The sequence below is a fragment of the Variovorax sp. YR266 genome, assembly GCF_900107295.1.
Taxonomy (GTDB): domain Bacteria; phylum Pseudomonadota; class Gammaproteobacteria; order Burkholderiales; family Burkholderiaceae_C; genus Variovorax.
Genome location: NZ_FNPM01000006.1, coordinates 112,970 through 169,245, shown reverse-complemented (window position 1 = coordinate 169,245; position 56,276 = coordinate 112,970). Strand labels below are relative to the sequence as shown.

General features: G+C 67.6%; 50 protein-coding genes and 1 pseudogene (2 of these 51 running past the window's edge). 26 read left to right on the top strand and 25 right to left on the bottom strand.

Annotated features, from left to right (window positions below; all coding sequences use genetic code 11):
- Positions 1-1,201: the 3' portion of a hypothetical protein gene (locus BLW48_RS17380; protein ID WP_256330798.1), read on the top strand. It extends 512 nt beyond the left edge of the window; the window shows 1,201 of its 1,713 coding nt (coding positions 513-1,713); its start codon lies beyond the left edge, outside the window; its stop codon occupies positions 1,199-1,201.
- 15 nt (positions 1,202-1,216) lie between these two features.
- Here the strand turns inward: BLW48_RS17380 and BLW48_RS17375 are convergent, their stop codons facing one another.
- Together BLW48_RS17375 and BLW48_RS17370 are read right to left on the bottom strand one after the other, a co-directional pair.
- Positions 1,217-2,530 (bottom strand): MFS transporter, encoded by a 1,314-nt coding sequence (locus tag BLW48_RS17375; RefSeq protein ID WP_093176576.1) that lies wholly within the window; start codon positions 2,528-2,530, stop codon positions 1,217-1,219.
- Complete coding sequence (locus tag BLW48_RS17370) at positions 2,527-3,282, bottom strand: aldolase (RefSeq protein ID WP_256330797.1); 756 nt, start codon at positions 3,280-3,282, stop codon at positions 2,527-2,529. Before BLW48_RS17370 ends, BLW48_RS17375 begins: the two co-directional genes overlap by 4 nt.
- Before the next feature lie 203 nt (positions 3,283-3,485).
- Here BLW48_RS17370 and BLW48_RS17365 point away from each other — a divergent pair, with 203 nt between their 5' ends.
- The 4 genes from BLW48_RS17365 (at position 3,486) to BLW48_RS17345 (ending at position 7,817) form a co-directional block, all read left to right on the top strand.
- On the top strand, positions 3,486-4,484 hold the full coding sequence (locus BLW48_RS17365) for an AraC family transcriptional regulator (protein WP_093176575.1): 999 nt from the start codon (positions 3,486-3,488) through the stop codon (positions 4,482-4,484).
- Positions 4,485-4,547: 63 nt separating this feature from the next.
- Entirely contained in the window at positions 4,548-5,024 is a 477-nt protein-coding gene (locus BLW48_RS17360; protein WP_093080409.1) for a MarR family winged helix-turn-helix transcriptional regulator, read from the top strand.
- 288 nt (positions 5,025-5,312) lie between these two features.
- Entirely contained in the window at positions 5,313-6,140 is an 828-nt protein-coding gene (locus BLW48_RS17350; protein ID WP_093176573.1) for an alpha/beta fold hydrolase, read from the top strand.
- Positions 6,141-6,257: 117 nt separating this feature from the next.
- Positions 6,258-7,817 (top strand): cation:proton antiporter, encoded by a 1,560-nt coding sequence (locus tag BLW48_RS17345; RefSeq protein WP_093176571.1) that lies wholly within the window; start codon positions 6,258-6,260, stop codon positions 7,815-7,817.
- Positions 7,818-7,827: 10 nt separating this feature from the next.
- Here BLW48_RS17345 and ilvB read toward each other — a convergent pair whose 3' ends face one another.
- On the bottom strand, positions 7,828-9,609 hold the full coding sequence (ilvB, locus tag BLW48_RS17340; RefSeq protein ID WP_093176570.1) for a biosynthetic-type acetolactate synthase large subunit: 1,782 nt from the start codon (positions 9,607-9,609) through the stop codon (positions 7,828-7,830).
- Positions 9,610-9,674: 65 nt separating this feature from the next.
- Here ilvB and BLW48_RS17335 point away from each other — a divergent pair, with 65 nt between their 5' ends.
- Entirely contained in the window at positions 9,675-10,169 is a 495-nt protein-coding gene (locus tag BLW48_RS17335) for an Lrp/AsnC family transcriptional regulator (RefSeq protein WP_177142350.1), read from the top strand.
- Between the two features lie 21 nt (positions 10,170-10,190).
- Here BLW48_RS17335 and BLW48_RS17330 read toward each other — a convergent pair whose 3' ends face one another.
- Complete coding sequence (locus BLW48_RS17330; RefSeq protein WP_093176568.1) at positions 10,191-11,189, bottom strand: OmpA family protein; 999 nt, start codon at positions 11,187-11,189, stop codon at positions 10,191-10,193.
- Positions 11,190-11,458: 269 nt separating this feature from the next.
- Between BLW48_RS17330 and BLW48_RS17325 the strand changes: the two genes are divergently transcribed.
- The gene (locus BLW48_RS17325; protein ID WP_093080399.1) at positions 11,459-13,438 is read left to right on the top strand and encodes a sensor histidine kinase; all 1,980 of its coding nucleotides are present in this window, start codon (positions 11,459-11,461) and stop codon (positions 13,436-13,438) included.
- A 22-nt stretch (positions 13,439-13,460) separates the two neighbouring features.
- Here BLW48_RS17325 and BLW48_RS17320 read toward each other — a convergent pair whose 3' ends face one another.
- Positions 13,461-14,354, bottom strand: coding sequence for a LysR family transcriptional regulator (locus tag BLW48_RS17320; protein WP_093176567.1), 894 nt, complete (start codon positions 14,352-14,354; stop codon positions 13,461-13,463).
- Positions 14,355-14,443: 89 nt separating this feature from the next.
- Here BLW48_RS17320 and BLW48_RS17315 point away from each other — a divergent pair, with 89 nt between their 5' ends.
- The gene (locus tag BLW48_RS17315; protein ID WP_093176565.1) at positions 14,444-15,220 is read left to right on the top strand and encodes an NAD(P)H-dependent oxidoreductase; all 777 of its coding nucleotides are present in this window, start codon (positions 14,444-14,446) and stop codon (positions 15,218-15,220) included.
- On the opposite strand, the gene BLW48_RS17310 is transcribed toward BLW48_RS17315, so the two are convergent.
- The 4 genes from BLW48_RS17310 to BLW48_RS17295 form a co-directional block, all read right to left on the bottom strand.
- Positions 15,217-17,301, bottom strand: a complete 2,085-nt coding sequence (locus BLW48_RS17310; protein ID WP_093176563.1) for an alpha/beta hydrolase domain-containing protein — start codon at positions 17,299-17,301, stop codon at positions 15,217-15,219. The two genes, BLW48_RS17315 and BLW48_RS17310, sit on opposite strands and share 4 nt — an antisense overlap.
- A gap of 64 nt (positions 17,302-17,365) precedes the next feature.
- Positions 17,366-18,331, bottom strand: a complete 966-nt coding sequence (locus BLW48_RS17305) for a Bug family tripartite tricarboxylate transporter substrate binding protein (RefSeq protein ID WP_093176562.1) — start codon at positions 18,329-18,331, stop codon at positions 17,366-17,368.
- A gap of 48 nt (positions 18,332-18,379) precedes the next feature.
- Positions 18,380-18,745, bottom strand: coding sequence for an AtuA-related protein (locus tag BLW48_RS17300; RefSeq protein WP_093176560.1), 366 nt, complete (start codon positions 18,743-18,745; stop codon positions 18,380-18,382).
- Positions 18,742-20,133 (bottom strand): acyclic terpene utilization AtuA family protein, encoded by a 1,392-nt coding sequence (locus BLW48_RS17295; protein ID WP_093176559.1) that lies wholly within the window; start codon positions 20,131-20,133, stop codon positions 18,742-18,744. The genes BLW48_RS17300 and BLW48_RS17295 overlap by 4 nt, the downstream gene beginning before the upstream one ends.
- An 88-nt stretch (positions 20,134-20,221) precedes the next feature.
- Here BLW48_RS17295 and BLW48_RS17290 point away from each other — a divergent pair, with 88 nt between their 5' ends.
- From BLW48_RS17290 to BLW48_RS17275, 4 genes are all read left to right on the top strand, one after another.
- A complete protein-coding gene (locus tag BLW48_RS17290) occupies positions 20,222-21,139 on the top strand; it encodes a LysR family transcriptional regulator (RefSeq protein WP_093176557.1) in 918 nt (305 codons plus the stop codon).
- A gap of 141 nt (positions 21,140-21,280) precedes the next feature.
- On the top strand, positions 21,281-22,258 hold the full coding sequence (locus tag BLW48_RS17285; RefSeq protein ID WP_093176556.1) for a Bug family tripartite tricarboxylate transporter substrate binding protein: 978 nt from the start codon (positions 21,281-21,283) through the stop codon (positions 22,256-22,258).
- A gap of 19 nt (positions 22,259-22,277) precedes the next feature.
- A complete protein-coding gene (locus BLW48_RS17280) occupies positions 22,278-23,153 on the top strand; it encodes an amidohydrolase family protein (protein WP_093176554.1) in 876 nt (291 codons plus the stop codon).
- Between the two features lie 123 nt (positions 23,154-23,276).
- On the top strand, positions 23,277-24,332 hold the full coding sequence (locus BLW48_RS17275; protein ID WP_093176552.1) for a porin: 1,056 nt from the start codon (positions 23,277-23,279) through the stop codon (positions 24,330-24,332).
- On the opposite strand, the gene BLW48_RS17270 is transcribed toward BLW48_RS17275, so the two are convergent.
- Complete coding sequence (locus BLW48_RS17270) at positions 24,320-25,255, bottom strand: LysR substrate-binding domain-containing protein (protein ID WP_093176551.1); 936 nt, start codon at positions 25,253-25,255, stop codon at positions 24,320-24,322. The genes BLW48_RS17275 and BLW48_RS17270 overlap by 13 nt on opposite strands.
- A gap of 116 nt (positions 25,256-25,371) precedes the next feature.
- Here BLW48_RS17270 and BLW48_RS17265 point away from each other — a divergent pair, with 116 nt between their 5' ends.
- Positions 25,372-26,520, top strand: coding sequence for an aromatic ring-hydroxylating oxygenase subunit alpha (locus tag BLW48_RS17265; protein ID WP_093176549.1), 1,149 nt, complete (start codon positions 25,372-25,374; stop codon positions 26,518-26,520).
- A gap of 4 nt (positions 26,521-26,524) precedes the next feature.
- Here BLW48_RS17265 and BLW48_RS17260 read toward each other — a convergent pair whose 3' ends face one another.
- From BLW48_RS17260 to BLW48_RS17250, 3 genes are read right to left on the bottom strand one after another with little or no spacing between them, the layout of a single operon-like run.
- Positions 26,525-27,181 carry an FABP family protein gene (locus tag BLW48_RS17260; RefSeq protein WP_093176547.1) on the bottom strand — a complete coding sequence of 219 codons (657 nt, stop codon included), beginning with the start codon at positions 27,179-27,181 and terminating at the stop codon, positions 26,525-26,527.
- 45 nt (positions 27,182-27,226) lie between these two features.
- Positions 27,227-28,195, bottom strand: a complete 969-nt coding sequence (locus BLW48_RS17255; RefSeq protein WP_093176546.1) for a Bug family tripartite tricarboxylate transporter substrate binding protein — start codon at positions 28,193-28,195, stop codon at positions 27,227-27,229.
- A gap of 40 nt (positions 28,196-28,235) precedes the next feature.
- A complete protein-coding gene (locus tag BLW48_RS17250) occupies positions 28,236-28,637 on the bottom strand; it encodes a winged helix-turn-helix transcriptional regulator (RefSeq protein ID WP_093080363.1) in 402 nt (133 codons plus the stop codon).
- 90 nt (positions 28,638-28,727) lie between these two features.
- Between BLW48_RS17250 and BLW48_RS17245 the strand changes: the two genes are divergently transcribed.
- Complete coding sequence (locus BLW48_RS17245; RefSeq protein ID WP_093176544.1) at positions 28,728-29,045, top strand: DMT family transporter; 318 nt, start codon at positions 28,728-28,730, stop codon at positions 29,043-29,045.
- Between the two features lie 242 nt (positions 29,046-29,287).
- Entirely contained in the window at positions 29,288-29,677 is a 390-nt protein-coding gene (locus tag BLW48_RS17240) for a DUF427 domain-containing protein (RefSeq protein WP_093052527.1), read from the top strand.
- Positions 29,678-29,760: 83 nt separating this feature from the next.
- On the opposite strand, the gene BLW48_RS17235 is transcribed toward BLW48_RS17240, so the two are convergent.
- Positions 29,761-30,141, bottom strand: coding sequence for a helicase SNF2 (locus BLW48_RS17235; RefSeq protein ID WP_093080358.1), 381 nt, complete (start codon positions 30,139-30,141; stop codon positions 29,761-29,763).
- Between the two features lie 226 nt (positions 30,142-30,367).
- Positions 30,368-30,841, bottom strand: a complete 474-nt coding sequence (locus BLW48_RS17230; protein WP_093176542.1) for a cupredoxin domain-containing protein — start codon at positions 30,839-30,841, stop codon at positions 30,368-30,370.
- Between the two features lie 159 nt (positions 30,842-31,000).
- Between BLW48_RS17230 and BLW48_RS17225 the strand changes: the two genes are divergently transcribed.
- Together BLW48_RS17225 and BLW48_RS17220 are read left to right on the top strand one after the other, a co-directional pair.
- On the top strand, positions 31,001-31,879 hold the full coding sequence (locus tag BLW48_RS17225; protein WP_093176541.1) for a hypothetical protein: 879 nt from the start codon (positions 31,001-31,003) through the stop codon (positions 31,877-31,879).
- A gap of 65 nt (positions 31,880-31,944) precedes the next feature.
- Positions 31,945-32,301, top strand: a complete 357-nt coding sequence (locus tag BLW48_RS17220) for a DUF2845 domain-containing protein (protein WP_093176539.1) — start codon at positions 31,945-31,947, stop codon at positions 32,299-32,301.
- A gap of 1 nt (position 32,302) precedes the next feature.
- On the opposite strand, the gene BLW48_RS17215 is transcribed toward BLW48_RS17220, so the two are convergent.
- Both BLW48_RS17215 and BLW48_RS17210 read right to left on the bottom strand, forming a co-directional pair.
- The gene (locus BLW48_RS17215) at positions 32,303-32,833 is read right to left on the bottom strand and encodes a cupin domain-containing protein (protein WP_371127552.1); all 531 of its coding nucleotides are present in this window, start codon (positions 32,831-32,833) and stop codon (positions 32,303-32,305) included.
- Entirely contained in the window at positions 32,830-33,573 is a 744-nt protein-coding gene (locus tag BLW48_RS17210; protein ID WP_093176538.1) for an NAD-dependent epimerase/dehydratase family protein, read from the bottom strand. The genes BLW48_RS17215 and BLW48_RS17210 overlap by 4 nt, the downstream gene beginning before the upstream one ends.
- Before the next feature lie 92 nt (positions 33,574-33,665).
- Here BLW48_RS17210 and BLW48_RS17205 point away from each other — a divergent pair, with 92 nt between their 5' ends.
- On the top strand, positions 33,666-35,084 hold the full coding sequence (locus BLW48_RS17205) for a MocR-like pyridoxine biosynthesis transcription factor PdxR (protein ID WP_093176536.1): 1,419 nt from the start codon (positions 33,666-33,668) through the stop codon (positions 35,082-35,084).
- Positions 35,085-35,091: 7 nt separating this feature from the next.
- On the opposite strand, the gene BLW48_RS17200 is transcribed toward BLW48_RS17205, so the two are convergent.
- Positions 35,092-36,183: a hypothetical protein gene (locus BLW48_RS17200; protein WP_093176535.1), complete on the bottom strand. Its 1,092-nt coding sequence runs from the start codon at positions 36,181-36,183 to the stop codon at positions 35,092-35,094.
- 128 nt (positions 36,184-36,311) lie between these two features.
- Between BLW48_RS17200 and BLW48_RS17195 the strand changes: the two genes are divergently transcribed.
- From BLW48_RS17195 to BLW48_RS17160, 8 genes and pseudogenes are all read left to right on the top strand, one after another.
- Positions 36,312-39,494 (top strand): hypothetical protein, encoded by a 3,183-nt coding sequence (locus tag BLW48_RS17195; RefSeq protein WP_093176533.1) that lies wholly within the window; start codon positions 36,312-36,314, stop codon positions 39,492-39,494.
- Entirely contained in the window at positions 39,491-41,176 is a 1,686-nt protein-coding gene (locus tag BLW48_RS17190; protein WP_093176531.1) for a hypothetical protein, read from the top strand. The genes BLW48_RS17195 and BLW48_RS17190 overlap by 4 nt, the downstream gene beginning before the upstream one ends.
- A gap of 285 nt (positions 41,177-41,461) precedes the next feature.
- Positions 41,462-43,396: a reverse transcriptase family protein gene (locus tag BLW48_RS17185; RefSeq protein WP_093176530.1), complete on the top strand. Its 1,935-nt coding sequence runs from the start codon at positions 41,462-41,464 to the stop codon at positions 43,394-43,396.
- A gap of 309 nt (positions 43,397-43,705) precedes the next feature.
- Positions 43,706-44,782, top strand: coding sequence for a GNAT family N-acetyltransferase (locus tag BLW48_RS17180; protein ID WP_093176528.1), 1,077 nt, complete (start codon positions 43,706-43,708; stop codon positions 44,780-44,782).
- Positions 44,779-45,624, top strand: a pseudogene (locus BLW48_RS17175) (PA4780 family RIO1-like protein kinase); the annotation flags it as partial. The gene BLW48_RS17180 and the pseudogene BLW48_RS17175, both read left to right, overlap by 4 nt.
- Before the next feature lie 18 nt (positions 45,625-45,642).
- Positions 45,643-46,575, top strand: a complete 933-nt coding sequence (locus tag BLW48_RS17170; protein WP_093176822.1) for an ABC transporter substrate-binding protein — start codon at positions 45,643-45,645, stop codon at positions 46,573-46,575.
- Positions 46,576-46,607: 32 nt separating this feature from the next.
- On the top strand, positions 46,608-47,831 hold the full coding sequence (locus tag BLW48_RS17165; protein ID WP_093176527.1) for a GAF domain-containing sensor histidine kinase: 1,224 nt from the start codon (positions 46,608-46,610) through the stop codon (positions 47,829-47,831).
- 32 nt (positions 47,832-47,863) lie between these two features.
- The gene (locus tag BLW48_RS17160; RefSeq protein ID WP_093052567.1) at positions 47,864-48,346 is read left to right on the top strand and encodes an SET domain-containing protein; all 483 of its coding nucleotides are present in this window, start codon (positions 47,864-47,866) and stop codon (positions 48,344-48,346) included.
- A gap of 29 nt (positions 48,347-48,375) precedes the next feature.
- On the opposite strand, the gene BLW48_RS17155 is transcribed toward BLW48_RS17160, so the two are convergent.
- The 7 genes from BLW48_RS17155 to BLW48_RS17125 form a co-directional block, all read right to left on the bottom strand.
- Entirely contained in the window at positions 48,376-48,711 is a 336-nt protein-coding gene (locus BLW48_RS17155) for a DUF1090 family protein (RefSeq protein ID WP_093080326.1), read from the bottom strand.
- 44 nt (positions 48,712-48,755) lie between these two features.
- The gene (locus BLW48_RS17150; protein ID WP_256330796.1) at positions 48,756-49,274 is read right to left on the bottom strand and encodes a vWA domain-containing protein; all 519 of its coding nucleotides are present in this window, start codon (positions 49,272-49,274) and stop codon (positions 48,756-48,758) included.
- Between the two features lie 119 nt (positions 49,275-49,393).
- On the bottom strand, positions 49,394-50,458 hold the full coding sequence (locus BLW48_RS17145) for a magnesium chelatase ATPase subunit I (RefSeq protein ID WP_093176524.1): 1,065 nt from the start codon (positions 50,456-50,458) through the stop codon (positions 49,394-49,396).
- Positions 50,455-54,273 (bottom strand): cobaltochelatase subunit CobN, encoded by a 3,819-nt coding sequence (cobN, locus tag BLW48_RS17140; RefSeq protein WP_093176522.1) that lies wholly within the window; start codon positions 54,271-54,273, stop codon positions 50,455-50,457. Before cobN ends, BLW48_RS17145 begins: the two co-directional genes overlap by 4 nt.
- Positions 54,274-54,285: 12 nt before the next feature.
- On the bottom strand, positions 54,286-55,353 hold the full coding sequence (gene cobW, locus BLW48_RS17135; protein ID WP_093176521.1) for a cobalamin biosynthesis protein CobW: 1,068 nt from the start codon (positions 55,351-55,353) through the stop codon (positions 54,286-54,288).
- An 82-nt stretch (positions 55,354-55,435) separates the two neighbouring features.
- Positions 55,436-56,113: an energy-coupling factor ABC transporter permease gene (locus BLW48_RS17130; protein WP_093176519.1), complete on the bottom strand. Its 678-nt coding sequence runs from the start codon at positions 56,111-56,113 to the stop codon at positions 55,436-55,438.
- 46 nt (positions 56,114-56,159) lie between these two features.
- A protein-coding gene (locus BLW48_RS17125; RefSeq protein ID WP_093176518.1) for a PepSY domain-containing protein crosses the window boundary here: on the bottom strand, positions 56,160-56,276 show its 3' end. The gene runs 1,413 nt beyond the window's last position; the window shows 117 of its 1,530 coding nt (coding positions 1,414-1,530); its start codon lies off the right edge, out of view; the stop codon is at positions 56,160-56,162.

The window sequence follows — 56,276 nt, the reverse complement described above, 5'->3', positions numbered from 1 at the left end:
TTGCGCGAGCACAGCGAAGCGCTGGCAGCCGCCGCAAGCGTCGATGACCGACGAGGCAACCGGCCGCTGGCTGGTGTCGGCCGATGGTCCGCTGGCGCCGCAGCGCCTGGCGCTCGCGCGCATCGCGCAGGTCACGACCAACCTGCAGAGCGTGCGCTGGCCCTCGGGGGTGCGGCCCGATCTGGGCGGCCATGCCGAATACATGCTGCGCGCCTTCCGCTGGAATGCGGGCGCGAAGCGCTTCGACGTTGCACCGCTGGAAAACACACCCGACATCGCAAAGCTCAAGGCCAGCGCCCCGCTGCGCAAGGAGCTGCAGCAATGGCTGCAGCAGCCCGCGAACCTGCGCGCGCTGGACGAAGCTACCTTGCAGATTCCCGAGAAATTTCTCGCCACCGAAGCCGTCTCGGTCGCGCCGCGTGGGCTCGAACGGCTGGCGAACCGACCCTTCGAGCAGCTCTTCGCGCCAGGCGAATGGCAAGCCGTTCAGGGCAGCCGAACGCTGCAATCACCGCAGGCAGTGCTGCGCCGCCTCGACGACCTGAGTTGCGCAGGCTGCCACCAGAGCCGCGCAGTCGCGGGCTTTCACCTGCTCGGAGTAGACCGGCGCGGTGCATCGCGGACCTTCACCACGGGCAACGCGCTGGCGGTGCCGCACTCGCCGCATGTGCAAGACGAACTGGCACGTCGCGGCACCTATGTGCGGGCCGCGCTGTCGACGCCGCGGCCCGATCCGTTCCGCCCGCTGGCCGAGCCCGACGATGCGAACGCCGTGGCTGAGAAGCCGACGGTCGGCGCGCGCTGCGAGCCCACCCGCATCACCGCATCTGCCAATCCATGGCTGGACCGTGCCGAGAAGCTGCCGCGCATCTCCTGCGAAGGCATGCTCTCCGTGTGCGAGAAAACCTCGGTCGGCTTTCCGGGCGGCATGTGCTCGGGCCCCTGCGACCCGGGCGACAAGAACGGCACCTGCGGCGGCATCGCGATCCTCAGCGACTTCAACAGCTGCCTCGCCGCGAAGAAGCCCTTCGGCGAATGCCTGGCGAAGCACACGCGGCCCGGCAACCTGCGCAGCTGCTCGGCGCAGCAGCCCTGCCGCGACGACTACATCTGCGCGCAGGCCGAGGGCCAGCCCGAAGGGCGCGGTGCGTGCATACCGCCCTACTTCCTGTTCCAGATGCGGGTGGACGGGCACTCCTGACGACGGTCACTTCGCTCATTCGTTCGCGGTCGGGCGCATCAGCCAGGCAGAGACGGCGGCCACCACGCCAAGCACCGCCACATAGATGCCCACCGGCACGATGCTCGAATACTTCGCCACCAGCGTGGCCGCGATGATCGGCGCAAGCCCGCCGCCGATGGCCGCCGCGAACTGGATGCCGATCGAGATGCCGGAATAGCGCAGCTCGGCCGGAAATTGCGCCGCATACAGGTTCGACTGCGGCGCGAACATCAGCGGGTAGTTGATCGACAGCGCCACCACCATGGCCACGGTGTACGCCGTGAGCGATCCGCTGCCGATGGCCTGGAACAGCGGCACCGCCATGATCGCCAGCAGCAGCCCGCCGAATACATAGAGCCGCCGCGCGCCCACCTTGTCGGCAAGCCAGCCGCTGGCCGGGATGGTGAAGACCATCACGGTCGAGCCGGCGATCAGCGCGTGCAGCGCATCGGAGCGCGAGAAGCCCAGGCGGCTGGTCGCATACGAGATCGAGAACACAAGAATGGTGTAGATCAGCGTCACCTCGGCCAGCTTGCCGCCGATGGTCAGCAGCAAGGGCTTCAGGTGCGCGACCACGACCTCGCGCGCCGGCAGCGCCGCCGTTTTCTGGTGCACCTTGACCTGCATGAACTCGGGCGACTCCTGCACCTTCATGCGGATGAACACGCCCAGCACGATCAGCACCGCACTCGCAAGAAACGGCAGCCGCCAGCCCCAGCTCAGGAAGCTGGCCTCGGGCAACTGAGTGACCAGCGCGAAGGCGCCTGACGACAGCAGCACGCCGATGGGTGCGCCCATCTGCGGCATGCTGCCGACCAGCGATTTCCATTTGGGCGGCGCATGCTCCACGGCCATCAGCATCGCGCCGCCGAGCTCGCCGCCGAACGACAGGCCCTGCCCGATGCGCAGCAGCACCAGCAGCACCGCGGCCCACAGGCCGATCGATTCGTAGGTCGGCAAAAGGCCTATCAGCACGGTGCAGATGCCCATCAGCAGCAGGCTCAGCGTGAGCATCGACTTGCGGCCCAGCCGGTCGCCGTAGTGCCCGAAGATGATGCCGCCCAGCGGCCGGGCGAGCATGCCGCTCGCAAAGGTGCCGAAGGCCGCCAGCGTGCCGACTGTGGGGTCGAAGTTGGGAAAGAAGAGTTTGTTGAACACCAGCGCCGCGGCCGTGCCGTAGGCAAGGAAGTCGAAGGCCTCGATGGCCGTGCCGACCATGGTGGCGGCGCCAATCTTCCACACGCTCTGGTGCTTTCTCTCCACGGTGGTAGCCGCTTGTGCCTGCAATGGCGAGGCGATGCTGTTCATGGCTGCTCCTGCGTGATCTGCCGCGCGAACATCGCGAAACTGGCGTTGACGATGCTGCGCTGCAGAAGGAAGTCGTGCGACTCCTTCGCCAGTACCGGATCCACCAGCTTGAGTCGCCCGTAGGCCGACTGCGCGATCAGCTGGTTGCGCGCCGCGCGCTCGATGAGCACCGACATGTAGAGCGACTCCTCGATGGTCGCCGTGGCGGCAAGGAAGCCGTGGTTGGCCAGCAGCACGCAGCGCTTCTTGCCGAGAGCCGCCGAGATGATCTCGCCTTCGACGTCGGCAATCGGCAGGCCGGGCCACTCGGGCAGGAACGCGCAGTCGTCGAAGAAAGGCGTGGCGTCCATGTGTGCGATCTGCAGCGGCTCGCCGGTCATCGAGAGCGCCGAGACGTACGGCGGGTGCGTGTGGATCACGCAGTTCACGTCCGGCCTGCGCCTGTAGACCCACAGGTGGAAGCGCACCGCGGGGTTGGGCACGCCGCGGCCTTCGAGCACGCGCAGCGAATCGTCGATGCGCATGACCGACTGCGGGCGGATCTCGGCGAAGGCATGCGCGAGAGGTGTCGTCAGGAAGGTGCCGTCGGGCTGGCGCACGGTGACCTGTCCGGCCAGGGTTTCGGAGTGCCCTTCCTTGGCGAGGATGCGGCAGCTGAGCGCGAGCTTTTCGGCCTCTGTCCAGTTGCCGTAGCTGAGGCCGTCGAGAGACGGCGCGGGGGTGTCGTGGGTTCCAGGGCTCGTATCGTTCACGCTGTGGCTCCTTTGCATCGGCGGGGTGCGGTCAATGTAAGAAGCGGTGTGCGGTTTGCTCTTGCGCGTGGGCGCACGCGGGTTGATCCAGCGTGCCAACTAGTGGAAAGTCTTAAGTCCTGCCCAACGGATGGCCGCCTAGACTGCATCCGACTGCACCTGCTTGGCACGAAGCGTGCGGGCCAACGGCAGGAGCCCCACCCATGCACCACGACACAGCAGCCTCCGACCTGAGCTTCGCGCCCTGCTTCCGCCCGTTCTATCCGGGCGACGTGCAGGGCTACTCGAATGCGCTCGATTCGCTGGTCTACCCCGGCGAACTGAGCGTGCAGGACAGCAACCCGCGCATGAGCCTCGAAGCCTGCCGCCTCGTGGGTGGCGGGCTGGCCATCAGTTTCGCCTCGACGCCGCTGGCGGTTCGCCATGACACGGCGCTGGCCTCCACCGGAGGTATGGGCGGCACGGGCGACGTGCTCGCGATGATTGCCGTCGAAGGCGAAGGCACCATCGATCAGGGCGGCAGGCGCATGCCCTTCCGCAAGGGCGACATCACTTTCCGCACCACCCGGCTTCCCTCCACCTGCACACTGACCTCGCCCGGCAAGCTGGTGATGCTGCGCCTGCCCTCCGACCGGTTCTTCGGCATCTATGCCGACCTGCACGACCGCTTCGTGCCCTCGATCGCGCAGGCGGATTCGCGCCTGGCCGAGGCCGCCCGCGCGCACATGGGGCACGTGTTTCCCGGTACGGCACAGGCTGCGCCGGCACTGGCGTATTTTTCGGAGCAGTCGCTCGTCTCGCTGCTGGCCGCGACCTATTGCGAATCGATGGGCGAATCGGTCGCCGAAGACGCGGCCGACGGCAAGCGCCGCGAGCGCGACCGCTGGCAGCGGCTGGTAGCGTTCATCGAAGCGCACCTCGGCGATGCGGAGCTGTCGGTCGATGCGGTCTCGAAGGAGCTTGGCATTTCGAAGCGGCTCACACACCGCCTGTTCGAGATGCAGCGCACGCAGTACGGCACGTACCTCAAGGTGCGCCGCCTGGAGCGCGCGAAGGACGAACTGCAGAACCGGCGACTCGACCACCTGAGCGTTTCGGAGATCGCCTATCGCAACGGCTTTGGCGATGCGAGCCATTTCAGTCGCTGCTTCAGGAGCCAGTTCGGAACCCCGCCCGGGGCCTATCGCAGATCGCCGGACTGAAGGGTTCGCGCGGCCGGAGAAATATTGCTTGCCATTAGATCGTATGCGATCTAATATTCGCCCATGCCTGCCAAGCGCTCCACCGCCCAACCCGTCGACGCCCCTGCGAGCAATTCACTGGTATTGGACGAACAGCTCTGCTTCGCCGTCTACTCGACGATGTTGAGCCTCAACAAGGTGTACCGCGGCCTGCTGCGCGACTTGGATCTCACCTACCTGCAATACCTTGTCATGCTGGTGCTGTGGGAAAAGGACGAGATCAACGTCTCCGAAATCTGCACCCGCCTGTCGCTCGAGACCACCACCCTCACCCCGCTGCTCAAGCGGCTCGAAGCCCGCGGACTGATCCAGCGCGTGCGTTCGCCCAGGGACGAGCGCCAGGTCATCGTGTCGCTCACGGCGGGTGGCCGCGCGCTGCGCGCCAAGGCGCAGGGGCTGCCGGGTTGCGTCGCGCAGGCCATGGAGTTGTCTCCCGACCAGATCGGCGCGCTGCGCACCCAGTTGCTGGGTCTGCGCGCCAGCCTCGACAGGAACGCGTGATGCGCAGCCGCTTCGCCGTTCCTGTTTTTTCAGGCCAATTACATCGCATGCGATATTAATTCATACGATACAAAACTCATCTCAACCACGTCACTCAAGGAGCGCACCATGTCCGCAAACAGCAAGAACCCCACCGCCACCCCGACCCGCCGCAGCCTGCTGGTCGGTGGCGCTTCCGTCGCAGCCGGAGCCCTCGTGGGGACCGGCTTTTCCCAGGCGGCGTCCGCCGCCTCCACTTCTGCGCCGAACCAAGGCGCCATCCATCGTTCTTTGAAAGGAACACGCACCATGAGCAACACCATCGTCACCAAGGACGGCACGCAGCTGTATTTCAAGGACTGGGGTTCCGGCCAGCCCGTCGTGTTCAGCCACGGCTGGCCGCTGAACTCCGACAGCTGGGAATCGCAGATGCTGTTCCTCGCATCGCAGGGCTATCGCACCGTGGCGCATGACCGCCGCGGCCATGGCCGCTCCAGCCAGCCCTGGAACGGCAACGACATGGACACCTACGCCGACGACCTCGCCACCGTCATCGAGACGCTGGACCTGAAGAACGTGATCCTGGTCGGCTTCTCGACCGGCGGCGGCGAAGTGGCGCGCTACATCGGCCGCCACGGCACCAAGCGGGTGGCCAAGGCCGCGCTGATCTCGGCCGTGCCGCCGCTGATGCTGAAGACCGCCGCCAACCCCGGCGGCCTGCCGATCGAAGTGTTCGACGGCCTGCGCGCCGCGCAGCTCGCGAACCGCTCGCAGTTCTACAAGGACGTGCCCTCGGGTCCCTTCTTCGGCTTCAACCGCCCCGGAGCCAAGGTGTCGCAGGGCCTCATCGACTCGTGGTGGGCGCAGGGCATGGCGGGCGGCCACAAGAACACCTACGACTCGATCAAGGCGTTCTCGGAAACCGACTTCACCGAAGACCTGAAGAAGTTCGACGTGCCCACGCTCATCGTTCACGGCGACGACGACCAGATCGTGCCGATCGGCGCTGCCGGCCTGGCCTCGGCCAAGCTGGTGAAGAACAACAAGCTGATCGTCTACCCCGGCGCACCGCACGGCCTGACCGATACGCACAAGGACAAGTTCAACGCCGACCTGCTGGCGTTCGTGAAGTCCTGATAGTCCCGACAGCCTGATGAAAAGGGGCCCGCAACCGGGCCCCTTTTCTTTTCATCGGGCGTAGATGAATCCACCTCTTAGTATTCGGGGAAAACAACACCCAGACCGAGGGCCTCGATGGACATCTTCGAAAACGTGCTGGTCATGCTGATCGCCGCCTGCCTGCTGTTGCAGCTCTCGCGGCGCCTCGCACTACCCTATCCGTCGATGCTGGCGCTGGCCGGCGTGTGCCTGGGCGCGATGCCCTGGGTGCCGCACATCAGCCTCGACCCGCACTTGGCGCTGGCGCTCTTCATCGCGCCTGCCCTCCTCGATTCAGCCTTCGACATCTCACCGCGCGAACTGCGGCGCAACTGGATGCCGCTGATCTCGCTGGTGCTGGTGGCGGTGCTGCTGACCACGGCGGTGGTCGCATGGGCCGGCTGGGCTTTCGCGGGCCTGCCGCTGGCGGCCGCGATCACGCTCGGCGCCATCGTCGCGCCGCCCGACGCTGTGGCCGCGGCTGCGGTGATGCAGCAGTTCCGCATTCCGCGGCGCACGCTGTCGATCATCAACGGCGAGAGCCTGCTCAACGACGCGGTGGCGCTGCTGGTGTTCGGCGTGGCGGTGTCGGCGGCCGGCGCCGCGCACGTGCCCATGACGAGTTCGCTGCCGATGCTGCTGGTCGCGGTGCCGGGCGGTGCGCTGGTCGGCTTCGCGTTCGCCAAGCTCAACATCCACTTCGGCTCGCCGCTCTTCGCGGGCACGCGCTCGGCCATCATCTTCCAGTTCGTGATGACCTTCGGCGCGTGGATCGTGGCCGAGCGGCTGCACCTGTCGCCGATCATCTCGGTGGTTGCCTTCGGCATGACGCTGGGGCAGTTCGCGCCAAAGCACCATGCGCCGCGCGACCGCGTGCACTCCTACGCGGTGTGGGGCGCGGTGGTGTTCACGCTCAACGTGCTGGCCTTCTTCCTGATGGGGCTGCAAGCACGCAGCATCCTCGAAAGGCTGTCGGGGCCGCAGCTGGTGCATGCCCTGCAGTTCGCCGGCCTCGTGCTGGTGCTGGTCATCGCGGTGCGGGTGGTCTGGGTGCAGATCTACGGGGCCGCGATGCGCACGTACAAGCTGCGCCTGATCGCCCAGGGGCACGACATTCCCGTGCCGTCCAGGCGCATCGGGTTGCTGGTCGGCTGGTCGGGCATGCGCGGGCTGGTGACGATGGCCACGGCCTTCGCGCTGCCGGCGGATTTTCCGGGGCGCGACCTCATCGTGCTCAGCGCGTTCGCGGTCGTGCTGGGCACGCTGGTGATCCAGGGCTTCACCATCGGGCCGCTGATCAGGGCATTGAAGATCGAGCCCGACGCGTCGCTCGACAAGGAGGTGTCGCTCGCGCGCACCGCGATGATGGACGCGGCGCTGTCGGCCCTCGAAGCCGAAGAAAGCCGCGAGGCCGACGCCGTGCGCGACGAATACCGCGCGGCGCGCGTGCTGGCGCAAGACGAGCGCCAGCCGCAGGCGAAGACGGCGCACGACCGGCTACGCGCCGTGGCCATCCGCGCGCAACGGCAGGCGCTCGAAGCACTGCGCCACAGCGGGCAGATCGAGGACGACGCCTACCACCAGCTGGAAGAAGAGATGGACTGGGCCGAGCTCAACGCCATTCCCGCGAACGACGTGCGCCTGCAGAGCGTCTAGAACCCTGCGCTCAGGATTCCTCGTACCACCTGTCCTTCGCCAGCATCACCCGGTGGTGCCCGTGCCCCGAGGGCATCATCGGAAAGCAGTTCTCCTGCGCCGCCACCTGCACGTCGAGAAAGAACGGCCCCTGGCTCGCCAGGCATTCGGCCAGCGCGTCTTCCAGCTCGGCCGGGTCCGACACCCGCCGCGCGCCCCAGCCGAAGGCCTTGGCCAGCGCCACGAAGTCGGGCAGCGCCTCGTTCCAGCTGTGGCTCAGGCGGTTGCCGTGGTTCAGCTCCTGCCATTGCCGCACCATGCCCATGTAGCCGTTGTTGCACAGCACCAGCTTCACCGGCACGCGGTGCTGCACGGCAGTGGAGAGCTCCTGGATGTTCATAAGCACCGAGGCATCGCCGCTCACGCACACGGTCAGCGCTTCGGGGTGGCCGATCTGCGCGCCGATGGCGGCGGGCAGGCCGTAGCCCATGGTCCCTGCCCCGCCCGAGGTGAGCCAGTGGCGCGGGCTGTCGAAGCGCAGGTACTGCGCGGCCCACATCTGGTGCTGGCCCACGTCGGTCGACACGATGGCATTGCGACCGCCGATGGCGCTCTGCAGCGACGACATCAGCTGCTGCGGCAGGATCGAGTCCTCGCGCGCTTCGAAGGCCAGGCAGTCTTCCGCGCGCCAGCGCTCGATGCGCGCCCACCACGGTGCGAGGCGCTCGGGCGCGAAGCCCTCCGCTGGCAGCAGCGCCAGCAGGCCTTCGAGGATCACCTCGCAGTCGCCCACCATCGGCACGTCCACGCGCACCACCTTGTTGATGCTGCCAGGGTCGATGTCGATGTGGATCTTGCGTGCATGCGGACAGAACTCATCGAGCTTGCCGGTCACGCGGTCGTCGAAGCGCGCGCCGACGCACACCACGAGGTCGGCCTCGTGCATTGCGAGGTTGGCTTCGAGCATGCCGTGCATGCCCAGCATGCCAATGAACTTCGGGTCGGATGCGGGGAACGCGCCCAGCCCCATCAGCGTGAGCGTGCACGGTGCGTGCAGCAGGTTCACGAGCTTCGCAAAGGCCTCGCACGCGGCAGGCCCCGAATTGACCAGCCCGCCGCCGCCGTAGATGACGGGCCGGCGCGCGGTCGAGAGCAGGTCGGCCGCGCGCTGCATCATGGCCTTGGGCGGCAGCGCCATGCGGCTCGTGCGCAAGGCGCGCAGCGGCGCTGGCTCGGGGGCGTGGCCCAGGCGGTCGAGCTGGATGTCCTTCGGCACGTCGAGCAGCACTGGCCCGGGGCGGCCGGTGGTAGCGATCTCCAGCGCGCGGCGCACCAGCGAGGGCACGTCGTCGGCCGAGCGCACCTGCCGGTTCCACTTGGTCACCGAACGCGACATGCCCAGCGCATCGCTCTCCTGGAACGCCTGCGTACCGATGACGGCCGTTGCCACCTGCCCGCTGATGCAAAGCACCGGCACCGAATCGCTCATGGCGTCGAGCAGCCCGGTGATCGTGTTGCCCACGCCCGGCCCCGAAGTGACCAGCACCACGCCCACGCGGCCGGTGCTGCGCGCATAGCCTTCGGCCGCATGCATGGCCGCCTGCTCGTGGCGCACCAGCACATGGCGCAGCCGCGGCTCGCCGTGCAGCGCGTCGTACAGCGGCAGCGCCGCGCCGCCGGGGTAGCCGAAGATGGTGTCGACGCCGCACTCGACCAGCGTGTCGAGCAGGGCTTCGGCGCCGTTGCGAATGCGCGCTGGCGTTTCCGGGTGAAGAGAGAGGGAGGGCGTGAGGGGTAGGTCGAGCAGTCGCATGCCGTCAATTCTTCCGGTTCGGGAGCAAAATATGCTTCTTTCTTTTGGCTCTTTAAGCTCGATTAATGAAAACCAATCGGCAAACACCCGGCGACAACGAAGGATCTTTTGACAAGACCGACCTGGCGATCCTGCGCGTGCTGCTGCTCGACTCGCGCAAGACCCTGCAGGAGATCGGCAACGAGGTCGGCCTGTCGCCCACCAGTTGCTGGACGCGCATCAAGAAGCTCGAAGCCTCTGGCGTCATCAAGCGCTACACGGTCGACGTGGACCCGGCCAAGCTCGGCTATCACGACTCGGTGATCGTGCAGGTCACGCTCGAAAGCCACACCGACGAGACCCTGTACGACTTCGGCCGCGTGCTCGCGACCATTCCCGAGATACAGGAGGCCTATCTGGTGTCGGGCGACTACGACTACTACATCCGCATCGCCGTGCGCGACACGCGCGACTACGAGCGGCTGCTGCGCGAAAAGCTCTACAAGATCCCGGGCATCCGGCACAGCAAGTCGCACTTCGTGCTGCGCGTGCTGAAGGAAACCAGCGTGCCGGTCATCTGAGGGCGGTGCGAGCAAGCTCCTTCAGAGGCGGATCAGTTCCACCCGCCGGTTCTTCGCCCGCCCCGCCTCGTTGTCGTTGGGCGCCACCGGCTCTGACGCGCCCGCACCGCGCGTGGTGAAGCGGCGCGGGTCCACCCCAGCCTTCACCAGCACCGCGATCACCGCCAGCGCGCGGCGCTTCGACAGATCGTCGTTGTGCTTCGCCTCGCCCTGCGCATCGGTGTGCCCCACCACCGACAGCTTCAACGGCGGGTTGCTGCGCATCAGCTTGGTCATCTCGTCGAGCGTGGGCTGCGACTCGGGGCGGATGATGTCCTTGTCGAGGTCGAACAGGATGCCGTAGAGATTGACGCGCCCCGTCTCCGCCAGGCTCTTCTGCATGGCCGTCGCGTCGACAAACACGATCTTGTTGTCTTCCATCGCCTTGCTCTCGACCACGCGCACGAAGGCGTGATTGCCGACATCGGCGTTGTGCTCGGCCAGCGCGATGCTGGCGTAGACGGTGCCCGTGGGCCCGGTCTTCTTCGCCAGCAGGTAGCGGCCGCTCACCGAAAAATAGTTGCGCGCGTAGTCGCCGCGGCTGCCCAGGCGCGGCCACTCGGGGTCGTCGAAGGCCAGCGCGAAGTCGTAGGGCGTGTTGGTGTCCACGCTGCCCGGCCGCGGCTTGTAGCAGGAGGCGTTGGCCGTGCCGCAGGTAAACAGCACCTCGAAGCCCTTGGCCTTCAGGCTGGACTCGTAGTTGCGCTGCACTTCGAGGAGCGAACGGTCCTTCGGCAGCTTGTAGAGGTAGAGCGTCACCTTGCCCTCGACCTTGAGCAGGTCGGGCTTGCCGCCGGCCCAGTTCTGGAACGGCTCCTTGATGAGGCCGACCTCGTCGTAGGCGGCGGCCTTGTAGCCGTCGAGCACCGCGCCCTCGTAGCGGCCAACCAGCGGGTGGTCCTTGGCGGGCTCGGCGGCACCCGTGGCGAGCGAAAGCAATGCCATGCCGGCGAGGCTGGCCAGGAACGCGAGCGTTTTCATCGGTGCATCGGGCAGAGTGCGGCAAGAGCGGCGACGCGCTCCATGCTAGGGCGCGAGGCCGCCGCTGTGCATTCGACGGACGGCCTATGCCATTCAAGAATTTGCGGCAAGTTGCCTGGTTTGGCCGGAAAGGCTGGGCGAGGACATAATTGCGCCCGCCCGCGTGAGCGGGAGTCTGGGCTCGTCAAAAGATGGCTACAGCACGGTGCCGGCAATCGTCCGGCGCATCCACAGCACGCGAAAAGTGATTTCCGAGGCAGAAGCGATCTATGAGGCTAGGCAGCAAAGGCTGTTGGCGAATCAGCCGGTGGATCGCAAGGCTTTGGCTGGCCCTGCCGCTGGCCTTCCTGTCGTTTGCGTACGCCGATGAACTCCCGGCGGATGCGGTGCCGCAGCACGACGGCCCTGTCCACATCACGCAGGCCGAGTTGCTCTCGGTTTCCGGCACAGGCTATTCCGCACCTCCGCGGCATATCGTGGACGCCGCGCTGCCAACCGATGGCTGGAAGACTGTCAGCCTCCCCCACACAGCCCGGCGCGAACTGGTGCCCAATGCGTCGAGCGGCGAGCGAACCGTCACCGACTGGTACCGCATCGAACTGTCCGGGCTGACGCCGAAGACGCAGCAGCAGCTTCTCTACCTCCCACGCTGGAAAACCCTGGGCAACATCGCGGTGTACGGCGACGGCGTGCTGCTCTACCAGTCGCATGGCAGCCCCATCCACAACGGCTACAACCATCCGCTCCTGCTGCCGTTGAACGCGACCGCCAATACACCCGCCCCGGCATCTGTGCTGATTCGCGTCGACCGCCTGCGCAACAGCGGCAGCGGCTTTTCGACCCTGTGGGTGGGCGACGAGGAATCGCTGAGCTGGCGCTACCAGATCCGCCAGTTGCTCCAGGTGCAGTTGCCCTTCATGGGCAGCGCCGCGTTCCTGGCGGTTGGCGCATTCGCGTTCGCGGTGTGGCTGTTCAAGAGGCGCGAATCGCTCTACCTGCTGTTCTTTGCCATCTCGGCGCTCGCCTTCCTGCGCACGCTTCACTACTACGCGGGCGGCAGCTTCATCCCGATTTCGGACGACTGGTTCGAATGGATGACAGTGGCCAGCCTGCTCTGGCTGATCGTCCTCATCCACCTGTTCTTGCAGCGCCTGCACCAGCAGCCATCACCCTGGCTGACCCGTGTGTCGGTGACCCTGGCGCTGGCCTGCAATATCGCAACGCTGCCCCATGTGTCGACGGATATCGTCAGTCTCTACCTGTTCACGCCCCTGCTCAACCTGATGGTGCTGCCCGTCGCGGTGACGATCTTTGCGGTGAACCTGCGCAAGGCGCTGCGCGCGCAACTGCCCGAGGGACGACTGGTGGCGGGCTGGACTGTCTTCGCCGTCGCATTCACTTCCTATGACGGGCTTCTGCAGAACAACCTGGTCAGCCCGGAGGCCGTGTACACCTCTCCCTACGCCATCATCAGCCTGTTCTTCGTCTTCTCGTACATCATGTTCCAGCGCTACACAGGCGCGTTCGCCGAAGTGGCCCGGCTGAACAAGGGACTGGCCCAGCGCCTGCAGGCGCGCGAAGCCGAGCTGGAGCAAAGCTACCAGCGGCTGCGCGTGATCGAGAACCAGCACATGCTCAATGCCGAGCGCCGCCGCCTCATGCAGGACATGCACGACGGGCTGGGCTCTTCGCTGATCAGCGCCATCCGCTCGGTGGAGCGAGGCGCCATGAGCGAGGCCGAGATTTCCCGCGTGCTCAAGGGCTGCATGGAAGACCTGAGGCTGGTGATCGACTCCATGGAAAACGTGGAAGCCGACCTGCTGCTCCTGCTGGCAACCATGCGCTTTCGCCTCGCGCCGCGCATCGAGAGCGCCGGCATCACGCTGCAATGGGAAGTGCAACCCGTGCCCTCGCTGCCCTGGCTGGACCCGGACGGCGCGCTGCACATCCTGCGCATCGTGCAGGAATGCGTGGCCAACGTGCTGCGCCACACGCGGGCCACCGTCATCTGCGTGAGCACCGCGACGGTCGATGAAGGCGTGAACGTGGTGATCGAAGACAACGGCGAAGGCTTCGACGTGGAAGAGGCCCTGCGCCGAAGCGGACGGGGGCTGCGCAACCAGCAGCGGCGCGCGCAGGTGATCGGTGGCACGGTGAGCTGGCAGTCCGGCAGCACGGGGACGCGCTTCACGCTGTGGCTACCGCTGCACCGCAAGGCCGAAACCGACAAGGCCATCAGCGCTTTCTGAGCCCGCCCCTTCCGAGCCCGGCTCAGAGGCTCGCAACGATCTGCTCGCGCAGCCACTTGTGCGCCGGGTCGCGGTGCCGGCGCTCGTGCCAGAGCATCGCCATCTCGTAGCCGGGCACTTCGAGCGGCGCCTCCACCATCCGCAGCCCGGCCGCGCCGCGCGCCAGCCGCTCGGGCAGCATCGCGACCATGTCGGTGCTGGCCAGCACCGACATCATGAAGAGGAAGTGCGGCACCGACAGCGCCACGCGCCGCGTCAAACCCTTTTCGGCCAGCGCCTCGTCCGTTGGCCCGGCGAAGCCTCCGCCGGCGAGCGACACCACCACATGCTCCAGCGCGCAGAACTGCGCGAGCGTCGGCCGGCGCTTCAGGCGCGGATGCCCTGCCCGCCCGGCCAGCACGTAGCGTTCGTGGAAGAGCACGCGCGCGTGCAGGCCACGCGGCGCGCCCACGCTGGTGTGAAAGAACAGGTCGACCTCACCGCTCTCCAGCTGCCGCGCCATGCGCGAAGGCACGGCCTCCACCACGGCCAGCCGCGTGTGCGGCGCCGCGGCACGCAGCCCGGCCAGCGCCGGCAGCAGGATGGCCGACTCGGCATAGTCGGCCGCGGCAACGCGCCAGGTGGTGGTCGCCTCGGCCGGATCGAAAGGCCGAGTTGGCGCCACTGCACGGCCCAGCGATTCAAGCGCCTCGCGCAGAGGCTCGCGCAGTTCATCGGCGCGCGCGGTGGGCCGCATGCCGCGCTGCGCGGGCACCAGCAGCGGGTCGTCGAACGCTTCGCGCAGCTTGGCGAGCTGCACGCTCACCGAGGGCTGCGACAGGTTCAACCGCTCGGCCGCACGCGTGACATTGCGCTCGGCCAGCAGCGTGTCGAGCGTGATCAGCAGGTTGAGGTCAAGGCGGCTGAAATTGTTCATGGCAATTCCTGGAATTCAGACTATTCATTTCCAATATATCGCCACGAAGCCTAACCTGAGGGCATCTTCATTCGAACCCTCGTGAAACCGTGAACATCCTTCTGGTACTCGCCCACCCCGAAGCCGCCTCGCTCAATGGCGCGCTCCATCGCTTCATGCTCGAACGCCTGGCGGCTGCGGGCCATTCAGTGCAGGTGTCCGACCTGTACGCCATGCGCTGGAAGCCCGCGCTCGACGCCGACGACTTCCCCGCGCGCGACACCGCCGCGCGCTTCGACCCCGTGCTCGATTCACTTCACGCATTCGAGGCCGGCACGCAAACCGCGGACATCGCCGCCGAACAAGAAAAGCTGCTGTGGGCCGACGCGGTCGTCCTGCAATTTCCGCTGTGGTGGTACTCGATGCCCGCCATCCTCAAGGGCTGGGTCGAGCGTATCTACGCCTATGGCTTTGCCTATGGCCTCGGCGAGCATTCGGACTCGCACTGGGGCGACCGCTTCGGCGAAGGCGTGATGGCCGGCAAGCGCGCGATGCTGGTGGTAACGACCGGCGGCTGGGCATCGCACTACGCGCCGCGCGGCATCAACGGGCCGATGGACGACCTGCTGTTTCCCATCCACCACGGCATCCTCTACTACCCCGGATTCGACGTGCTGCCGCCGTACGTGGTGCATCGCACGCACAAGGTCGACGAGGCTGCCTACGCGCGCATCACCGAGGAACTGGGCCAGAGGCTCGACACGCTGTTCACCACAGACCCGATCCCGTTCCGCCGGCAGAACGCCGGCGACTACGAGATTCCCGCGCTCACCCTGCGCGAACACATCGCGCCGGGCAAGACGGGCTTTGGGGTGCACTCGGCTTAAGGAAGCACCGGGTTGGCAATCGCGCTGGCAATCGCTGCGTCGGCATCCACACGCAGCATGAAGCGCTTCGCCACCAGGTCGTTGGCGGCCGTGGTCACTGCCGCGATGTAGCCCGCCTGATCCACATAGCGCTCCTGCAGCGACGGGCGCGGATCACTTCCGCGCAGCGCCGCCGTCTTGGCAAACGCAAAGTACGACCCGAACAGGCCCGCCTGGTCGATCCTGCCCGGCTGGTTGGTGTAGTTCCAACCGGTGTTCGTGCCCAGCGGCACGGCGACGTCCAGGCTGCGGATGCCCGCGATGTCGTTGCCGTCCGCATCCACCTGCGGCACCAGGATCGCGTAGTCGCGGCCCAGGTAGGCCGGCGGCACCTGCGTGGCGATGCCGCTCTCGTCCTGCGGCCTGTAGTTGGGGCCCCAGTCCAGCAGCGAATAGGTGTTGACCAGCCCCGTGTAGCTCACGCCCGGAATCGCCGGGAACTTGACCTGCTGCGGCCGCACCAGCGTGGTGTCTGCCAGCTTCGGCACCTGGCTGTCGGGCGGTGTCGTGCCCTTGACGACCCAGTCTTCCAGGTTCTGGTACAGCGCGCGCACGACCGGAATCACGCCGGCATTGCCGTTGGTCGCATACAGCGCCCCTGCGCTTGCACCCGGCAGCGACGGGAGGCCCAGCAGATGGTGCGAGCTGGCGTAGTAGTAGATGCGCGCGTTGCCGGGCTGCACGAGGTCGGTCGTGCCCCAGGCATCGGTCAGCAGCGGCGAGCCCTGCAGGGTCCAGAACTCGGTGCCGCTGAAGCCGATGAAGAGCTTGGGACAGGTGCCGCTCGCCTCGCAGCGCGACAGGATGCCGCCGCGCCGCTGCGCCACGTCGTCCACGTAGTCCTTCGAGAGGCCGCGCGTGCCGGCCTGGCCGAAGGCCGTGTGGTCGGCGCGCACGCCACCGCCGCCGCCAGGAATGGAGAAGCGCATGTTGATGTTGGTCTGCCGCGCCGCGATTTGCGCGAACACGCCGTCGAACACCTTCTGGCCCGCACGGTCCTCGTTGAAGCCCAAGTGCACGAAGGTCTTCATGAAGTTGCCGCACTGCGAGACGCCCGAGGCAATGGTGCTCTTGATGGCAGCAGCCACTGGGTTGGCCGTGCCCGCCGCATCGCTCGCGTCGCGGTGGAAGAAGGTGATCATGTCGCGCAGCGCCGCGAGGCCCAGGCCCATGACCTTCGGGTCTTTCGCGATGTAGACCAGTTCGTACAAGTAGGCCGGGTCCCATTTGTCCTTGAGGCAGACGTTCGTCTCGTCGGGCGTGCCGGGGAACGGCGTGGCGGCGCTGCACTTCGCAAACTTCCACTCGCTCGCGGGAATGAGTTGGCGCGCGTCGCCTTCGTTGATGCGGCGAGTGAGCACATAGCCGGGCTTCGTGTTGTCGAGGCTCGCGGTGGAGTAGGCCTGCATCGCCGCATTGAACGGGCCACCTGGCAGGGGCAGCGAATCGTTGTTCGCTGCGGTAGGCAGCAACTCGGCGCGGTAGGTGCCGGTGATGCTGCTGCCATCGGCGTTCTTCGCGACCGGCACCTTCAGCGTGAGCTTGCCGGGCCCGGCCGGCACGTCGCCCTGCCAGGCGGCCGTCAGGAACACGTAGCCGCGCGAGGCGAAGTACGGATCGAGGCTCACGATGTTGCCGCGGTTCGGCGCGTCGTAGCGCAGCACACCGCTGGCCTTGGTCATGTCCTTCGGCTTGAAGAGCACGAAGTCGGAGGTGTACTCGACCTTGCCGTTGGCATTGAGCGGCGCGAGCGAGAGGTCCTGGATGATGGCGTTGCGAGCGTCCTTCGGATCGACCTCGCCGGTGAAGGTGCCGGTGATCTTCTCGTAGGCGCCCACGCTGCCGAATGTGCCGGGCACGTCTTCGGTCGCCGTGATGGCGAGCTTGTACTTGGGCGCGGTGGCAGTCACGGGCGGTGTGGTGGGTGTCGTGGTGGTGGGCGGTGGCAGCAGCACGCCACCACCTCCGCCGCTTCCACCGCAGGCAGTCAGAAAAAGGGCGGCCGAAGCCACCGTGGCAGCCCAAAGGCTCCAGCGTTTCATGGTTTGTCTCCTTCGTTGTGTGTCTTGTCGCGTTGCGGCGCCGGTCCCCGCTACGGCACGCGGGCTACTCGGCCTCGATGCCGGCCGACTTCACGATGCGACCCCACTTCTGGGACTCGTTGGCCTGGAACTTCGCAAGCTCTTCGGGCGAGGTCGTGAACACCTCGGTGCCGGTCGGCTCGTAGAACGCGGTCTTCGCAGCCTCGCTCTTCGCGGCCTTCACCAGCAGTTCGTTGAGCCGCTTGACCACTGCGGGCGGCGTCTTCGCGGGCGCATAGGCCGCGAACCAGTAGCCCATTTCATAGCCCTTCACGCCGGCCTCGGAGATGGTGGGCACGTCGGGCGCGAGCGGCGAGCGTGCCGAGCTGGAGATGCCCAGCGCGCGCAGCTTGCCGGCCTTGACCTGCGGCAGGCCGGTGGCCGTGTCGGTGATCATCATGTTGATCTGGCTGCCCAGCAGGTCGGTCACGGCGAGCGTGTTGCTCTTGTAGGGCACGTGCAGCAGCTTGATGTCGGCCATCTGCTGCAGCAGCTCGCCCGCCATGCGGCTGGACGAACTGCCGCTGCCGAAGCTGTACTTGCCCGGATCCTTCTTCGCGAGCGCGATGAACTCGGCCACGTTCTTCGCAGGGAACGAGGGATTCACCACCATGATCTGCCCGCCCTTGCCGAGCGCCGCGATGGGCGCGAAGTCTTTCACCGGGTCGTAGGGCAGCTTCTTGAACAGGTGCTCGTTGGCCGCGTGCGTGGTGTTAGTGGTGATGAGCACCGTGTAGCCGTCGGCGGGCGCCTTGGCCACGTTCTGCGAGGCGATGAAGCCGCTGGCGCCGGCCTTGTTGTCGATGATGACGGCCTGCTTCGTCTCCGCCGCGATCTGGTTGCCGAGCGCGCGCGCGATCTGGTCGGTGGCGGTGCCGGCCGCGAAGGGCACGACGAAGGTGATGGCCTTCTCGGGGAAAACCTGCGCATGGCTCAGCAGTGGCATCAGGGCCAGTGCGGCGGTCAGCGCGGTGAGGGGAAATCGTTTCATTGTTTTGTCTCCGGATGGAATGGCTAGGGGAAAAGAAAAGGGCTGCGGCTATGGTCCTGCCAGCAAGTGCACAAGCGCACGAGGCACGCGAACAGGCATGTCGAGCAGCAGGAAGGACAGCGCCTTGCCGTGCGCATCGAGGTTCAGCGCGTCGTTGACGCCGCCGTCCAGCACCGCGTCGAGCACGAAGTTCATCGCATGCAGCTTCGGCAACACGAAGCGCTGCACCTGCGACGGCGCACGGTGGTGGAACTGCGCAGCGACGCGCTCGGGCGTGAGCTGCTCGACCAGCAAGGGATAGAGTTCCGCGTGCCAGGCGATGACACTGATGTTGGAGCGATCGCCCTTGTCGCCGGTGCGGCCGTGCGCGGCGCGATACAGCGACACTTCGACGGTGTCGGTAGTGGTGTTCATGCCAGGGCCTCCTCGCCGAGCAGTTCGAAACGCACAGGCACCGCCTCGCGCGGCAGCAGGCACGACAGCGTGTTGAGCCGCGGCGTGAGCGCGGTGCGCACGCCGCCGCCGCCTGCCGGGCCGCAGGTGTAGAGCGCCATGACCTCGCGCGCCAGTCGCTCGGCCTGCGCGCGATCGGCATGCGTGGCCGCAACGCGCAGGCGCACGTCGCGCAGGCCGGCGTCGGGTGTATCCGCCAGCGCACGGCCCGCGTCGTCGCCCAGGATGCTCAGCGCGCCGATCAGGTCCACGCGCAACGCGAGTCCGGCCAGGCGCTTGCGCAGCACGTCCGCCGCGAGCCGCGCACGGGCCTCGGCGCGCGGCCCCGCATAGGAGATTTCGCCCTCGGCCAGCCAGCCGCCTTCATGGCAAACGTTGACCTTGTAGCGGCCCGGCCGTGCATGGCCGCGCACGCCGGAGAGCGCAACGCGATCCACGCCGGGCAGCGCGTGCACTTCAGCGTCGGCGATATCGGCGACCACGTCGGGCGTCAGGTAGGCCGCAGGGTCGTGCACTTCGTAGAGCAGTTGCTCCTTCACCGTGGCTTCGCTCACGAGGCCGCCGGTGCCGTCGGCCTTGCCGATGGTGCAGCGGCCGTCGGCGTCGATCTCTGCGATGGGGAAGCCCACCGTTTCCAGCCCCGGCACGGTCTTGTAGCCAGGGTCGGCGAAGTAGCCGCCGCACACCTGCGCGCCGCATTCGAGCAGATGCCCCGCCATGGTCGCGCGGCCCAGCCGGTCCCAGTCGTCGGCGCGCCAGCCGAAGTGCGACATGGCCGGGCCAACGGTGAGCGACGGGTCGGCCACGCGCCCGCACACCACGATCTGCGCGCCCGCGTCGAGCGCGGCGGCAATCGGCTCGGCGCCGATGTAGGCATTGGCGCTGACCATGCGCAGCCCTTCCATCTGCGCGCCGAGCGCTTCGTTCAGCAGCGCGCGGTGTTCGGGCCCCGACAGGTCGTCGCCCTCCACCACCGCGATGCGCGGCGCGCTCGCACCCAGTTCGCGCGCCATGCGGGCGATATGCCGGGCGGCGGCGCGCGGGTTGGCGGCGCCGAAGTTGCTCACGATGCGGATGCCATGCGCCAGGCAACGCGCGAGCACGGGGCGCAGCATGTGGTCGAGCAGCGGCTCGTAGCCCGCTTCAGGGTTGTCGCGGCGGCGCAGTTGGGCCAGCGCGAGCGTGCGCTCGGCCAGCGTCTCGAAGATGAGGAAGGCGCGCTGCCCCTTGGGGCCGCTTGCCAGCCGCGCGATCAGCGTGTCGACCACCGGCCCGGCGGCGTCGGTGCGGTCGCCCGAGAAGCCGGCGGCGCAACCTATCAGCAGCGTGGGCGGATCAATGGAGTTCATTGCCGTGCACTGTAGGCAGCGGCCGGTCATCCGTAAAATCGAAAATACGGATCGATTGATCCGCTTTTCAAATAACAAGAGAGACATGATGAGAAAGACGCCCGACCTCTCCACGCGGCAGCTGCGCGCCTTTCTCGCGCTGGCAGAGCACCGCAACTTCACGCGCGCGGCGCAGAGCAGCCATCTCTCGCAGCCCGCGTTCAGCGCGCTGATCCGCACGCTGGAAGACGCAATCGGCACCCGCCTTTTCGACCGCGACACGCGCAGCGTGCAGCTCACGCCCGAAGGCCGGCTGTTCGAGGGCTCCGCGCGCCGGCTGCTCGACGACATGGGCAGCGCCATGGGCGACCTTGCCGACCACGTGGAGCGCCGCAAGGGCCGCGTGCGCGTAGCGGCCCTGCCCTCACTCGCGGCCGGTTGGCTGCCCATGGTGTTCGCAGAATTCATGCAAGCCTGGCCGGGCATCCGCATCGACCTGGACGATGCGTTGTCCGACGCCTGCATCGCGCTGGTGCGCAACGGCCAGGCCGACTTCGCGCTCGCCGCCTCGGGCGCCGGAGGCACGGCAGACAGCGACCTGCGTGCGCGCAAGCTCTGCACCGACCGCTTCCACCTCGTGTGCCGCGCCGACCACCCGCTGGCGCGCGAACCGCGCCTCACGGTGAAGAAGATCGCGCCCCACCCCTTCATCCAGATGGCGCGCAACAGCAGCGTGCGGCAGGCGCTCGACGCGGCGCTGCATCCGCAAAGGCTGAATGCGGTGTTCGAGGTGGAGCACCTGGCCACCGTGATGGGGCTGGTCGAGGCCGGGCTGGGCATCAGCGTGGTGCCTGCGCTCACGCTGTTCCACTTCCAGCGCGAGACGCTGGTAACGCGGCCGCTGCCCCTGCCTTCCCTCACGCGCACGCTCTACATGGTGCAGCGGCGCGAAGGTAGCCTGTCGGTGGCGGCGCAAACGCTGCACGACCTGATCGTCGCGCGGCTGGGGTCGCTGCGGCTGGATTGACGCTGAGCGCCACGCGAGCGCCCAGCCATGCCGAAAAACTATATCTCCCAGTGCGAACGCGATCTTGCCGGGGGATGACCCACGGGCAATAGTTCGGGTCGGCGGCGCGCAAGGCCGCACACAAGTTCAACAAGGAGACACATGAGACATTCCCGTCGCGGCTTCGTCGGCCTGATGCTGACCCTGGCCGCCGGTTTGCGCGCATCGCCCGCGCTGGCCGCCCCCCTGTCTTCGCGTCCGATCCGCCTGGTCGTGCCCTTCGGTGCCGGCGGCGTGGCGGACCTGGTCGCGCGCAGCGTGGCCCAGAAGATGTCCGAATCGATGGGCCAGAGCATCGTGGTCGACAACAAGCCCGGCGCGGGTGGCGTGGTGGCTTCCGACACGGTAGCCAAGGCGCCACCGGACGGCCACACGCTGCTGCTGATGTCCAACGGCAATGCCGTGAGCGTGGGCCTGTTCAAGTCGCTGCCCTACGACACGACGAAAGATTTCGCGCCGATCTCGACGCTCGGCTACTTCGACATGGCAGTGCTCACGGCGAGCAACAGCAAGTTCAAGACATTCGCCGACCTGGTGGCTCACGCCAAGGCCCATCCGGGCCAGCTCAACATCGGCACCATCAACGTCGGCAGTACGCAGAACCTGGCAGGAGAGCTGCTGAAGAGTTCACTCGGCATCGATGCGCAGGTCGTGCCCTTCAACGGCACGCCGGCCGTGGTCACGGCGCTGCGTGGCGGGCAGGTCGACGTGGCGGTGGAAATCCTCTCGCCCGTTCTCTCGCAGATCGAAGGCAAGGCCATGCGCGCGCTGGCGGTCATGGGCGACAAGCGCTCGCCCAGCCTGCCGGACGTGCCGACCGTTGCGGAAAGCGGGACGCCAGGCTTCCAGGTCGCATCGTGGAACGCGCTGGCCGCGCCCGCCAAGACACCGCCCGACGTGATCGCCCGCCTGAACCAGGAGGCCCGTGCGGCGCTGGCTTCGCCCGAAGTCAAGAAACGCCTGCAGAACCTCGGCGTGGAGCCGCGCGGCAGCACCCCGCAAGAGCAGGCGCGGCTGCTCGACAGCGAGATCCAACGTTGGTCGGCCGTGATCCAGCGCGCCGGCATCCCCAAGCAGTAAGCACAGTGAATCCGCCTTGATGAAAACCATCGCCCCGCCCCATCCAAACTCGAGCCGCCCCACGTTCCGACTGCCAGCCGGCGCCTGCGACGCGCATTGCCATGTGTTCGGCCCCGGCGACGTGTTTCCGTATTCGGACAACCGCCGCTACACGCCGCCCGATGCGCCCGCCGCAAAGCTGCGCGCCCTACACGAACTGCTGGGCATCGAACGCGTGGTGCTGGTGCAGGCCAGCGTGCATGGCCATGACAACCGCGCCATGCTCGACGCCATTGCGCAATCGCCCGACACCTATCGCGGCGTGGCCATGGTGGGCGCGGGCATCACCGATGCCGAACTCGCCGCGCTGCACAAGGCCGGCGTGCGCTCGGTGCGCTTCAACTTCGTGCAGCACCTGGGCGGCGCGCCCGACCTGCCCACGGTGCTGCGCATGGCCGAGCGCATCCGGCCGCTGGGCTGGCACCTGGTGCTGCATCTGGACGCAGATGACCTTGTCACCTACCGCGCATTCCTCGACACGCTGCCGGTGCCCTTCGTCATCGACCACATGGGCCGCACGATGGTCGAGCACGGCCTCGACCAAAAGGCCTGCGAGATGATGCTGGAGCTGATGCGCGACGAGCGCGCGTGGGTCAAGGTGAGCGGCGCCGAGCGCATCTCGCAGACCCTCTCGACCCAGGGCCAGCCCTATGCGGATGCCGTGCCCTTCGCGCGCCGGCTGATCGAAGCCGCGCCCGACCGCGTGCTGTGGGGCACCGACTGGCCACACCCCAACGTGCGCGAAATGCCCGACGACGGCAAGCTGGTCGACCTGCTGCCGCTGTTCAGCGACGACCCGGCGCAGCTTCGCAAGCTGCTGGTCGACAACCCGACCCGCCTGTACTGGTACGACTGAGCGCCGCCGCCGCGCTTCGTACACACCACTGACACCGCCCCCACGCCACGGCGCAACCGTGGCGTGCGGACGCGCGCGCCTGCGCCCTTGCAGGCTACGAATCACAACGAGGAGACAGACGACATGAGAAGACTTTCCCGCCTTCAGGCACTTTCGCTGCGCGCCCTGCCGGTGCTGGCTCTGTGCACCACCACGCATTCCCCGTGGGCACAGACTGCCGCAGACCCTGGGGCCAGCGTGCAGATCTACGGCCTGCTCGATGCCTTCGTCGGATCGATGCAGCGCAGCGACGAGCCCGGCCGCACCAAGGTGCTCGGCAGCGGCGGCATGACGACGGCTTACTGGGGCGTACGAGGCAGCGAGAGCCTCGGCGATGGGCTGCAGGCGCAGTTCGCACTGGAAAGCTTCTTCCAGACCGACTCCGGCACCTTCGGGCGCAACAGCACCGACCCGTACTTCTCGCGGAACGCGTGGGTGGGCCTGGCCGGCGGCTTCGGCCAGCTGTCGCTCGGCCGGCAGACCAATCCGATGTTCGTGGCCAGCGGCGCCTTCAATCCATTCGGCGTGTCGCTGCAGTTCTCGCCCGTCATGCTCCACACATGGCAGCCCACGTACAACCGCGCCGTGCTCGGCGACAGCGTGTGGAGCAACGCCATCCAGTACACCTCGCCTACCTTCGCCGGGCTGCGCGCCAGCCTGCTCTACGGCATGGGCGAAGTGCAGGACCGCGAAGGCATCCGCAACCTGAACCTGACCCTCAACTACGCGGCCGGGCCCTTTGCCGCCGTGGTGTCTGTGCAGCAGGCCAAGACGGGCCCCGGCTTCACCACGACCATCGGCCGGCAGGATGCCGCGCTGATCGGCGCCTCCTACGACTTCAAGGCCGTGCAGCTGTACGGCCAGTTGCAGCGCACCCGCACGCCCGACATCCGCACTACCGCCAATACCGCGCAGCTGGGAGCGGCGGTTCCGGTGGGTGCAGGGCGTTTCCTCGCCTCGGTGGCGCGCACCGAGCGCAAGGTGACGGGCGCCGCCGAAACACACCGCACCACCTGGACGGCCGGCTATGACCACTTTCTGTCAAAGCGGACCGACCTGTACGCGGTCTACATGCAAGACCGGCTGACCGGCTTTCGAAACAGCGGCAGTGTGGGTGTGGGCATGCGTCACCGCTTCTGAGCTGCATCGGCCACTACATTGGCACCGAGGTGCTGCTGCACGAGCTCGCGCAGCAGTTCCCCCATGGCCCGCTGCGTGCGCGTGACTGGCCGCTGCGAACTGGTCGCCAGCGCCAGTCGGCTGCGCAGGCCGGGCTTGACGATGGGCCTGATCGCATAGCGCTGCGACCGTCCCGCGAGGGTGACCGCATTGCGCGACAGCACGGCATGGCCGGCGCCATCGGCCACCAGCGCGAGGATGGCCGGAACGCCGTCGATCTCCAGCGCGATCTGCGGCCGCCGGCCAATAGCAGCAAGCTCCGCCTCGACCAGCATGCGGATCGCGTTGGGCCGGGTCGGGATCACCAGTTGCTGCTCGGCCAGCTGATGCAAGGCCAGTGGCGCACCGCGCCGCGCCGGCCCAGTGCCCTTGGTCGCGCTGACCAGGAACAGGTCTTCCTCCAGCACCGTCTCGCTGTCCACGTCGGGCGAAGGCTGCGGGTTGTAGAGCAGCGCAATGTCGAGCCGGCCGGTGAGCAGCGATTCCTGCATTGCCGTCGATAGGTTCTCGGTGATCGACAGCGCCGCATCGGGCAGCCGCTCACGCACGGCCCGCACCAGCGGCACCGTCAGCACACCGGCCACGCTGGGCGGCAGGCCGACGGCGACCCGACCGGCCAGCGCATCCCGCATGAGGCTCATGTCTTCCCGTGCCCGCTCGACCTGGTGGAGGATGCCGCGGCCATGCTCCAGCAGGCGCTTGCCGGCATCCGTGGTCACCACGCCGCGGCCGTTGCGCACCAGCAGGTTCTGCCGCAACTCCACTTCCAGCTGGCGCACCTGGCGGCTCAATGCGGGCTGCGCGATGTCGATGACGTCCGACGCGCGGGTGAAGCTGCCGAGTTCGGCCACGCGGATGAAGTACTCCAGCTGTTTCAGGTCCATGCCCTGAGGCTATCGACATAACCGGTTATGAGCTATGCGTGTTTGTTCTATCCGGGCAGAGAAACACGACCAGTTGAAACAAGCCGCCGCACGACTCGCTCGCCACAATCGCGCGCATGCAGCATGAAGAACAGATTGCACTGATCCGACGCGCGCTCGCGCTGATCGAGACCGGCGGCAGCGAGCGCGGTGAGCCGGGCGTCAGTCCGGTGACGCGCTATCTCGATCCTGAACGCCATGAGCGGGAGGTCGAACGCATCTTCAGGCGCTATCCGCTGGCGCTGTGCCCTTCGGCGTCTCTCCCGAATGCCGGCGATTCGTTCGCCATCGACGTGGCCGGCATGCCGCTGGTGTTCGTGCGCGGGCAAGAAGGAGAACTCAACGGCTTCGTCAATGCCTGCCGCCACCGCGGCGCGCGGTTGAAGCCGCCCGGCGCATCGAATCAACGCGCCCTGATCTGCCCGTACCACAGCTGGACCTACGGGCTCGATGGCACGCTGCGCGGGCGCCCGTCGGCGGAAGACTTTCCGCATGCGCCAGCATCGGATTGCAGCCTGGCGCGCGTGCCGGTTGCCGAAGCGCTGGGCTTCGTCTGGGCCATCCCCCGTGTGGTGGCGAACGGCGAAAGCGCCAGGATCGACATCGACGACTGGCTGGGCCGATTCGGCGCCGACCTGCGCTCATGGGGCTACGACAGCTGGGTGCCGTTTCACCAGCACGCCTTCGACAACGCGGCCAACTGGAAGATCCCTTTCGAGGCGAACCTGGAGACATATCACTTCCAGTACGCGCACCGCAACAGCATCGCCGCGCTGTTCTACGACAACCTGCTGATGGCCGACTACGACCGGCAGCACCAGCGCCTGTTCCTGCCCAAGCGCAGCATCGAAGGCCTGCGCGGCACGCCCACGCAGGCATGGCAGGTGGGGCCGCACTCGAACATCATTTACTACTTCTTCCCGGCGACTTTCATCCTGCACGAGGGCGACCACGCCAACGCGTTCACCGTGCTGCCCGAATCGCCGGGGCGCTCGCGCGTGATCGCGAGCACGCTCGTTCCCGAGCTTCCGAAGACCGAGAAGTCGGTGAACTACTGGCGCAAGAACGTCGAGTCGTTCTGGGGCGCGCTCGACGAAGACTTCGCGCTCGGCGTTTCTGCGCAATCGACGCTCGCGAGCGGCGCGCAAGCGTCGCTGTACTTCGGCGCGACCGAGTGGTGCTCGGCCAAGTTCCACGCGGACGTGGAAGCGGCACTCGCGAAGTAGCGCCTCAGGCTGCGGCGTTTGCCGCCATCGCAGCCTGTGCAGTCGGGTTCGGTGTGGGCTCGCCGATCTTGCGCAGCGTGTTGCGGTCGGTGTGGCTGAAGGGCTCGGGCTTTCCGAGCACGCTCAGCACTGTTTCAAGCTCGTACGACCAGCTGCCGTCGTCGTGGATGGTCACTTCGATGCTGTAGCGCAGCGTCTTGAACGCATGCTCCAGGAACGGGTTGGCCACGATGCCGTTGGTCTCGCCGCCGCGCACAGCTTCGAGCCTGAAGCTGCGGTCTTCGGCCTTCGCGTGCCCCGTGGCCATGGCCGTGAGCCCGCGCGGGATCGACAGAGTCTGGATCAGCGCGCCCGTAGCGGGCTCCCACAGCCAGTAGCCGACCTGATCGTGAAAAGTCTCCACGTCGTCGGGCTTGACGATGCGCAGGTGGTAGCGCAGCCCGTAGAAGATCTGCGGCCCGTTGGTCTGCGCGTCGATGGGCTGGAACTCCGCGTGCTCGATGTAGGCCTCGGCCTCGGGGCCGTCTTCCTTCGGGCTCACGTCGTGGCCGGCCTTGCCGATCCAGATGCCGGCCAGGCCCGTGAGCGGGCCGAGGTTGGCGAGCGTGTGCGGATCGGGCTCGGGTTCCGTGTAGATGTCGCGGGGAAACTGCTGTTCCATGTTCTTTCTCTTCCTGGAGTCTTCTGGCGTGGGTTGTCGGGAGTGTTATTGGTCGAGGCGGATGCCAACCTTGGCAATGATCGCACCCCATTTGCGGCCTTCGCTGTCGATGAAGGCCTTGAATTCTTCCGGTGAGCCGCCACCCGCCACCAGCCCCTGGTTGGCCAGCAGTTCGCGCACCGCCGGCTCCTGCAGCACGGCGTTGACGTCGGCATTGATGCGGCGCACCACCTCGGGCGGCGTGCCGCTGGCGGTGAACAAGCCGTTCCAGGCCAGCGACTCGAAACCCGGGTAGCCCGACTCGGCCACGGTGGGCAGGTCTTTCATGAGTTCAGAGCGCTTGGCGCTGGTCACGGCAATGAGCTTCACGCGCTGACCCTGGATCAGCGGCAGCAGCGCGGGCGCCACCGTGAACAGCGCCTGCGTGTCGCCGGCCGCCAGAGACAGCCCCGCGGGCGGCGAGCCCGAGTACGGCACGTGCACCGCCTCGATATGCGCCGCGCTGCGAAACAACTCCATCGTGAGATGCGACGAACTGCCCGCTCCCACCGATGCATAGCTGAACTTGCTGCCGCGCTGCTTCGCCCATTCGACGAACTCGGGCAGCGTGTTCGCGGGGTTGCCCGCCTGCACCGCCAGCACGTTGGGCTGCGAGGTCGTGAGCACGATGGGCACAAGGTCGCGCGCGGGCGCATAGGGCATGCGTGCGTACATGTAGGGGCCGAAGGCAATCGGGCCGTTGAAGCCGATGCCGAGCGTGTAGCCGTCGTGCGGCGCCTTGGCCACCGTGTCCATGCCGATCAGGCCGCCCGCGCCTGCCTTGGTCTCGACCACCACGGGCTGCTTCCACATCACGCGCAGGCGGTCGGCCAGCGTGCGCGCGATCAGGTCGAGCGAGCTGCCGGCCGGCGCGGGCACGATCACGCGCACGGGCTTGGCGGGCCAGTCCTGGGCCCAGGCGCCGGCGGCCAATAGGCCAGCGAGCAACAGCGTGGCGAGTTTGTTCTTCTTCACTTCGGTCCTTCGATGGATCGCTCGAGGTCGGGCGAAGGTATCACTGACGGTGCCGCGCCGCGTCGATCTGTGCATGGTTCGCCTCGGCCCAGCGGTCCACGGCGATCAGCGTCTTGCTCAATGACAGGCCGAGCGGGCTGAGCCTGTACTCGACGTGCGGCGGCACCGTCTGGTGGTCTTCGCGCAGCACCAGCCCGTTGAGCTCGAGGTCGCGCAGGGTCTGAGTGAGCATCTTCTGCGAGATGCCGCCCACCTTGCGCAGCAGCTCGTTGTTGCGCTGCGGCTTGCCGCGCAGCAGCGGGATGACCAGCAGCGCCCACTTGTTGGCAATGAGCTCCAGCACGCGGCGCGAGGGGCAGTCGGCATTCCACACATCGGCGGGTGCTGCCTCGGCTTCTTCCACAGGCTCGGACTTCTTCGATGGCGTCTTTGAATTTCCCATGGTTACCAAAAGGTGTGTACTTGTTGATCGGTGCCCGGCCCGGAATTATCCGGTTCAGCTCTACCCGCAACAGCATCGAAGGAGTTTTTCATGGGTTGGATATTTCTACTGACGGCAGGTCTCGTCGAGATCGCGATGGCCGCCGCACTCAAGCAATCGGAAGACTGGACACGGCTCGTGCCGTCGGTCGTGGGCGTGTCGACCGCGCTGCTCAGCATCTACCTGCTGGCCAGGGCGCTGCGCTACCTGCCGCTGGGCCCGGCCTACGCAATCTGGACCGGCATCGGCTCGGTGGGCGTGGTGCTGATGGGCGTTTTGTTCTTCGGCGAGGCCCTTTCCGCACCGCGAATGGCATGCATCGCGCTGGTAATCGGCGGTACCGTGGGCCTTCGACTCATCGAAGGCTGATGCGTGTAGCACACACATTCGTGACCACACGCAACCTGCGCACCGAAGATATGGAACTTCAGTATTCCTTACATGCTGAATCACAATCCGAAAGGCTCCCAGAGCCATTCAAATGAATTCGCGGTCTTTAACCATGTCGCGAATGGGCCGATTTTCTGGCTACTTCAAATCGCCACGGCATCGCGGCAAGATGCGCATCCGCCGATTCTTGCGTCACCCCGATTGCCCGAAGGAGCTTTCTCATGTTCGCTACCGCAGAACGCACCATCAAGACCCCCGGCCCCGACCATCCGATCACCATTGCACCCAACCCGCTTCGCGTGGTGGTGTCGGTCGATGGCTGCGTCGTCGCCGATACGCGCGAAGCGCTGACGCTGCGCGAGGCGCACTTCGGAACCGTGCACTACATACCCCGCAAGGACGTGAAGATGTCGCTGCTCGAGCGCACGTCTCATGCAACCTACTGCCCGTACAAGGGCGAGTGCAACTATTACAGCATTCCGGCCGGCGGCGAGCGCTCGGTGAATGCGGTGTGGACCTACGAGTCGCCGTACGAGCATGTCTCGCAGATCAAGGACTACGTGGCGTTCTATCCGGACCGCGTGGGGCCGATCGAAGAGCGCGTCTACTAGCTCGCCCCCTGGACAAACAAACAAAAAGCCGGGCCCCGCTTTCGCAGGGCCCGGCTTTTATTTATGCGCGTTGCCGTTGTCGATTACAGCGGCAGAGCGTCACCACGAGCAGCAGCGCGGGCTGCGGCACGCACGGTGGAACGATCGACACCGCTTGCCAGCACCGGAGCGACACGCGAGGTCACGCCTTCGGCATACGGGTTCTCGCTGTGGGCGGCAGCCACCGCTTCAGCACGGACTGCAGCGCGGCTGGTCGTCGAGGCGATCAGTTGCACGGGGCCCGAGTTGGCGCCGTCGGCGTAGGGGTTGCCGCTGCGTGCGGCCACCAAGGCCTGGCTGGCAACGTCGGCGCGGCTGGTGGCCGAGGTCAGTTGATGCACACCGTCATAGCTTTCGGCATGAGCGGCACCGGCAGCAGCCAGCAGTGCGATGGAGATGGCGGAGAGGAGCTTCGAGGCGGTCATTTGGATTTCCTTCAATTCAGTTCTTTGCATACGGGATGGTTTCGAACCGGTCTTGGGTGGGTCACCGTCCCTTCGGGGGGGCGGCCACCTCGCTCGGGGCCTGTTCATCCAGATTCGCTTGTGGGCTGGTCTGTGAGATGAATTGTGAGCCGATGAGTAGGTAAAAACCCGCAGCAAAAGGAACCGCGGCGTTCATGCGGCGGAAACAATCGCGCCGCGCCCATGCCTATTTGCCCTCGGCACTGGCCACGTTCACCACACCCTTCATCCCTGCGTCGTAGTGCCCCGCCTGCAGGCATCCGAAGTCGACCTTGCCCGCCTTGGTGAACTGCCAGACGACCTCGCCGGTCTTGCCTGGCGCGAGCGTCACCATGTTCGGCTCTGCGTGTTCCATCTCCGGGTTTTTCATCATCGCGGCGTAGTGCGCCTTCAGGTCCTGCTGGGTGCCGAGCACCAGTTCATGCTTCAGCTTGCCGGAGTTCCTGACCACGAAGCGCACGGTCTCGCCCTGCTTGACGCTGATGTCGGTTGGCGTGAAGCGCATGCCATCGGTCATGTCGACCTGGACCGTGCGAGTCGCCTTGGCGGCCACGCCGGGTTTGCCGATAGCGTTGTCGTGCGTGCCCGATGCGGCGGCGCCTGTGACAGATGCGGCGAGCAACGTGGCGAAAGCGGTGGTGGTGAGGAATGCGCGTTTCATGAATGGTGTTCCTTGGGATGATGAATGGCGAGTGATGAGAACTGCACGCGCTGGATTCTGGAAAGCCCATCCGGCCATCGCCTGACGCGCGGATTACAAGAAAGCAATCTGCGCCCACGCCCGTAAGATGGCGCCCGCCCCTTGCCCGGAGCGAAGAAGATGTCCCACCCCGTCTACCTGTCCAGCTCGACCCTGCCCCGCATGCCCGAAGGCAGCCGCAACGAATGGCGCGGCTTCTTCGGCCGTGGCGGGGAGCTCGAGGCCAATGCCTTCTTTCCGTTGTTCTGGCGGGCGCTTTTCAGCGAGAGCGACATCCACCATGCGCGCTTCATCGACGCGTACGACATCGATGATGAAGACAGCGCCATCGAGCGCGAGGAATGCCTGGAAGAGTTCGGCGCCGACGCCGCCTACCCGTACCTCATCACCGACAAAACCTCCGCGCTGCAGCGGCTCGCATCGCGGCGCGAAGCCGTGATCGCGGCCATCGGCGAGCGCTACCGACCTCTCTACGAAGGCTTCGAAGCCTGGATCGCACGGGGCTTCGAGAGTCACATCCTGCTGCGGACCCAGGGGCTGCCTGATGCCGCCGATGCAGAGCCGTGGCTGCGCGCCGAGCTGGCCTCCATCGACCGCTTGAACGACAAGAAGGTGCTCGATGGCCTCATGTCGGATCTCTCGCGCCGTGATGCGGACGCGGTCTGGCAACTGGCGGGCATCGGCGCATCGCCGGACGACGCATGGCCCACGCCGGCGCTGAGAGTTCTCTTCCCCGACCCAAGGCAACGGAAGCCGCGAAAGCCGCAAACCCAGCAGCAGATCGAGAAACACGAACGCGCATTGGCCGCGCAACGCAGCAGCAAGCCCAGGAGCTGGATCGACCCGGTGCTCGAATGGCTGGCCGTGGCGCTCGCCGCAGGTGCCACGCTGGGCACCTATGCATTCACGCGGTCGGTCTGGCTCGCGTTGCTGGTTTTTCTCTGCGCGGCTCTGGCGCTGGGCTTCGGCGTCGCCAAGCTGCGTGGCCCGCGGTCGTGATGACGGCAAGAGAAACTATCGGGGCCCACCGCAGTCCCAGGCTGCTCAAGGAGCCCATCGACACCATGCGCACACTCGCCGCGATCGCACTCCTCCCACTTGCCGCCGTCATGCACACCGGCGTCGCATCGGCCCAATCGCTGAGTTGCAACGGCTCGCTCTCGGGCGTCGGCGACTCCAAGTTCTCTGTGGTGCAGAAGTGCGGCGAGCCGATGTCGAAGGAGTTCGTCTGCGTGCCCCGCCCGCAGGTGGCGTGGGTGCTGTCGCCCTACCCCGGTGGCCCCGCGCAGCAAGTGATAACGCAGCAGTGCGTGCCGATGGAAGACTGGGTCTACCACCGCGGCCAGGGCAACTTCCTGGGCATCGTTCGCTTCTACAACGGCGCGGTGGAGTCGGTGCGCGACGGAGACCGGGTGCGGTAGCTCAGGGTGGCAGCAGCAGCGGACCGCAGTTCTCTTCCGCCACGAACACCGCCACCAGCTTCGCAGGTTTCACCGGATCGGGGTTCTCCGCGAACAGATGCAGCGTGCGCGGCGGCTCGAAGAAGGTCTCGCCGGGCCTGTAGTCGCCTACCGGACCGTCGGCCAACTGCGAGCGCACCGTGCCTTCGAGAATGATGGCGGTCACCGAGCCCGGATGCCTGTGAGCCGGCGAGTAGGCCATCGGCGGAAAGTCGACGAGGACGGTGGTGACTGACTTGCCCGGCACGTTGGGCAGCGCCTCGCAGGAGATCACCTTGGTCGAGGTCTGCGGTCGCGCCGCGGCGGCTGAGCCTTCGGGGGTCGGCGCCGATGCGAACATCGGGCGGCTCACGGCGCTGCAGATGTCGTCGATGAACTGCACGGTCGATTGCCTGCTCGCGTGCGGCAGCAATGCCCAACCCATGGCTGCAACAGTTAGCGCCGCAAGCCCGGCGCGCGTACGGTGGCGCAGGAAGAGAGACATCGCGTTCATGGCATGGCTCCTTGAGACAGCCGCGCATCGGCACGCCAGCCCAGCGTGCGCTTTGCCTTCTCGGTGCTGACCTCGGCGCCGTCTTCGGCGATGTTGAAGATGCCGCCGGTCGAACGCTGCAATGCCAGCAACGCAGCCCGCGCCGCGGCCCCGACGTGTAACGGGCTCGGGCCTTTGGGTGTATCGGTCGAAGTGTTCGGACCGTAGAGCTGCCCATAGCGCAGCACAGTGGCGGTCATGCCCTGCGCAGCCATCACGCATTTCTCCAGCGCAACCACGCCGTCGACGCTGATGCGGCGCACACCTTCCGCCTCCGTATCGAGCGGCTGCTCTTCCGTAAATGGCTTGGGGCCGGGCGCATAGGCCCAGGCGATGCTCTGCGCCACCAGCCGCTTCGCACCCGAAGCCTGCGCGGCGGCCACGAGGTTGCGTGTGCCCTCGGTGCGCACACGCGCATTGAACACCGCAGCCGTGGCCATGCGGCCCGGATCCAGGTCTTTGGGCAGGTCGGTGAGCTGATGGATCACTCCCCACGGCGCGATGCGCACCAGCGTGGCCCGCAGCGCCGCCGCATCGAACACGTCGACGACGACCGGATGCACGCCCTGCGCCTCCAGCACGCCCGCACGGTCAGCGCGACGCGTGCTGCCATGCACGGTATAGCCCGCTTCGATAAGCAACGGAACCAGCGCAGCGCCGACCGCTCCGGTGGCACCTGCCAAAAATACCTTCTCGCTCATTGCGCTTCTTCCTTCCAGGCTGTTTGGAAAGTCGATCATGGATTTACGATGCCCCATCGAAAAGAGCCAAGAATCTTGAAAATGACCAGGCCATGACACCGAAGCTCGACCGCGCGAAAGAAACGCCGCTGTTCCGCCAGATCTACGAGCGCTACCGAAGCGCCATCGAACAAGGCACGCTGCGCCCCGGCGACCGCGTGGCATCGGCGCGCAGCCTGGCCGGTGAGCTCGGCGTGGCGCGCGGCACCGTCGAGACGGCCTACAACCAGCTGATGGGCGAAGGCTATTTTTCTTCGCGCGGGCAGGCGGGTACCGTGGTTTCGCCGTCGCTGCCGCTGCATCGGCCCACGCGGCGGGAACCCCGGCGCACCGATACGCGGGCTTCCGGCGATGCGCTCAAGCAGCCGGGCGAACCACCGCCCATGCAGCTGGGCATTCCGGCGCTCGACGCGTTCCCGCGCAAGCTGTGGTCGCGCCTCACGGCGCGTCGTGCGCGGGCTACGAACGCGGCCGACATGTTCTACGGCGACCCTTGCGGCTACCCCCCGCTGCGCGAAGCCATCGCGGCCTATCTGCTGGTGTCGCGCGGCGTGTCGTGCCACGCCTCGCAGGTGCTGGTGACGGGCGGCTACCGCGCATCGCTCGCGCTCGTCGCGCGCACGCTGCTGAAGAAAGACGACCGCGTGTGGATCGAAGACCCGGGCTTTCCGCCGACGCAGGAAGTGCTACGCGCCGCCAGCCAGCGCACGGTGCCCGTGCCGGTGGACGAAGACGGCCTCGTCATCGCGCGCGGCCTGCGCAAGGCACCGAAGGCCCGCATGGCCGTCGTCACGCCCTCGCACCAAGCGCCGCTGGGCGTGTCGATGACGCTCGCGCGCCGGCTGCAGCTGCTCGAATGGGCCTCGCAGGCGAACGCGTGGATCGTCGAGGACGATTACGACGGCGAGTACCGCTATGCCGGAGCGCCGCTGCCGGCGCTCAAGAGCCTCGACGGCCACGACCGCGTGCTGTACGCGGGCAGCTTCTCGAAGGTGCTCTACCCCGGGCTGGCGCTGGGCTACCTGGTCGTTCCCGAATCGCTGCGTGCGCGCTTCGAGGAGGCCGCGCGCACATGGTCGAACGGCAGCCCGCAGATCACGCAGGCCGTGGTGGCGGATTTCATGCGCGAGGGGCACTTCTCGCGCCACCTGAAGAAGATGCGCCTGCTCTATGCACGGCGGCGCGCAATGCTCGTGGCCGGCTTGCTGAAGGCCTTCGGCGACACGGTGCGCATCGACCTGCGCAGCGGCGGCATGCACCTGATCGCGCGATTCGACGGGCGCCGTGAAGGCGATGTGGCGCTGGCCCGCCGCGCACAGCAGGCGGGGCTGAACTGCCAGCCGCTGTCGGCACGCGGCGTTGCGGGGCCTGCCGACCAGGGCCTGCTGATGGGCTTCACCAACATCGCCACCGCCGCTGAAGCGAACCGGCTCGCGGCGAAGCTGCGCGCGGCTTTCGGTTCTTCGGGTTGACCGGCGCTCAGGCCGTTTCGTCGTCGAGGACCGCGCTTCGATCCTTGATGCGCGTGACCTGCGACAGCACTGCGTCTGCAGGCGTCATGTCCGGCCGCTGGCCCTTGTAGACGGGCTGCTCGAACTTGCCGCCCGCATAGCGGTAGAGATAGCGCACCTCGACCAGCATGCCCGCGGCCGGCAGCGCCTCGTTGGGCGGCACGGTCACGTTGCCCAGGTCGATCATCACGCCCGCCTCGTCGCGCAGCCCCACGGCCACCGAGCGCTGAGCGTTGACGCGGATCACCTCACAGGTCGCGCTCTGGTTGAACTTGAACTTCAGGCTGGTGGTGCTGCGGCCCGCGGAGAACGGCGCGTCGAGCGCCTTGAGCACATAGCCTTCGCCATGTGCGGCCAGCAACTCGGCGGCGCGGCGGCGCTTGCCCTCGGTGGTGAGTTCGAGTTCGAGCACGGTCATCCACGAAACGAGCTCAGCGACCTTGCGTAGATGTCCGAAGCGCTCGATGAACGGCGCGGCGCGCAGGTCTTGCCCGCCGAGCTCCAGCAGATCAAAGGCCATGAAGGCATCGCCCACGTGCTCGCCGGCAATCACGGTACGCCCCGCCGGCGCATCCGCAACGCCGACCCAAGCCTGGGGAATGTCGACGAACAGTCCGCGCCTGTTGGTGCCGCGCACCGCCTCGCCCTCGATCAGCAGGATGCGGTTCTCGCCATCGGCCTTTTCCTGCAGGCCCCAGCCCGGGTCGTCGAAGTAGCGCGCGGCCTGCTCTTCGAGGATCAGCGTGGGCAGTTGCGGCAGCTCGCCACTCATGCGGCCGGCCAGGTCGGTCGAGGTGTAGAGCGCGCCGGACTGGTCGGGCGTGTAGCCTTTCGACGTCTTTTCCTTCACGACCTTGTCGTAGATCTTCAGCGCCGCCTCGTAGGCGACCGGGCTGCTGGTCTTGGTGCCGGTTGAGAGCGTGCCGCCTCGCCGGCCGTTGCCGTAGTCGACCACCCAACCGTCGTCCTTGGGGCGCAGGTGCACCTGGTAGACCTTGTCCGAGCCCTGGCCCGTGAAGTAGAGAAAGCTCGACTGAGGGGTCTGTTCTGCATTCGGCATGGGAAAGATGTGCGGGGGTGAATCTCAGGCCGCGATGCTACACACGCGCAAATTGGCACGCATGGCCGCTAAGATGCGCAGCGAAACAAAAAGCACAAGCACCCAACCGAAGGCAGGGAGGCCTCCGCGTGAAGCGCATTCGCTCCGAGAAATTGATCCGCACGAAGCCGGGCGCGACAGGCGCCGCGGGCTTCAGCACCGTGGAACTGTTCGCCCTGCCGGAAGCGCCGGGCCACGTGGTGCACGTGAGCACCAGCCGCGACGGGCTGCAGTGGAAGGAAACGGTCTACACGCCGTCGCCGCTGCCGCTGGAGGCCGCCAACGCCGCCTTCGAACGCGCCGTGGCAGCGCAGATCGCGCAGGGCTATGCGATCGAAGGGGCGGTCGCCGAGGCCGTCATCACCACCACTGCAACCGCCGTGCTCGCACACCCCGGCGACGCCGTGCTGCTGGCCAGCATCCGCCCCGATGCATGGCGCCTGCTGGCCCCGGTGCGCAGAAGCCGCGTGGTGTGGCGCATCGGCGAGCGCCGGCTGGCTGCAGCCGTGCCGCAACTTATCGACCACATCGAAACCGGCGAGCCGCTGCTCGACTACTGCATCGCCTGGGCCATCGGCCGCTGCGGCGACGGCGGTGCGTTCGAGGCGATGCGCGAACTCTCCCGGCGCGGCCGCACGCCCGTAGTCACCCGCGCTGCGCGCTGGGCCGCGCTGAACCTTTGGCCTGCCGAACAACGCGCGGCCGAAACGGCGCGCATCGTGGACGACTGGCCCGCGCCGCTGCGCCGCGCCTGGGCCACCATGAGCGAGCTGCCCGTTGAACAAGCCATGCCGCTGCTTCGGCAGCACCTGGCCGACCCAGCGCTCTGGAATGGTCTGAAGTACGCGGCCTGGGTCGAGCAGCTGTTCGATCTCGCGCTGCTCGAAAGCCCGGCAACCGATGGACTCGCGCGCACGGCCCTGATGGAAATTGCGCCAACACTGCAGCTCGCAGCCGGCAGCTTCCGCGCATGGCGCCGGCTGTACAAGGGCGCGGAGTTCGCGGGCGACTACGCCCTGCTCGGCGTGCTGCACCAGCGCCTCGAAACGCAGCGCGCGGCCTTCCGCACGGGTGGCCGCTGGGCGCAGGTCAATGGCCGCTATGTCGAGATCGCGAAGGAAATCGTGCGGCCCGACAGCCGCCTCGCCTACAGCCAGCGCACACGCGACTACCTGCGCCGCCGCACCTGGCGCAGCCTGCGCCGGCTGGCTCTGGCCGGCACGGCCGACGAGGCAAGCTGGCTGCAGCTGGCCATGGGCGTGCTGCTCGCGGCCGACGATGCCGAAGCCGGCACCGCCGGCCAGCAGCGCGAAACCCGCTGGACACCCGAGCCCCGCAGCTGGCACACCGGCCCCTACAGCCGCTGGCTGGTGCTGATGCAGCTGCTGCACCGCCATGACGCCGAATGGGAAGCCCAGCGCGGCGGCCTGCGCTGGCGCCGCAACACACCGCTGCCCGCGCAGCGCCTGAACCGCACCGAAGCCTGGCCCGAGCGCTGGGACCGCCATCCACGGGCCCTGCTGCAGTTGATGCAGCAAGGCCGCTGCGGCGCGGTGCATGCCTTTGCGGCGCGCGCGCTGCAGGACAACAAGCCCTTCTGCGAAGCGCTCGAGGCGCCCGCCGTCTGGCGCCTGCTGGGCAGCAGCTGGGATGACACCGCGCGCTTCGCCCTTGCCATCGCGCACCAGCGCATCGCGGCGGGTGCGCCGGCCCTGCCCTGGCTGCCTGCGCTGCTGAGCTCGCCGCTGGCCGAGGCGCGCGCCCTTGCGCTCGAATGCATCACGCAGGACCCGGGCCTCTACAGTCAGCAGGTCGACCTTCTTCTGATGCTGCTGACCTCGGCCGATGCCGAAGTGCGCCGCGCGTCGCGCCTGCTTCTGCAGGCCGCCGCCCCGAACCCGTCAACGCTCGATGCCCTGTGCGGCAGCCTGCTCGCATGGCTTTCGGCCTGCGATGCCGGGCAACCCGAGCTCGACGCCATCTGCGAGAACCTGCAGTGGGCCCTGCAAGGCCTGCTGCGCAACCCGGCCGCCAAGGCGCCGCTGCCCGAACTGCTCGCGCTCTTCGACCATGCGAGCCCTGACGTGGTGCGCACCGCCGCCGAATGGCTGCTGCTGCACCCAGCGTCGGTCCAGGGCCTGCCGGTGGGCGTGCTCACGCGGCTGCTGCAGTCCGACGACGAGCGTCTGCGCGGTGCCGGCGTGCGGCTGTTCACGGCCCTGCCCGACCACACGCTCATCACCCAGCCCGAGCTTTTCGCCGCCTTCTGCAGCAGCCCGATGCCCGCCGTGCGCGCAGCCGTCGCGCCCCGGCTCGCGCAGCTGCTGCCCGCGCACCCTGACTTTGCGGCCGCGCTGATGCCGCTGCTGCGCGACGAACTGTTCCGCGCCGAAGCCGCCGAGGGCGTGTTCGATGCGCTGCTGCAATGGCTGTGCGGCCCGCTGGCCGAGCACACGCGCCGCGGCGAGCCCGCCGTCACGCTGCGTCTGCTCGAAGCGCGCAGCAAGGGCGCACAGCGCCTCGGCGCATGGCTGCTTCCTCAGCAAGACCCACAAGGCTTCGACGTACTGCAGACCGCCAGCCTCGGCCTCGTCGACACCGCCGCCGCACGCCGCTGGGCCATGGACCAGCTGGCCGCGAACCCGGAACGCACGCTGGCACAGCTCGGCGACGCTCTTCGCATGTTCGACAGCCGCTGGGACGACGCGCGCGACTGGGCCCGCCAATGGTTCGGCGCGCAAAGCGGCGCGAGCCAGTGGACGCCGGCGCTGCTGGTACGCCTGTGCGATCACAAGGACGCTGGCGCCCAGCGCCTCGGCCGCGAGCTGCTCACGACGCATTTCGACGTGACCGACGTCACCACCTACATGCTGCAGTTGAGCCAGCATCCATCGCCCGGCATGCAGTTGTTCGTTACCAACTGGCTGGCCTCGGCCGCGAGCCAGAAGCCCGACGTGCTCGCGCGACTGGAGCCCTACTTTCTGAGCGTGCTGTCGCAGGCCAACCGGGGCCGGTTGGCCAAGGCACGAGTCATGCAGTTCCTGGCCGCGCAGGCGGTGCATTCGGAAGACATCGCACGCATCGTCGCGCGCGTGTTCGCACGGCAGGCTGTCACTGGCGCCATCACCGAGCGCGCCCAGTACGTGGCCGGCCTGCGCAGCATCCAGGCCGCCTTCCCCGGGCTGGACAACCCCTTGCAGACCGCATCGGTGCGCAGCGTCGCGCCGCGCCGCGCACCGCCCGCAGCCTCCACAGGAGGGCCCGCCGCATGAGATTCCAGTACCGCTACTTCGGCCACTCGGGCGCACAGCACACCGCGAACAGCACGGCGCTGCAGTTCGCGCCCGACACGCTGCGCGCGCCGGTTCACTTCGTCGCCGACATCAACCGGCACCTGCCGTTTCGCGAAGGCATGTCCGCGCTGCACGACGTGGTGGTGGGCGACTTGCGCTTCAAGCCGCGCGACAAGAGCGCGTACCTCGAATGGCTGGCCGGGCAAGAGAACGAATTGCTCGCGCAGTTCATGGCGCGCAGCGACCAGCTGAAAGCGCAGATGGCGCCCATCAGCAACGAGCTGGCCGAGCTGCGCAAGAGCAAGCGGGCCGTGCTGCAGCCCTTCATGAACGCGCAGCAGCGCTACTTCGACCACATCTACAAGGTCAACCGCGAAGCCTGGTTCGTGCTCGACCCGGTGATCACGGTGCACCCCGACCGCGTGTTCTTCGAGTGCTTCAGCCAGGACGAGTCGAGCTACGGCATGTTCTCGTGCAGCCACGACATCTTCGACCGCGTGAGCGACCACGCCTTCGGCACCACCAACGTCGACTACTCCGAATCGCTCTACGACGAGTTCCAGAAGATCCGCGACTACAAGACCACCCGCCTGGCCATCGACCCCGGCGGCTTCCAGGTGCAGAGCGACAACGACCCGGCCTTCCACGAGCCGAAGATCGACGTGCCCGACAGCTGGGTGCGCGGCTTCCTGCAGGTGAGCAGCGCGATGCTGCTGCCCGCGCAGCGGCTGCAGCTGCACCCGATGGACGTGCACAACATCTGCCTCGTGCTGCGCCGGCGCAAGGAGCGCGTGGGCCCGCGCTCGCTGCGCTTCATCCTCCGGCCGGGGCAGCCGGTGCGCATTCTTTTCGAGCCCTGGGGCCACGAGCTGGTGTGCCCGCGCTCCACGCACAGTGCCACCTCCGACATCGACATCCGCGTGTGGGGCCGGCGCCGCCTGCTGCAGCTCGAACGCCTCGTGCCGGTGGCGCAGGGCTTCACGGTGCACCTGCTGGGCACGGGCATGCCGAGCTTCTGGGTAGCGCAACTGCCCGATATGGAATTCACGCTCGGCCTCTCAGGCTGGACCGCCAACGACTGGTCGCGCAACGGCCACTTCGAGCTGCTGCAGCCGCGCCACACGGTCGACCAGGACAGTCAACTGCGCGTGTTCGCGGCGCTGGGCGAACGCTGGCGCGCCACTACGGCCGAGCTGGCAGCGGCCACCGGCCTGTCGACCCTCACGGTCGATGCAGCCCTCGGCGGCTATGTGCAGGCCGGGCGCGTGGTGTACGACCTTGCGCACGGCGTGTGGCGGCTGCGCGAGCTGAGCCGCGAGCCGCTGCCCATGGACAAGCTGCGCTACGCCAGCCCCGAAGAAGAGGCAGCGGCCGAACTGGTGCAGGCGCGCCGCATCGCCAACGTGAAGACGCTGGCTCGCCCCGACGGCGGCCTCACGCTGAGCGGCAAGTGCAAGGGCGCTTCGGGGCAGCGCGAATACCTCATGAGCCTGCAGCTCGACGCCGACCAGCGCGTGGCCTCGGGCGACTGCCAGTGCTCCCACTTCATCCGCCACCGCATGACCAAGGGCCCGTGCGAGCACATGCTCGCGCTGCGCCTGTCGGCCAATCCGGCAGCAACATCGACCGATCAGGAAAGGACCACCGCACACATCGGCTGATACACTGTTTTTTGCGAACGGAGCGGGAAGGCTCTTGCAACCCGGACGGCGTATCGCCGTCCTCGTACACAGCACTTCCCAAGCGTCACTGGACGTCTCTTCACTGTGCCGTATGGCCATGGTGACGCGATAACAGTGCGGCTTCCTCGAAGCTCATCGGCGTCACCATGGCCATACGGCGTCGAGTGGAGCCCTCCAGTCCCGAGGCTCTTCGACGAGATTCCCGCTTCGTTCGCAATTTTTCTGATTCATCATCAGCAGTGCATCGGCCAGTGGCGCAGCGCCATGACCATGCAGTCTCCCGCCTCCTCTTCTTCCATTCCCGACTCGGCACTCACGCGCGAGGAGCTGTACGAACGCATCCGCAAGGGCTCCAAGCAGGAAGTCGTCCTCGAGGAAATGCAGCGCCTCGGCTTCTGGCCGCAGGACGCGGCGCAGCCGACGGTCGAAGCCCAGTTGATCCGCCGCGAAAGCGAACTGCAGACGGCGCTCTCCAAGCTCGGCGACGAACTGCGCGGCATCGAGGACCGTGACAGGGCCCTGAAGACGATGCGCCAAGAACGCATGGCCAAGGCCCGCGAACGCCGCGAGGAAACCCGCCAGCGCCTCGCACAGGGCCGCCATGCGCGAGCCGTGGCGTGGCACGAGCGGCGTCAGCGCGAGCTGCTCTACGTGGGCGACGGCGTTTCGGGCGGTCTCAACGAAGCGCACAGCGACAGCCAGGCACTGGCCCGCAACGCCCTGCCCGCGCTGGACCACGCAGGCGACCTGGCGCAGGCGATGGGCATCGGCCTCGGCGAGCTGCGCTTTCTCGCCTGGCACCGCGACGTGGCGAGCGTGAGCCACTACCAGCGCTTCACCATCGCCAAGAAGAGCGGCGGCGAGCGCCACATCTCCGCGCCCATGCCGCGCATGAAGCGCGCGCAGTACTGGGTGCTCGACAACATCCTCGCGAAGATGCCGGTTCACGAGGCCGTGCACGGCTTTCTGCCGGGTCGCTCGATCCTCACCAATGCCGCGCCGCACGTGGGCCAGGACGTGGTGATCAACCTCGACCTGAAAGACTTCTTTCCCTCCATCGGCATGCGCCGCGTGCGTGGCGTGTTCCGCCAGCTCGGCTATTCGTCGCAGGTGGCGAGCCTGCTGGCGCTGGTGTGCACCGAGGCGCCTACCGACGAAGTGCAGCTCGACGGCCGGCGCTACTTCGTCGCGCGCGGCGAACGCGTGCTGCCGCAGGGCGCCCCCACCAGCCCGATGCTGACCAACCTGCTGTGCCGCCGCCTCGACGCGCGGCTGGCCGCGAGTGCCGCCAAACTGGGCTTTCGCTACACACGCTATGCGGACGACCTGAGCTTCTCGGCCGGCCCCGAGCACAGCCGCGACACCGGCAAGCTGCTGTGGCGCGTGAAGCAGATCGTGGCCAGCGAAGGCCTCACGGTGCACCCGGACAAGCAGCAGGTCATGCGCAAGCACCAGCAGCAGCATGTGACGGGCATCGTGGTGAACGACAAGCTCTCGATCGACCGCGACACCCTGCGGCGTTTTCGCGCAGTGCTGCACCAGGCGGAGCGGCACGGACCGCAGGGCCTGCAATGGAACGGCAACAGCGACGTGATCGGCGCGCTGCGCGGCTACGCGAACTTCATCGCAATGACCGACCCGGCGCGTGGCGAGCCGTACCTGCAGCGCGTGCGTGCGCTGGCTGCCAAGCACCAACGAAGCGGTGCAGCGACACCTGCAGTCTCGCAGGCCTCTCAACGCAAGCTCCCTGCAGGCGAGTTCCGCAAGCAATCCGCCGCAGGCAAGGCGCCCTGGCCCGCATGGTGGCAGCCGACAGAGGCGCCCGCACCGGTGCTGGAGAAAACCGCCGAGCAACTGGCGGAAGAAAAGAAGGCCCAGCGCGAAGCGGCACGACCCCAGCCAGCCAAGCCCGCAACACCTGCAACGGCACGCACGACCACCGCGGCACCGCCGCCCGGGCAAGCTGCCGCGCAGGTGCCAAGCCTCGCTTCCCAACTCGGCTGGATCTTCAGCGTGATGCTGCAGGCTCTCTACGTTGTCAGCGTCTTCCTTGCGGGCACCAGCCCGCTGATCTGGCTGCTGACGGGCGGCGTGGCGATCAGCAACTTCGTGCAACGCAAGCCCGGCTGGCTGCGCTTCATCGCGGCCGTCTTCGTGTCTTCGTTGCTGGCGTCGATCGTGCACGGCATGAAGAACTGACGCGTTGCATGCGCCAAAACCACACGCCACTTCACAGCACGCGGCAAGCCCGCTACATTCGCTCCTTCGACAACCACACAGAAAGCGGAGGTGCGCGATGGAAGACGCTGTAATTCATGCCCCCATGCACGTGCGGTTTGTCGGGCCTCATCTGAACAGCTGATCGTTCACGCGTCTATCGCGTAGCCAGTCTGCCCCGCGCGGCCTCCGGCCGTCGCGACGCCCCCAAGCCGCCCCGATTCAAACGCCGCCACCGGCACGCATGTGCCGGCGGCGCCCCGTTCATTTGTCGAATCAAGGCCAACGACCATGCTCGAAACCCGTGCCGCATCCGCGCGGCATACCGTGACCACTGTTTTCGATCCCCAGTGCGCGGGCGAAGCCGACTGGGGCAACTTCCTCGCGTACTGGCGCCTGCGCGCCGAAGAAGACTTTCCCGGCGACCCCATCGCTCCCGATGCCGACGCCCGGTACAACGTGCAGCAGCCCAATCCGCTGTATGTCTTTCATCGCGTGCTGGCCGTCGGCGAGCACGGCGAATTCATCGGCAGCCTGAGCGCGAGTTTTCGCCGCGAAGGCACGCCGGAGTACGAGGCGTTCGTGCCGTTCCTCGAAGCCTGGGGCGGCGTGCTGCGTCCGCACCGGCGCCGCGGCGTGGCAAGCGCCCTGCTTCGCACATTGCTGGCGCTGATGGAGGCGCACGGCAAGTCCGTTGCGACGATCAAGGCGCACCTGCCCGAAGGCCACGCCTTCCTGCAGGCCATCGGCGCTGTCGAGAAGCACCGCATCGTCGAGAACCGCATGGCCTTCGCCGGCCTCGACTGGCAGGCGCTCGCGCGCTGGCGTACCGAAGGCTTCGCGCCCGCCCACGGTCTGCGCGCCGAGGTGCACGCCGGCCGCGTGCCCTTCGAACGGCTCGCGACGCTGATGGCGCCGCTGTCCGTGCTGCTGAACGACGCGCCCACTACCAACCTCGAACGGCCGCCGATGCGCTACGACCTGGAAGACTTCCCTCCCTGGTACGCCGACATGGACCGCCGAGGCGGCGATCACTTTCTTGTGCTGCTGCTCGACGGCGACGAAGTGGTCGCGGTGTGCGACGCCGCCTGGAACCAGCGCTTCCCCGACCGCATGCACCAGCGGCTCACGGCCGTGGCGCGGCGCTGGCGCGGCAAGGGCCTGGCCAAGGGCGTGAAGGCCGCCATGCTGCAACTCGTGCGCGAGCACCATCCCGAGGTCGCGATGGCCTTTACCCACAACGCCGAGGTCAACGAGCCCATGCTCTCCATCAACCACCGGCTCGGCTATGCCGCGCACAGGCATGATGGGCTCTACCAGATCGGCACGGAAAGCCTGAGAACCTTCCTCCAGGAGACACGTTCATGAAAGCACCCCAGCGACTGCAGGCACTGATCGACGAAGGCCTGATCGACACCGTGGTGCGCCAGCTCATGAGCGGCAAGGAAGCCATGGTCTACGTCGTGCGCTGCGGCGACGAGACGCGCTGCGCCAAGGTCTACAAGGAGGCCGACAAGCGCAGCTTCCGTCAGGCCGTCGATTACACCGAGAACCGCCGTGTCAAGAACACCCGCGAGGCGCGCGCCATGGCCAAGGGCACGCGCTTCGGCCGACAGGTGACCGAGGCCATCTGGCAGAGCGCCGAGGTCGATGCGCTCTACCGCCTGGCCGCCGCGGGCGTACGCGTGCCGACGCCGCACAACTTCCTCGAAGGCGTGCTGCTGATGGACCTCGTGACCGACGCCAACGGCGATGCCGCCCCGCGCCTGAACGACGTGGCCTTCTCGCCCGAAGACGCGATACGCCACCACGCCAGCCTGCTGAAGGAAGTGATGCGCATGCTGTGCGCCGGCATCGTGCACGGCGATCTCTCGGAGTTCAACGTGCTGCTCGCCGAAGACGGCCCCGTGATCATCGACCTGCCGCAGGCGGTGGACGCCGCGGGCAACAACCACGCGCAGCGCATGCTGCTGCGCGACGTCGGGAACCTGCGCGACTTCTTCGGCCAGTTCGCGCCCGCGCTGCTGCGTACGCACTACGGCGACGAGATCTGGCACCTCTACGAACGCGGCCTGCTGCGCCCCGAGACGGAGCTGACGGGCGCGTTCGTGCACGAGACCGGCCCGGTCGACCTGCGCAACGTGCTGCGCGAGGTGGACGACGCACGCGAGGAAGAAGCGGCGCGGCGCCTGCGCATGCAGACGCCGCGGGCTCACGATGCCCGCCCGATGAACTCTTCCGCCCCGCGCCCGCCCCTTTCCACCACCACCGCGCGACAGATCGCCAAGGCCGCGGCCTTTGTGGCCCTGGGCCTCGGCCCGGCGGCAATGCACGCGCACGCAGCCGGCATCCGCCTCGAGGACGATCGCGGCACCACGCTCGAACTGCAGGCGCCGGCCAAACGCATCGTGTCGCTGATGCCCTCGCTGACCGAAACCGTCTGCGCACTCGAGGCCTGCGACCGGCTGGTGGGCATCGACCGCCACGCCAACTGGCCGGCGTCGGTCAAAGGGCTGCCGCAGGTGGGCGGCATCGATGACGCGAACATCGAGCGCATCGTCGCGCTCAAGCCCGACCTGGTGCTGCTGCGTCCGCGCAGCCGCGCCGCCGAGCCGCTGGAGCGCCTGGGCATCAAGGTGCTGGCGCTGGACGCCAAGACCCATGCCGACATGCGCCGCGTGATGGAAACCGTGGCCCGCGCCACCGGCCGTCCCGGTGCGGGCGAAGCCTTCTGGCGCAAGCTCGACGCGGGCTTGGACGCAGCCAAGGCGCGCGTGCCCGCCGGCTGGCAAGGCCGGCGCGTGTATTTCGAAGTGCACGGCGGCATGGCCGCGGCCAGCGAAAGCTCCTTCATCGGCGAGACGCTGGCCCGCCTGGGGCTTGGCAACGCCGTGCCCGGTACGCTCGGCCCGTTCCCGAAGATGAGCCCCGAGTTCGTGGTGCGCGCCAACCCCGACGTGCTGATGGTCTCGGCCCTCGGCGAAATCTCGGCCATGGCTTCGCGGCCCGGTTGGTCGGCCATGTCGGCCATCCAGCGCGGGCGCGTGTGCAGCTTTGCCTCGGCCCGCTTCGACCTGATGATGCGCCCCGGCCCGCGGCTGGACGAGGCGGCCGATGCGATCGTTGGCTGCCTGGCCTCGCTGGGCGAGCCCAAGCCTTGACTTCGCGGGCCCTGGCGTACCATTCCAGCACCTTGAACACGCCTGCCGCCCTCTTCGCGCCTGCCGCCGACGTCGACAGCGACGAGGCCATCGCGCGGGACGTGGCCGCCATCGGCCGCATCAGCGCCGTGCCCTCGCTGCTGAAGATCATCTGCCAGAACACCGGCATGGGCTTTGCCGCCGTGGCCCGCGTGACCGACGGCACCTGGACCGCCTGCGCGGTGGAAGACACCATCCAGTTCGGCCTGGAGCCCGGCGGCCAGCTCAAGGTGGAGACCACGCTGTGCAGCGAATCGCGCATGGCCCGCCAGCCCGTGGTGATCGACCACGCCAGCACCGACCCGGTCTACGCCAACCATCACACACCGCGCCTGTACAACATCGAGAGCTACATCTCGGTGCCCATCATCCACAGCAACGGCGACTACTTCGGCAACCTCTGCGCCATCGACCCGCGCCCAGCCATGGTGTCCGATGCCCGGGTGGTGACGATGTTCACCGCCTTTGCTGACCTGATCGCGCGCCAGCTCGAAACCGAAGCCCGGCAGGAGCGCACCGAAACAGCCCTGCAGTCGGCGCAGGACGCAGCCGAACTGCGCGAGCAGTTCATCGCCGTGCTGGGGCACGACCTGCGCAACCCGCTGTCATCGGTGGGCGTCGCGGCCGAACTGTTGATCCGGCGGCAGGCGGAGCCCGACCTCGTCAAGCTCGGAACCCGGCTCAAGGCCAGCACGCGCCGCATGTCGGCGCTGATCGACGACGTGCTCGACTTCGCGCGCGTGCGGCTCGGCTCGGGCATGGGCCTCGCAATCCGCGAAACCGAATTCCTGGCCTCGGGACTCAACGACGTGATCGACGAAGTGCGCGCCGCCCATCCCGCGCTCGACATCCGCGACGAACTCTCGGTCAGCGGCGTGGTGCGCTGCGACCAGGGCCGCATCCAGCAGGTGCTGTCCAACCTGCTCGGCAACGCGGTCGCGCACGGCGCGCCGGACCAGCCGATCGTGGTTTGCGCCGACGTGCGCAACGGCCAGCTCGTGCTGTCGGTGACGAACGGCGGCGACCCCATTCCTCCCGGCGACATCGCGAAGATCTTCCAGCCCTACTGGCGCCCCGAGAACAGCAAGCCCGGCGGCGGACTGGGACTCGGCCTCTACATCTGCTCGGAAATCGCCGCGGCCCACGGCGGCACGCTGGAGGTCACGTCCTGTGCGGACGAAGGCACCTGTTTCGTGGCGAAGCTGCCGATCACTTGATATCTCGACGCCCCCGTTTCCTTCTTTCCCCCATGAAGCATCGCAAGCAAACCTCGTCCACCCCTTTCGTCCGGGTGGGCCCCAGCGGCGTGCACGGCCTCGGCGCCTTTGCCACGCGCGACCTGCCGGCCGAAGCCTTTCTCGGCCTGTACGAAGGCCGCCGCTACACCAAGGCCGAAATCGCCACCAAGGTCTGGGACGACCAGCTCACCTACCTGTTCACGCTGACGAACCACGAGACCATCGACGGCTCCAAGGGCGGCAACGCCACGCGCCACCTGAATCACTCGTGCGAGCCGAACTGCGAAGCGGTGGAGGAATACGACGAGGGCGGCGAACTGGTGCTCAAGTTCCAGACGCTGGTGGCGGTGGACGCGGGCGACGAGTTGTTCATCGACTACTCGCTGACGGCGGACGACGGCTCACCGCCGTCGAAGTACCCCTGCCATTGCGGCTCGCCGGGCTGTCGGGGGACGATGCTGGCGCCTGAAGAAACCGAGACGCCCGCCCCGTAAGCGACCCGTCGTCCGAGGCGGCGCTGCCGTCAGGGCGACTCGTTCTTCAGCTTGCGCAGTTGCTCCTCGGTGCGATCGAGTTCCAGGCGAAGCGCCCGGGCTTCCTGCTCCAGCCTGTCGATGCGGGCTGCGCGGCTCTCGGCCGGCGGCGCAGTCTTGCTGCAACGCAGCTGCAGCGCGCTCAATGCCTCGGCAAGCTCTCGCCGCCGCAACATCTGGCCCCGGGAACGCGCAAGATCGATGTCGCGCTCGAGCAATGCCTCCTCCGCCTGGCAAGTCGCGCCATCCGGCGGCACCGCGGGTTGTGCGAAAGCAGGCAGCGTCACGCTCAACGCAAGGGCCAGGAAGCAGGTTTTGACGCTCATGCCGCACGGTAACGCAACGGCGGTGCAAAAACCGCCGATCAGCCCTACACGATGAGGTAGCGCGCGTCCCATTGCGCGGCGAGCTGCTTGGCGCGATGCAGCGGCATTCGTGCCGCCTCGAAATCGACCACGCACGCAACATCGGCGGTCTCGGGCCGCGCGGGGCTTTCGCTGCTGCGGCCGTCGGTCAGCAGCCACAGCCAGCGCTGCCGCGTTTCGCTCTTCGCGAGCAACTGGCCGGCACGCTGCACGCCCAGCGCTAGCGGCGTGCCGCCACCGGCGGCAATAGGCGCGATCCAGTCGTCGTTCCAGGCGCTGGCGCGGCGTGGCGGCAGACGCAGCTCGACCACCTCGCCGGCAAAGCACAGCAGCGCGACGTGGTCGCGGCGCTGGTAGGCCTCTTGTATCAGCGCGAGCAGCAGGCCCTTGGCGCGTGCGAGGTTGCCGTCGTTGCGCATCGAGGCCGAGCAGTCGAGCAGGAAGCAATGGAGCGCGCCGCTGCGCGCTTCTTGCGGGCGATGGCGCAGGTGCCCGGCGCGCAGCCGGTCGGCGCCGCGTGCCACGAGGGTGCGCGGCCAGTCGAAGGCCGCGCCCTGCGGCGAGCGGCCCTGCCATGCGTCCCTTTGCGAACCCTGCCTCCGGTCACCCTGGCGTGCGCCAGCGGGTGCGGCGTCCCGGAGGCTCAGGCTTTTTTTGGGGCGGCCTGCGTGCGGTCGATCAGCGGGCGCAGCGGCTTCACGCGCTCGATGCCGACGGGTTCAGGGGGCATGGCGCCCCAGTCTTCGTCGCCTGCGCTGTTTGCTTCGTCCTTGCCGTTGATCGTTCCATCGGGCTTTGCGACTCGAGGCATCGGGGCCGGCGCCGCAGCCTCGGCTTCAGGCTTGCGCCGATGCAGCAGCACGGCCTCTGCCACGCGCTGCACGTGGTCGGTGGTGATGGCAGCCGAGCCCTCCCATGCTGCAAGTGCCCGAGCCGAGCGCAGCATCACGAGATCGGCTCGCAATCCATCGACGCCGGCCTCGATACACAGCGCACCGACCGCCTCGTGCACCGCATCGCCGTACGGCAGCGCCGCTGCATCTGCCACGAGCGCCCGCGCGCGAACCAGCGCAGCAGCCAGTTCGGCCTCTTCCTGTGCGTGCTTCGCACGAAAGCCCTGCGGATCGGCATCGAAGGCCAGCCGCGCGCGCACGATGGCCTGCCGCTCCGCCGCGTCCCCGATGTTGCGCAGTTGCACGCACAGGCCGAAGCGGTCGAGCAGTTGCGGGCGCAGCGTGCCCTCTTCCGGGTTCATGGTGCCGACCAGCACGAAGCGCGCGGCGTGCCGATGCGAGATTCCGTCGCGCTCCACCACGTTGACGCCGCTGGCCGCCGCGTCGAGCAGCGAGTCGATCAGCGCATCGGGCAGCAGGTTGATTTCGTCCACGTACAGCACGCCGCCATGCGCGCGCGCCAGCAGGCCGGGCGCGAACTTGAGCTCATGGCCGGCCAGCGCCTGCCCGAGGTCCAGCGTACCGACGAGGCTTTCGAGGCTCGCGCCCAGCGGCAGCGTGACGAAGGGGGCACCCGGCAACAGCTCGGCCAGCGCACGGGCAGCCGTGGTCTTGGCAGTGCCGCGCGGCCCTTCGATCAGCACACCACCCAGGCCGGGATCGACAGCAGCCAGCAGCAGCGCCTGGCGCAGGTGCGGCTGGCCCGCTATCGCGGCAAAGGGAAAAGGCACCGGCATCGGGGCGGCAGTGGTCATCGCAGGCTTCCTTCCATCTGCTGCTCGTGGTCGAGCAGCAGGTTTTCCAATTGGTTCTTGTAGTTGCCGGGCGACTGCCACAGGCCGCGCTGCATGGCTTCGAGCAGGCGGCTGAGCATGTCGTGCAGCGCGCGCGGATTGTGTTCGCTCACGAAGTCACGCGTGGCTTCGTCGAGCACATAGGCGTCGGCCACCATCGCGTACTGGTGGTCGCCGACCACGCGCGCGGTGGCATCGAAGCCGAACAGGTAGTCGACCGTCGCGGCCATCTCGAAGGCGCCCTTGTAGCCATGCCGCTTCACGCCGTCGATCCACTTCGGATTGACCACGCGCGAGCGGATGACGCGGCTGATTTCTTCCTTCAGCGTGCGCACGCGCGGCGCCTGCGGGTTGCCATGGTCGCCGTGGTACATCGCCGGCTGCCGGCCGCTCAAATGGCGCACGGCGGCGACCATGCCGCCCTGGAACTGGTAGTAGTCGTTGGAGTCCAGCAGGTCGTGCTCGCGGCTGTCTTGGTTCTGCATGACGACGTTCATGGCGCGCAGGCGGCGCACCAGCGCGTCGGCGGCGGGCACGCCGTCGCTGCCCTGGCCGTAGGCGTGGGCGCTGCCGCCGACGTAGGCCTTCGACAGGTCGTCGTCGGTCTGCCAGTCGCCATGGTCGAACAGCGGTTGCAGGCCCGAGCCGTAGCTGCCGGGCGCGGAGCCGAACACGCGCCAACCGGCCTGCTGGCGCGCTTCTTCCGGAGAAGCACCTTGCGCCTCCAGCGCGGCGGCCTCACGGAGGATGCGTGCGCGAATCGGGTTGCGCTCGGCGTCTTCGTCTTCCTGTGCGGCGACGGCCTGCACGGCCGCATCGAACATCTGCACGGCGTTGGGAAAGGCGTCGCGGAAGAAGCCGGAGATGCGCAGCGTGACGTCGATGCGCGGACGGCCGATGCCGACCGTGGGCAGCACCTCGAAGTCGACCACGCGCTGGCTGCCCGGTGCCCACTTGGGCCGCACGCCGATGAGCGCGAAGGCCTGCGCCAGATCGTCGCCGCCGGTGCGCATGGTGGCCGTGCCCCAGACCGACAGGCCCATGGCCACCGGATAGTCGCCGTGCTCCTGCATGTGCCGCTCGACCAATTGCGCGGCTGACTTGAGGCCGAGCATCCAGGCGGTGGGAGTGGGAATGGCGCGCGTATCGACAGCGTAAAAGTTGCGGCCGGTAGGCAGCACGTCGGGCCGGCCGCGCGAAGGCGAACCGCTCGGGCCCGGCGGCACAAAGCGGCCCTGCAGGGCGCGGGAGAGTTGCAGCAGCTCTTGCGCACCGCAGGCATCGAGCGCGGGCGCCAGGCTGTGTGCGATGCGGCCCATCACGGCGGCAGTCTTCGGAAGCTCGGGCGGGCATGCGCCCTCTTCCAGCAGGCGCTGCGCCAGCAGTTCCAGCCGCTCGCGCGTGTCGCCCTGATGCCGCCACGCTTCAGTGCTCACCGATTGCAGCAGCGCGGGGCGCGCGCCCTGCCACGGCCGGGCCGCGTCGATGTCGAGCGGGTCGAAGGCATCGCCCGCCAGCAGGTCTTGCGACAGCGCGCCGAGCAGCCCGGCATTCGCGCCCGCACCATCGGCAGCCGGATAGCGTGCCAGCGCCAGCAACGTGTCGCGCCGCAACCTCTCGCGCGGCGATGCGCCGAACACATGCAGCCCGTCGCGGATCTGCGTTTCCTTCAGCTCGCACAGGTAGGCATCCACGCGTGCGAGCACCGCATCGTCTTCCGCGCCGGGCATGCCCAGTTCCTCGACCAGATGCTGCGCCCGCACCGCCGCGAGGATCTGCGCGCGCAGCACCTTGGCGCGGCGCGCATCGACCAGCAGTGCGTCGTAGTACTCGTCGACCTGCCGTTCCAGGTCCTGCATCGGGCCGTGGTTCTCGGCGCGCGTGAGCGGCGGCATCAGGTGGTCGACGATGACCGCCTGCGTACGCCGCTTGGCCTGCGCACCCTCGCCCGGGTCGTTGACGATGAACGGGTACACGTTGGGCAGCGGTCCGAGGATGGCGTCGGGCCAGCAAGTCTGCGACAGCGCGATGCTCTTGCCCGGCAGCCATTCGAGGTTGCCGTGCTTGCCGACATGCACCACCGCGTCGATGGCGAAGGCCTCGCGCAGCCAGAAATAGAAAGCGAGATAGCTGTGCGGCGGCACCAGCTCCGCGTCGTGATAGCTCGCGTAGTCGGCTGCACCCAGCGTGCCCAGTGCGCGCGCAGGCTGGATGCCGACAAACACGCGGCCCTGCCGCAGGCCGGCAATCATGAAGCGGCTGTTTCGCACCATCGGGTCTTGTTCGGGCGGCCCCCAATGCGCGTCGATGGCCGCCGCCATGCCATCGGGCAGCTTCGCCAGGCATGCGCGGTACTCGGCCAGCCCGTAGCTCTGCCACGCTGGCCGCGCTGCCCATTGCGCGGGATCGTTTGCGATGCCTTCCTGCAGCTTGCGCATCAGCGCATCGCCATCGGCGGGCATTGCGCCGGGCTCACCCAGCGCATAACCCTCGGCCGCCATCGCGCGCAGGATCGCCATCACCGAGGCAGGCGTGTCGAGCCCCACGCCGCTGCCGATGCGCCCCTCGCTGCCCGGGTAGTTCGCGAGGATCAGCGCGATGCGCTTGTCGCCGGCACGCAGGCTGCGCAGCCGGCACCAGCGGCGCGCCAGTTCGGCGACGAAAGCTATGCGATCGGGCTCGGGCTGGTAGTTCACCACCTCGGTCTGCGTAAGTTCGCAGCGGTGCGACAGGCCCTTGAAACTCACGGCGCGCGTGATGATGCGGCCGTCCATCTCGGGCAGCGCGATCTGCATGGCAATGTCGCGCGGGCGCAGGCCCTGGCTGTCGGCCAGCCAGTCTTCGCGGTTGCCGCCGCTCACGATCACCTGCAGCACGGGTGCGTCGCCGGCCAGCGCGATGCCTTCGCCCTCTTCGTTCTGCGCGCCCTGCCCCAACGCGGCGAAAGCCGTGGTGTTGAGCATGAGCTGCACGTCATGGTCGGTGCACAGCTCGCGCAGTGTGGACAGGCACAGCGGGTCTTTGAGCGAATCGAGCGCAACCGGCAGCGGGTTCAGCCCTTCTGCGCTCAATGCGGCGGCGAGCGCATCGAAAGCCACCGTGTTGCCCGACAGCAGATGCGAGCGATAGAACACCAGCGCCACCACCGGCGCGCCCGCATGCCACCCGGCGCGCAAATCGTCGATGCCGGCCACGGTGTGCGCAGCGTCAATGCCGCGCGGCACATGCAGCGCAACCTGCGGCAGGCTGCGCGGCGGCAGCGGCGCTTCGCCGTGGCCCAGCCCATGGAAGGCCACCGCGCGCAAAAACTGCATCGCATTGCCCGCCCCGCCGCTGCGCATGTACTGCCAGAGCTGGCGGCTCACCGCGCGCGGCGCCGTGCTGCGCGCAAGCAGGTCTTCGTCTTCCTGCAAGTCGCCGGAGAACATGGCGAGCTGCTGGCCCTTGCGCTTCGCGAGCTTTTCGAGCTGCTGGAGCCCGTAGGCCCAGGCCGATTCCGCACCCAGGTGATCGACCACCACCACGCGCGCATGCTGCAGCACTTCGTCGATGTACAGGTCGAGCGACGCAGGCTGGCGCAGGTGCATCAGGTTGGCCAGCCGCAGCGACGGATAGCCAGGGTCGGTGACCGCCAGCGCCGTGCGCGCCGCCGCGAGCAGCGCCAGCGTGGTGTCGGCCGAGCTGAGCACCACGATGTCGCCCGGCGTCTGGTCGAGCCGGGTGACGACGCTGTCGTCTTCGACGAAGCGTCCGGGCTGGGTGCTCAGCAGATGCATGCGTTCAGGCCGTCAGGCTGCGACCGCGCTCACCTCTTCCAGCGCCTTGCGCAGCACCGCCTCGTCGAGGTCTTCACCGATGAACACGAGCCGCGTGCGCTGCGCCTCGCCATCGCGCCAGCGGCGGTCGAAGTGATGGTCGAAGCGGCGGCCCACGCCCTGCACCAGCAGGCGCATCGGCTTGCCCGGAATGGCGACGAAGCCCTTCACACGGTAGATGGTGTGCTGCTCGACCAGCTTGCCCAGCACAGCGAGCAGGCCGTCGCGATCCACGGGCGGCAACTCGATCACGAGCGAGTCGAACTCGTCGTGGTCGTGGTCTTCCTCGTGGTCGTGGTGGCTTTCGCGCAGGTGGATGGTGGCCTCGGCCGCGCGGCCCTGCCCCAGCAGCAGCGCGAGCGGCAGCCGGCCTTCGGTGGCAGCCACGATCTTGACTTCGGGCGGCAGCTCTTCGCGCACCAGCGCCTCGACCTTCGCTCGCGCGGCGTCGTCCATCAGGTCGGTCTTGTTGAGCACCACGAGGTCGGCGGCCGAGAGCTGGTCTTCGAACAGCTCGTGCAGCGGCGACTCGTGGTCGAGGTTGGGGTCGGCGCGGCGGGCTTCGTCGACAGCCTCGGGGTTCTCGGCGAACTGGCCCGAGGCGGCGGCCGGGCCGTCGACCACCGTGACCACGGAATCCACGGTGAAGATGTTGGCGATGTCCGGCCACTGGAAGGCCTGCACCAGCGGCTTGGGCAGCGCGAGGCCTGAGGTTTCGATGATCACCGCATCGATATCGCCGCGGCGCTCGGCCAGTTGCAACATCACGGGCAGGAATTCTTCCTGCACGGTGCAGCAGACGCAGCCGTTGGCCAGCTCGTACAGCGCGCCTTCGCGCTCGTTGCCCTCGTCGTCGCAGCCGATGCCGCAGCCACGAAGAATCTCGCCGTCGATGCCGAGTTCGCCGAACTCATTGACGATCACCGCGATGCGGCGGCCTTCGGCATTGCCGAGGATGTGGCGCAGCAGCGTGGTCTTGCCGCTGCCGAGGAAGCCCGTGACGATGGTGACGGGGATCTTGGCGTTGCTTGCTTGTGTCATGGGATATGTTCTTTCAGGCGCGCAAGCGCCCGTGCCGCTCCCCGAGGCAGCACCTCGTGAGCGCGGCGATGCATTGGTTGAATCAGATGGCGCTGTACAGGCGGCGCTCGACGAAGGCCGTGCCCTGCAGACGACGCCAGGCCTTTGCGGCGGCCAACACACCCAGGTCGACCAGCGGCTCGACAAGCACGACCGTCATGTAGGCAGCGCCGAAGCTGGCGATCTGGCTCAGGTTCTCGAGCCCGGTGCCGCGTCCGTAGAGCGCCCAGAAGCCGACCCAGACCACAATGCCGCCCTGGTAGGCCACCGACAGCTTGAATGCTTGTTGGTAGCTGATGTCCACGTAGGCCAGGTTCTGGGGAATGATCCGCCGTGCCAGCGCGGCCGTTGCGAACAAGGGCACCAGCAAGGTGGTGACGTTCATGCCGAACTGCGGCACATCCTGCGGTTCGAAGAACAGGCCCTGGATGAGCAACCCGCCCGCCAGGCCAATGGCCGCAGGCGCCAGGCCGAACACCAGCAGCAGGGTCGTGCCCAGAATCAGGTGCACCTCGGACACGCCCACCGGGTGATGCGGCAACACCTCGAAGAAGCAGAACACCAGCGCAATGGCAATGGCCGAGCGCAGCGCCAGGGCGGCAAGGCCGTCCTTCACGGCCGTATCGAAGGCCACCTTGCCTGTGTAGGCGAGAGCAGCTGCCGCCGTGGCGTAGCTGAGGAAGATCTTGGATCCGTCGACGAGACCTGGTTCGATGTGCATCGAGCACCTCCTGAAATGCACCGCAGTGCGAAAGTTGATTGTTGGTTCATGGGCCTGCTTGCGCAAGCCCCTTCGATATGGCCAATGGTCGAGGCTTGCGCCGCAGCCGTCGCCAGCCGATCACGACGCCGCTGGCCGAGGCCACGGTGCCGACGATGGAAAG

Excerpts from the sequence above, each read along its gene's own strand:
- BLW48_RS17375 (WP_093176576.1), bottom strand. The coding sequence starts at position 2,530 with ATGAACAGCATCGCCTCGCCATTGCAGGCACAAGCGGCTACCACCGTG.
- BLW48_RS17365 (WP_093176575.1), top strand. The coding sequence starts at position 3,486 with ATGCACCACGACACAGCAGCCTCCGACCTGAGCTTCGCGCCCTGCTTC.
- BLW48_RS17360 (WP_093080409.1), top strand. The coding sequence starts at position 4,548 with ATGCCTGCCAAGCGCTCCACCGCCCAACCCGTCGACGCCCCTGCGAGC.
- BLW48_RS17350 (WP_093176573.1), top strand. The coding sequence starts at position 5,313 with ATGAGCAACACCATCGTCACCAAGGACGGCACGCAGCTGTATTTCAAG.
- BLW48_RS17345 (WP_093176571.1), top strand. The coding sequence starts at position 6,258 with ATGGACATCTTCGAAAACGTGCTGGTCATGCTGATCGCCGCCTGCCTG.
- ilvB (WP_093176570.1), bottom strand. The coding sequence starts at position 9,609 with ATGCGACTGCTCGACCTACCCCTCACGCCCTCCCTCTCTCTTCACCCG.
- BLW48_RS17335 (WP_177142350.1), top strand. The coding sequence starts at position 9,675 with ATGAAAACCAATCGGCAAACACCCGGCGACAACGAAGGATCTTTTGAC.
- BLW48_RS17330 (WP_093176568.1), bottom strand. The coding sequence starts at position 11,189 with ATGAAAACGCTCGCGTTCCTGGCCAGCCTCGCCGGCATGGCATTGCTT.
- BLW48_RS17325 (WP_093080399.1), top strand. The coding sequence starts at position 11,459 with ATGAGGCTAGGCAGCAAAGGCTGTTGGCGAATCAGCCGGTGGATCGCA.
- BLW48_RS17320 (WP_093176567.1), bottom strand. The coding sequence starts at position 14,354 with ATGAACAATTTCAGCCGCCTTGACCTCAACCTGCTGATCACGCTCGAC.
- BLW48_RS17310 (WP_093176563.1), bottom strand. The coding sequence starts at position 17,301 with ATGAAACGCTGGAGCCTTTGGGCTGCCACGGTGGCTTCGGCCGCCCTT.
- BLW48_RS17305 (WP_093176562.1), bottom strand. The coding sequence starts at position 18,331 with ATGAAACGATTTCCCCTCACCGCGCTGACCGCCGCACTGGCCCTGATG.
- BLW48_RS17300 (WP_093176560.1), bottom strand. The coding sequence starts at position 18,745 with ATGAACACCACTACCGACACCGTCGAAGTGTCGCTGTATCGCGCCGCG.
- BLW48_RS17295 (WP_093176559.1), bottom strand. The coding sequence starts at position 20,133 with ATGAACTCCATTGATCCGCCCACGCTGCTGATAGGTTGCGCCGCCGGC.
- BLW48_RS17290 (WP_093176557.1), top strand. The coding sequence starts at position 20,222 with ATGAGAAAGACGCCCGACCTCTCCACGCGGCAGCTGCGCGCCTTTCTC.
- BLW48_RS17285 (WP_093176556.1), top strand. The coding sequence starts at position 21,281 with ATGAGACATTCCCGTCGCGGCTTCGTCGGCCTGATGCTGACCCTGGCC.
- BLW48_RS17280 (WP_093176554.1), top strand. The coding sequence starts at position 22,278 with ATGAAAACCATCGCCCCGCCCCATCCAAACTCGAGCCGCCCCACGTTC.
- BLW48_RS17275 (WP_093176552.1), top strand. The coding sequence starts at position 23,277 with ATGAGAAGACTTTCCCGCCTTCAGGCACTTTCGCTGCGCGCCCTGCCG.
- BLW48_RS17270 (WP_093176551.1), bottom strand. The coding sequence starts at position 25,255 with ATGGACCTGAAACAGCTGGAGTACTTCATCCGCGTGGCCGAACTCGGC.
- BLW48_RS17265 (WP_093176549.1), top strand. The coding sequence starts at position 25,372 with ATGCAGCATGAAGAACAGATTGCACTGATCCGACGCGCGCTCGCGCTG.
- BLW48_RS17260 (WP_093176547.1), bottom strand. The coding sequence starts at position 27,181 with ATGGAACAGCAGTTTCCCCGCGACATCTACACGGAACCCGAGCCCGAT.
- BLW48_RS17250 (WP_093080363.1), bottom strand. The coding sequence starts at position 28,637 with ATGGGAAATTCAAAGACGCCATCGAAGAAGTCCGAGCCTGTGGAAGAA.
- BLW48_RS17245 (WP_093176544.1), top strand. The coding sequence starts at position 28,728 with ATGGGTTGGATATTTCTACTGACGGCAGGTCTCGTCGAGATCGCGATG.
- BLW48_RS17240 (WP_093052527.1), top strand. The coding sequence starts at position 29,288 with ATGTTCGCTACCGCAGAACGCACCATCAAGACCCCCGGCCCCGACCAT.
- BLW48_RS17235 (WP_093080358.1), bottom strand. The coding sequence starts at position 30,141 with ATGACCGCCTCGAAGCTCCTCTCCGCCATCTCCATCGCACTGCTGGCT.
- BLW48_RS17230 (WP_093176542.1), bottom strand. The coding sequence starts at position 30,841 with ATGAAACGCGCATTCCTCACCACCACCGCTTTCGCCACGTTGCTCGCC.
- BLW48_RS17225 (WP_093176541.1), top strand. The coding sequence starts at position 31,001 with ATGTCCCACCCCGTCTACCTGTCCAGCTCGACCCTGCCCCGCATGCCC.
- BLW48_RS17220 (WP_093176539.1), top strand. The coding sequence starts at position 31,945 with ATGCGCACACTCGCCGCGATCGCACTCCTCCCACTTGCCGCCGTCATG.
- BLW48_RS17215 (WP_371127552.1), bottom strand. The coding sequence starts at position 32,833 with ATGAACGCGATGTCTCTCTTCCTGCGCCACCGTACGCGCGCCGGGCTT.
- BLW48_RS17210 (WP_093176538.1), bottom strand. The coding sequence starts at position 33,573 with ATGAGCGAGAAGGTATTTTTGGCAGGTGCCACCGGAGCGGTCGGCGCT.
- BLW48_RS17205 (WP_093176536.1), top strand. The coding sequence starts at position 33,666 with ATGACACCGAAGCTCGACCGCGCGAAAGAAACGCCGCTGTTCCGCCAG.
- BLW48_RS17200 (WP_093176535.1), bottom strand. The coding sequence starts at position 36,183 with ATGCCGAATGCAGAACAGACCCCTCAGTCGAGCTTTCTCTACTTCACG.
- BLW48_RS17190 (WP_093176531.1), top strand. The coding sequence starts at position 39,491 with ATGAGATTCCAGTACCGCTACTTCGGCCACTCGGGCGCACAGCACACC.
- BLW48_RS17185 (WP_093176530.1), top strand. The coding sequence starts at position 41,462 with ATGACCATGCAGTCTCCCGCCTCCTCTTCTTCCATTCCCGACTCGGCA.
- BLW48_RS17180 (WP_093176528.1), top strand. The coding sequence starts at position 43,706 with ATGCTCGAAACCCGTGCCGCATCCGCGCGGCATACCGTGACCACTGTT.
- BLW48_RS17170 (WP_093176822.1), top strand. The coding sequence starts at position 45,643 with ATGAACTCTTCCGCCCCGCGCCCGCCCCTTTCCACCACCACCGCGCGA.
- BLW48_RS17160 (WP_093052567.1), top strand. The coding sequence starts at position 47,864 with ATGAAGCATCGCAAGCAAACCTCGTCCACCCCTTTCGTCCGGGTGGGC.
- BLW48_RS17155 (WP_093080326.1), bottom strand. The coding sequence starts at position 48,711 with ATGAGCGTCAAAACCTGCTTCCTGGCCCTTGCGTTGAGCGTGACGCTG.
- BLW48_RS17145 (WP_093176524.1), bottom strand. The coding sequence starts at position 50,458 with ATGACCACTGCCGCCCCGATGCCGGTGCCTTTTCCCTTTGCCGCGATA.
- cobN (WP_093176522.1), bottom strand. The coding sequence starts at position 54,273 with ATGCATCTGCTGAGCACCCAGCCCGGACGCTTCGTCGAAGACGACAGC.
- cobW (WP_093176521.1), bottom strand. The coding sequence starts at position 55,353 with ATGACACAAGCAAGCAACGCCAAGATCCCCGTCACCATCGTCACGGGC.
- BLW48_RS17130 (WP_093176519.1), bottom strand. The coding sequence starts at position 56,113 with ATGCACATCGAACCAGGTCTCGTCGACGGATCCAAGATCTTCCTCAGC.